Below are 54,898 nucleotides of genomic sequence, written 5' to 3' on the forward strand. Positions count from 1 at the left end.
GCACCGGGTCTGTTGCGCGAGTTGGGGCCTGTCGAAAGCCCGACGGCACTTGCGCGCTTCCCGTTGATTCACGACCTGATGCCGGTCGGATGGGCCGAGTGGTTCGCGAGCGTCGGCGTTTCCGATCCGCCGACGGGTGGCCTCATGTTCACCGACAGCGCCATTGCCCTGAGCGCAGCTGCCGATGGCCTCGGCGTTGTGGTGGGCCGCAGCCGGCTTATCGCTGCAGACCTTGCGTCAGGTCGCCTCGTGCCAGCCTGGCACAAGGAACTGCCATCTCCGTTCCACTACTGGCTGGTACGCCCCAGAAGCCGCCCCGATGCGCTCGTCGACCTTTTCGTGGAGTGGTTGATCGACGAAATATTCGAGTGATCAAATTGGAACTATTGGCATTGATATTGGACATTCGGTTGCGATTACGCATCATGAACGCAACCTAAAGGTTTTGTAGGGTAAGGGTAGGCGCTCCGACCCGGTGCGTTGCCGCAAATTCCGGGGCGCCTAGCCTCCTCTGCAGCACCTGCTGGCAGCGGGTGAGCGCGGCCACCGATCTCGAATTCTCCCGGCTCCGGCGGTCGCTCAGCGACCCCCTTCGTTCGCGCTCCGGCCCTGCCAGGCCGGAGCCGGGAGAACTCCATGTCGAGCGATGCGTGCACCCACAACATGCAGGCGCCGGAGGAGCGGGGCGTCGCGACCGCCGCGCCGTTCCCCGCGCACCTCGCCCGCCCGAGTAATATTCCCCGCTTCGCCGATGCCCAGGTGACACCTCCGTGCGAGGGGACGCTGGTTGAAGAGCTCAGTCGGGTCCTCGCCAACAAAGGTCGCTTCGGCACGTCTCGGGAGCACATCTGATGGGTGCCGAAACCCTTGCCCTTGCCGCCCTGACCGGAGCATCGTCCGGCTTCAAGGCTTATGGGGAATCTCAAGCCCAACGCTATGCCGCGGTGATCGCCGAGCGTGACGCCATGGTGGCGAAGACGCAGGCGGCGCAGACGGACACCGCTCTGCGCGAAGAGCTGAACCGCACGCTATCCAACATCAGCTCGCAAAGCGCTTCGGCCGGCGTGGGGCTGGATAGCCCGACGAGGCAGGCCATCATGGACGAGCAGCGGCGTGTGTCCGATCGCGAAAGGCGCATTCGGGTGGACAACCTGAACATGGAAGCGAACGCCAAGCTGGATGAAGCCGCATTCCGACGCTCGGCCGCGAACATGGCGCTGGTCGGAGGTGGGCTCGACGCCGTCACCGGCATGGCGAAGATTGGCTATGGCGGGATGAAGCGATGAGGGCGAAGCGGCCCATCTTCATGGAAAGCTCTTATTGGCTCGCACTGCTGCAAAGCGTGCGATGACCCGGATGAACTGGGGCGCGCCCCGCAAGCGCTGGGATCCCGAGACGAGCTTTGCGCGGCCGCTGCCGGCTCTCGATCGGAAGCCGCGCGCGCCTCGCCCCGCATCCCCGCCAGCCGCAACACCAGCCAGCGCAGCCGGCATCTCGCTCTCCTATCTCGCCGGCTTCGGCTTCAACCGGCTATCGGCCTGGTGCCCGGGCTGCCGCGTCGTCGCGCACATGGCGTTCGCGGACCTCACCGCCGAGCATCTTGAACGCGCGCCAGAGGATCTATGCAGCGTCCTGCCCTGCCCGGACTGCGCCACGCCGCGCGCCGTGTCCGCCATGGCGGAGAAGGTGGTGCGGACCGCATGAACGCCGACCACGAGACCCTCGCCTATTGCTGGAATTACCGCGGCCTGATGAACGCCCTGAAGGCGCGACGCAAGGAACTTGGCCTCTCCCAGCTCGAAGTCGACGACAAGTCCGGCCTCCAGGATGGCTATTGCGGGAAGCTGGAGGCCTGGGACCGGGATAGCGGCCGACGGCTCGGGCCGGTGTCGCTCGACCTGTTGCTCGACACCTATGGCGTGGGCCTCGTCCTGTTCGAAACGCGCCCTCCTTCCGAACGGCCCGAGCATGACCCGTCACAGCTCGGGCTCTCGCTCGAAGGTGGCGGGATGCGCCGTCACCACGACGGCGAGTTCGTCCGCCTCCCGGGCCGGAACCGGCGGCGCAAGGCCAAGGAGGAAGCCGCTGCGGCTGAGGCTGCTCCGGCCGAAGCTCTCCACGAGATCAGAGAGGCCGCGGAGTGACCGACGCTGAGAACGGCATGCGCAACCGCATCCGGACCGAAGTCCGCCGGCGCTGGAAGCCGCTCTCGCGCCGTGCCCTCGGCTGCCGGAAAGGCGAGAGGGACCGGCGAGGTGCCTGGCTGCTCGCCAGCGACATGACCGCCATCATCATGCGGGTGATCGCCCGCGAATTGGCGGCCGGCCGCGACGTGCAAATCCCCGGCTTCGGCACGTTCTATTCCCGCTTCGGAGGAACGACGATCGGCCTTCAGGGCAATGTGCCGGGCCACAGGCCAATTCCTCCCCGGCGGATGGCTCAGGTTCGCTTCTCCGAGACCCTGCTACGGCAGGTGCCGGGCGATGGGACGCGGTACAGCCTGCGCTTCCGGGCGTCGCCACTGCTCAAGGCTGCCATCCAGCCGGGCGGGCCGTCGCTGAAGCGGAAGCGGCGGAGGAAGGCTCCGACTGCACCCGCCATGCCGCCCGCGCCGGCGCCGCGCCCACCGGCTCCCCTGGCCGAAATCCGAATGCGCTGAGGAAGACATGATGATCGACGAGAGCGAAGACGACCTTCTCCCTGAGCTGACCACACCCGACCCGATGACGCCGAAGCGCCGGGCCCTGATCGACGGCATGGTGTGGCGGGGCCTCAAGCTCGCCGACGCCGCCATCGAAGCCGGGATGACCGAGCGAAATGCCCACATGTGCGCCCAGGATCCGAAGTTCCGGGCCGCGCTCAACGCCGAAATGGCAGCCTTCAAAACATCGCAGCGTCCGCGCAACGTCCACCGTCTGGCCGAGCTGAGGGATCAGAATGAAGCCAAGGGTGCGGCGGTCCAGGCGATCCGTGTCCTCGAAGATCTGGCGCAGCAGGCTGATGCCGCACCACCTTCCGATGTGCGGCCCGGCATCGTCGTGATCATCCAGCGTGGTCATCACCAGCCGGAGCCGTTGGGCAGCGGCGCGCAGATCGTGTTCTCCGACACTAGGGACGAGGATCAACCATAGCAGTGGGCAGCGCCGGCGCCCATCTGTTCAGCGAGGGAAAAGCGTCCGCTCGGCTGCATGTCACGACCACGTCTCGCGGCTTCGAACGTCGCCATCCCTGGGGCGGGCCGGGATCGTGACGTTCGTGATGCCCGCTCTGCGATCGAACCACAACTTCACGGCCGGCCAGTAGCGCCCGCCGAACATTGGGTCGATGCGGGGGAGGCCCTGGCGCTCAAGAGATGGCACCAGAATTTTCCAATCACCGACACGCCCTGGTCCGAGGACCGCTCTGGCAATATCGGCTTCACACGGAAATAGGGGCATTTCGGCACGAGGGGCCATTGCTTTCTCCTCCGTCTGCGAGCGGGTGAAGGCACGTATTTTTGGCAAGCGGATGAACAGCTTAGGCGGGGTCAATCTCTCCGCAGCCATTCGGCTTCTTTCTACTCGCCACTCGGAGTTGCGCTACGCGAGCGGTCTTCTTCAGCGTCGTGCGGTCATAGCCCTGCGTGGTGGAAAGCTGGGTGTGCCCGGCGGCGTTCATCACGTCGAGGGGCTGGGCGCCGGCGTCGAGGGCTTCCGTCACGGCACCGGCCCGCGCATCCATGCTCCACACCTCGTCGGGGATGCCCGCCTCGCGCGCGATGGTGCGGAACCACTTGGTGTAGACGCGGCGCTTGTAGGGCAGTCCCGTCTCCTCATTGAGCACCAGGGGGCCGATGCGTCTCAGGGGTGGGATGCGCTCCAGTTCCGCGAGGGTGTCGGGTAGCTGCGCCAGATCGTGCTCGACCACCTTACCGGTCTTGCTGGTCCGCTTCCGCAGGACGGTACCCACGATGTGGCTGAAGGCGAGGCCGTCGCCCCAGCGCAGGCCGTGGTCAACGATCCCCTCGGCGCCGGGTGAGGTGTCGGGAAGCCACTCGCCGATCACGTCCCGCTGCCGCATGCCGAGGTCGAACTGGAGCGTGATGCCGAGCGCCATGGATGGACGGCCGGCCTCGTGCGCGGCCTTGCGGAAGGCACACACCTGGGCGTGCGTGATCCGGGTTTCGCGACGCTGGACGCCCTTGAACTCCATAGCGGACAGCGCATCGCCGAGGTCGCGGCATTCGGACAGCTTCAGTGACCGGCCATAGTTGACCACCACCCGCAGCATCTGGATCGCGGCATAGGCGCGCCGCACGCGTTCCGGGTTCTCGGTGATCCCGCGCTTCTTCTGGGCATCGGTAAGCGGCGCCGGCTCCTTCAGCTTCTTGTACCAGCGCCGCACGTCGGGCCCGGTGACTTCGGCGATGTCGGAGCCGCCCACATTCTTGTCGAGAAGCGCGAGGCCATAATCGTAGAAGCCCTGGGTGCGCGGGCGCAGCTCGCGATATGGGCTTTCGGCATCGGTCTGGTAGCGGCGGATCAGCGAGCGCAAGGTGCCGTCATAGACGTCGTGGTCGGGGAAACGGTTCTCTGCGGACCATGTCAGCATCTGGCCCTGCAAATCGCGGCAGCGCGCAGCGATGTGGCTCATGTGGAGTGGATCGGCCGGATCGAAATGGATTCGCACGATCGCCGGCAGAAACCCCTGCTTCACGGATAAAGGGCGCGCAATCCAATATGCGGCTAGACCGCCCTTGCGAGGACGCCAAGATAGGCCAGGGGTATCAGGTGAAGGGCGCCTCATTTCCGACTCTCCTTCCAGTCTGGACGCGTGTTGCCCTCGTCGGAATAGGGGCAGTTCAGATCGTGGCGCCATGACGATCTCGTTCGCCACGGAGGTGCAGCCGGCCGATATGTAGCGGCGGATCAATGACGGTCAGGCGAAGGAGCTGAAATCCAGCGCCAAGGCCACCACCGTCCCACCGAGGGACAGCAGGAAGTTCGCAGCCTCGCTGCCGCCGAAAAGCATCGTGAGGCTCACGCTTAGGAACACGGCCACGACTGTGAGGAGAAGCCCGAAGGCGATGCCCTTCATGTTGATGTCCAAACAGGATGATGACGGTGGACCGCTGTTCGACGGCTCGTTGGTGCTCCTGCCGCCGGGCATATTTTCGGCGTGACCGTGGCAGTATTGGGCACTCAGGGTCCGAGGCGCGGAATGGCCCTAAGGTCAGCGTCGGGATGCCGTTCCGGCCGCCTCTACGTCAACCATCGGCGTAGTCGCTGAACAGCTCTTCCGCCGCGCCATCGATCACAGGCCCATCCGACGATCCCGGCCACTGCCCGAAGCGCCGCTCGGCCACCCGTGCCATCCCAGCGAGGATCCCGTCGCCGCTGCGGAAATCGCCGCTCCGGAAGCCGGCGGCCCTGGCGCGCTTCCCGAACTCGGAATCGGGGTGCTCGAGGAGGACCTCCGCCATCGCCGTGGCCATCGATGACCGAGGCTCCGCCCGTTGCCGCCTCGCTCCCGGCGCCGGGTCGTATGCCCCCTCCATCAGCTTCGCGAAGCTCTCGGCCTTCAGCAGGAAATCGAGGCTCGCCCGCCATCCTCGGTCGTTGTCGCCGCGGAGGAACGCGGACGCGCGAACTCGATCCATGGCGATCCGCCAGCCGGCGATCCCTCCGCAGTCCTGCAACCGGGCCTTCAGGGCCAACCGGCGTTTCCGGCTCAGCCCCTGCGCTTTGGGAAGCCCGACCTCAGCCGCCATTCGGTTGAACGCCCCCAGCGCCTCGGCGAGTTCGTCCGGTCGATCTGCGGCATCGCCATCCGTCGCCGAGGGGGAGGAGGTTCCGTTAGGAACCGACGGGGTGAAATTGGGAGAGGGTTGGGTTTTTTCTTTAGAGGGGGTGCAGGGGGCGACCTTTCTTTTTTCCTCGGGAGAGGGGTCGCCACCGTCGCGCGATGTCGCGGAAGTCGCGCGACATTCCGCGACTTCGTGCGACAACTGCGACTTCTGACGATCGTCCGCCCGACCGTTCTCCTCCTTGGCTGTCGCTCTCTTCCGACGTTGGCGCTCACGGTCGGCTTCGCGCTTTCGCTCGGCGGCGTCGCTCGAACGAGCCACCGGCGACGAGACCGCCATCTCGGCCTCTATGCGGGCGACGGCTGCCACGAGCTCGTCGCCGGCGAGACCGGCGACTATCAGCTCGCGCAGGGCAGCGGCGATCACGCTCATGCGCCGCTCTCCGACCCGATGACAAAGGCGCGCATCGTGCCGAAGATGGCTGCCACGTCGTCGTCGCGAGGTGCGATGCCGTCGAAGCCGGCCGGCCCGCTGATGTGGTCCAGCCACGCCAGCATGCCGGCCGTCGTGACGGGCACTGTGTGGAGCACCTGCTGCAGCGCCTCGACCTCCCGTTCGGAGGCGGCATCGCGCCGGGCGCCAGCTTCGGCAGCGAGAGGGCCGTCCGGGCAGTCTGCCAGTTCGGCCTCGCCCGCCGCGTCGAATGCAGCCTCGTGCTCGGCCCGGCGCCGCTCGTGTTCTGCGATGGCGGCGAAGATCGGATCAGCCATGGTGGGCCTCGTCGTCCGATCCGGTCGCCTTGTCCGGTCCCAATATACCGCCGCCATTTGCTGCGCAGCGGGCGATCTTCTCGAAGTTTGCGCCGACAGCCGTGAGAATTCGCACCGCTCGCGACGACGGCTTCGCTATTTTCCTCCAGGAGCCGCAGGGTGGCAGATGGAGTTCGCCTGCGCCGGTGTTGCAGGGGATGACGCGATCGGCATCGTCCCCCATCTCCGGATAGAGCTCCATCCCGAGGAGGCGCCCTTCCATGAAGAGCCACTCGCGATAAGCCTCCATTTCCGCTCGCGTCGCTGGCCGCTCTACCGGAGCGGTGAACGCCTTCAGGAATCCGAGTGCCGACCGGACCAGCGCGGGCGCGAAGGCGGGTTCCGTCTGGGCCAACTCCAGTGCCGCAATGGCGCCCTCCAGACTTTGTGCTGAGGGAGCTTCGTTCAGCCCATCGGCCCTCCACCCGTAGGCGTCATGCCAGCTTTCGGTGTTGGTCGGCGGTCGCGAGGCGAACTCGGCGCGAGCCTCTCGCCACTGGGCGATCAGCGCAATGACCGGATCGACGGGCTTCGGCGCGGCAGGCAAGCCGGGGGCGGCTGCCGGAACGGTGGGGTTCGGCATTTGTGTTGCTCCAGCGGTAATCAACATTTAATGTTGAGACGCTAGAAGCGTGCGCGGACCCCTGTCAACATAAAATGTTGAGTGACATGACCCCAGCACAATGCCGCGCTGCCCGCGCTCTCCTCGACCTCACCCAGCCGGCCTTGGCGGATGCCGCCCAACTCGGCTTGTCCACGATAGTTGACTTCGAGCGAAGCCGGCGCGCCGTCTCTGCCGATGCTGTAGATGCCATCCGTGTGGCCCTAGAAGCTGCGGGCGTGCTCTTTATCGAACAGAACGGCAACGGGCCCGGCGTGCGGTTTAAGGAGCGAGAGTAAACGCGCGGCGCCCGACGGCTCTGGCTCAATGACCGGAAAACCTATCTCGGCAAATTGTGGGGGCGGGACAGTGGTTAGGAGCAACGGGCCGGTTAGATTAGGTCATCCGTTTTTTTATGGGCCGCGCGGTTCGCGTTTGGCTTGCCTCGGCGCGGCCATATCCAGTTGCCAGCTTCAGGTAGCACACATGCGGGAAGGCGGCTGCGGAGGTGTCGTTCACCTTCCCTGGGCGGCCTCGACTGCTCCGACGCCGGCTTGCACCAGCGCGGGAATGGCGCTCAGGCAGGAAGAGCATCGATAAAATCGTGCGCATTGGAGACCGCGCCGAAGACGCCGCCCTGCATCTTCACCATCTTCACCGCGGCGGCGTGGTTGCCGGCGTCGGTGGCGCCGCAACAGTCCTCCAGCAGGAGGCATTCGAAGCCGCGATCATTGGCCTCGCGCATGGTGGTGTGGACGCACACGTCCGTGGTGATGCCCGTGAGTACCAGGTTGCGGATGCCCCGCGTGCGAAGGATCATCTCCAGATCGGTGGCATAGAAAGAGCCCTTGCCCGGCTTGTCGATGATGATCTCGCCCGGCAGCGGCGCCAGTTCGGGCACGATGTCCCAGCCCGCCTCGCCGCGCACCAGCACCTTGCCGCACGGCCCCGGATCGCCGATGCCGGCGCCGATCTGCCGCGACCGCCAGCGCTTGTTCTCCGGCAGGTCGGACAGATCCGGCCGGTGCCCCTCGCGGGTGTGGATGATCCAGTATCCCGCCGCCCGCATGGCCGCGAGCACGCGGGAGATGGGCTCCAGCGGCGCACGGGTCAGGGAGATGTCGTACCCCATCGCATCCACATAGCCGCCGGGGCCGCAGAAATCGGTCTGCATGTCGATGACGACCAGCGCGGTGTCCTTCGGCGAGATCACGCCGTCGAAGGGCCAGGAATAGGGGTCGGCGGCAATGACGGGCACGGGTTCCTCCAGATGAGCGGACGCCTCGGCGGGCGCCCGCCGGATCCGCAGCAAGATGCGGGCCGCTGGCGGGAGCCACACGAAAAGTCGTGATTTTAGATGTAGTTACTCTGTGTTCAGGCCTCGCAGACGCCGGTCCGGGCGGAGCCCGCGCAGCGAGATTGCATGCACAGTGTGTGCAATGCCTATTTATTAGGCTCGTTTTATTGCGCACGCTCTAAATCAGAGGTAGCAAAGTGCGCCGATTGCGCCCAAACCGACGCCCGGCAGGCCAGCACCGCCTCTCTCCGCAAACCACTCTGCGGACGCGGTTTTCCCCGGAGGCCTTCCACCCAAGGCAAAAATTGCGCGCATCGTGGCGGCAGATGGCCCCGCGCTTGCTTTGGTCACAACGATCCGGCCCTCCGAGGCTCGTCCCGCGAGCGGGAAGGCGCACGATCAGTCACGACGACCCCGGTATGCAACTGACCATTTCTGATCGAAAAATAGGCAAATAAATGCAGTCGGACATTTCGGGCTGGCGCCGCTGGGGATACATGGCCATCGGCCCGCTGGCCCTCTTCCTGATCTGGTACGGCGTGTTCGCCGCCGGCCTTGTCACGCCGAAGCTGCTGCCCTCCCCCGTGCGCACGCTCCAGGCCATCTGGGAGAACATGGGCTCCGGCCTCGGGCAGGATTTTCTCTACACGCTGGAGCGCACGCTCCACGCCTTCGCCCTCGCCGCCTTGCTGGGCGTGCCCCTGGGCATCGTGGTGGGCGCCAGCGAGAAATTCTACCGCTCCATCGAATTCCTGATCGACTTCTTCCGCTCCACGCCGGCCACGGCCATGTTCCCGCTGTTCATGATCATCTTCGGGCTGGGCGATTTCTCGAAGATCTCGGTGGCGGCCTTCGCGGCCTTCCTCGTCATCCTGTTCAACGTGGCCTACGGCGTGATGCACGCGCGCCCCACCCGCATGCTCGCGGCCCGCGTCATGGGCGCCTCCCGCCTGCGCGTGTTCAAGGACGTGATGTTCTACGAGAGCCTGCCGCAGACCTTCATCGGGCTGCGCACGGGCGTCTCCATGGCGCTGGTGGTGATCGTGGTGGCCGAGATGTTCATCGGCTCCGACAACGGCCTCGGCAAGCGCATCATCGACAGCCAGATCACCTTCGACCTGCCGCAGCTCTACGGCACCATCCTGGTGTCCGGCATTCTCGGCTACGGCCTCAACCTCCTCTTCCTCGCCACCGAGAAGCTGCTGGTCCACTGGGCCGGCCGCTGATCGCCCGACCTTTCCGCTTTGCCCTGTCCGCGCTGTCCCTGAAGGAAAAGACCATGACCACCCGCCGCAATTTCGTCCTCGGCGCCGGCGCCGCGACGCTCGCCGCCGCCTCGTCCTTCCCGCGGCCGCTCCGCGCCCAGCCGAAGGAGAAGGTGGTGGTCTCCTGGCTGCCGATCATGCAGTCCTTCGCCTATTACGTGGCGCTGGAGCAGAAGCTGTTCGAGAAGCGCGGCATCGAGATCGAATCCGTGCGCTTCCAGGCGCCCAACCAGATCATCGATTCCCTCGTCTCCGGCCGGGCCGACGCGGGCGCGCCGGGCGCCGCCGCCGGCATCGCGGTGATCGCCGAGACGCAGTTTCCCGGCACCTTCAAGGTGTTCGGCCTGCAGGGCGGCGGCATCAAGGTGAACCGCATCAATGATGCGCTCATCGTCGCCAACAATTCCCCCATCGCCACCTTCGCCGACCTGAAGGGCAAGTCGCTGGGCCACCTGCCGGGCATCCAGTGGCGCACGCTGTCGCGCTATATGGTGCGCAAGGCGGGCCTCGATCCGGACAAAGACGTGCGCCTCGTCGAGCTGGCCGTGGGCCTTCAGGTTCAGGCGGTGGTGGCCGGCACGGTGGACGCGACGCTCTCGCTGGAGCCCGTCGGCTCCATCGCCGTGGCACTGGGCGAGGCGAAGCGCGCCATCACCAACCCCATGTCGCTGGCCGTCTACGACCCCTTCTATTCGGGCGTGTCGCTGCTCACCACCAAGTTCATCAAGGAACGGCCCAAGGTGGCCAAGGCGTTCGTGGAGGCGCTCGACGAGGCCACCATCATGGCCGAGAAGAACTACACCTCGCTCCGCACCATCCTGCCCGCCTACACGGCGGTGAAGCCGGACCAGGTGGAGATCGTGGCGCAGCCCTACCTGCGCCCGTGGACCGAGCTGAACGAGACCGATCTGACCTCCTACCAGACCTTCGTCAACGTGTTCCGCTCCGAGGGCGCGCTGAAGCAGGACTTCGACATCAAGCCCTTCATCCTCAAGCCGTCCGACCTGTCGTGAGCGCCTTCGCCATGACCGCCACGGAGCGCAAGGTACGGGAGCCGGCGGGGGAGACCCTGCCGGACCTCACCTGGTTCACGCCCGGCACGCACATCACCATCCGCGGGCTCACCAAGACGTTCCGCGGCAACCCGGTCTATACCGGCTTCGACATCGACTTCCCGCGCGGCGGCATCGTCTCCATCTTCGGGCCGAACGGCTGCGGCAAGTCCACGCTCATCAACATGATCTCCGGCATCCTGCCCTATGATGCCGGACAGATCCTGTTCGACGGCAAGACCATCGCCGAAACGCGCATCGGCTATGTGTTCCAGAACTATCGCGAGGCGCTGTTCCCCTGGCAGCGGGCCATCGACAACATCCATTATCCGCTGAAGATGATGGGCGTGCCCAAGGCCGAGCGGGCGCGGCGCATCGAGAAGCTGGCGGCGCAGTTCGACCTCAAGTTCGACCTGAACCGCTACCCTTATGAGATGTCCGGCGGCCAGCAGCAGACCGTCTCCATCATGCGCGCGCTGGTGGTGGACCCGGAAGTGCTGTTCCTCGACGAGCCCTTCTCCGCGCTCGATTACGAGATGACGCTGACCATGCGCGACCTGCTCCAGAAGGTGCTCACCGAGACGCGCACCACCACGCTGCTCGTCAGCCACGATCTGGAAGAGGCCGTGTGGCTCTCCGACAAGGTGCTGCTCCTCACCCGCCGGCCGTCGCGCATCGCCGAATACATGGACATCGACTTGCCCCGGCCGCGCAATTCCGAGACCATGTCGGACCCGCGCTTCGTGGCGCTGAAGGCCCATGCGCTGGAGGTGTTCCAGACGGCGGTGAGGAGCAGCGCCCCATGAGTTCAGACGCGCCCCAGGGCCAGCCGAAGGGCCCCTATCGCGGCTATCACGACATCGGCGGCCGCCCGGCCGGCCCGGTGGTGAAGGACGAATATGCCTTCGCCGACTGGCAGAAGCTGTCCGAGGCCATGCGCGGCGCGCTGGAGGCCAAGGGGCGCATCGTCTCCCTCGACGAGATCCGCCGGGTGTTCGAGAGCTTCGGCGAGGACCTCTACAACACCCTCGGCTTCTACGAGCGACGGGCGGAAGCCCTCACCGTGCTGCTCGACGAGAAGGGCATCGTGCCCCGCGCCGCCGTGCTCGCGCGCATGGACGCCATCGCCGCCATGGAATGCCGGCAGGTGGACCACGCTGCCAAGACGGTTTCCGGGAAGAGCGCCCCACCAACTGAGACCCCCGCCCCATGAACGCGCCCATGAGCGGCCCCCGCTTCACGCCCGGCGACCTCGTGCGCATCCTCGACATCGGCAAGCCCGGCCATGTGCGCATTCCTTGGTATGTGCGGCATAAGGTGGGGGTGGTGGAGCGCCATTGCGGCGCCTATCCCAATCCGGAAGAGCTTTCCTGCGCGCGGCCGGGCCTGCCGGCCATCGACCTTTATCGCGTGCGGCTCGGCCAGCGTGACCTGTGGCCCGATTATGCCGGCGCGCCCGACGACACGCTGGAGATCGAAGTCTACGACCACTGGCTCGCGCCGGTACAGGACGACGCACTATGATTGCGACATCTGCTTCCCCCGCCGAGATGAGCGCCGTTCCCGTGATCGAGGGTCATCAGGGCTCCGATTATTACGCCCTTATGACCCGCGCTTTGCACCAGATTCTGCTGGAAGAGGGCCTCCTCGCCCCCGAGGAGACGGACAAGGTGATCGCCGCCCTTGAGGCACCTCGGCCGGAATGGGGCGCGCGGCTGGTGGCCCGCGCTTGGGTGGACCCCGCCTTCAAGGCCCGCCTGCTGAAGGACGGCGCCGGCGCCGCCGCGGAGCTGGGCTTCACCATCAAGGAGGCGCAGCTGGTGGTGGTGGAGAATACGGACGATCTCCACAACGTCATCGTCTGCACCCTGTGCTCCTGCTATCCGCGCTCGCTGCTGGGCCAGCCGCCGTGGTGGTACATCTCCAAGTCCTACCGCGCCCGTGCCGTGCGCGAGCCGCGCGCGGTGCTGAAGGAGTTTGGGCTGGAACTGCCGGACAGCGTGAAGGTGCGCGTCCACGACAGCAATGCGGACATGCGTTACATGGTCCTGCCCCAGCGCCCCGCCAACACGGAGGAGGCGCGCGAGGAGGATCTCGTCCGCCTCGTCACCCGCGACAGCATGATCGGTACGGCCCAAGTCTCCGCGTCGTAGACTGCCGGCGGGCCGCCAGGCAAAGCGGCAATGGCGCTGTTGCCATGCCCCTCGGGCGCCGCCGCCGCCGCCTGGTAGCAGTCCGCTAATCGGAACCGAGCGGCGCGGATGTCCGCACTTCAACCGGCTTCACCTGCACACCCCGTGCACGATGACGGTGAACCGGAAGGACGAGTTCTCCGTCACCTTCACAAGGGCCGGTTACGAACCGGAAGAGGTTGAGGTGAAAACGCGGATTGCCGGCGAGGGCGCTGCGGCCGGGATCGTGGGCAACGCCATTGTGGGCGGTGTGATTGGGCTTGCCGCCGACGCGGCGTCCGGGGCGACCTTGGAGCACACGCCGAACCCGCTGCGGGTCATCCTGTGTCCAAAGGGGAAGAAGCCCGCCGACGCCGCACCGAACATCGTCTGGCCCCAGGGGCACGCACCCATGGCGAAGCCGGGCGAGCCCGCAGCCCAGCCGGCGAGCTGAGCGACCTCGGGATCACTGCCCCACGGCATCCTTCACGCATTTCGTGGTGAAGCTCGTCTGGGCGGCGCCGTGCAGTTTCTTGTCGGCCGCCTGGGTGTTGCAGGCCGCCGTCGCGTCCTTCTGGCACTTGGCGAGGAAGCTGGTGCTCGCCGCGCCGGCGAGCTTCTTCGCGTCGGCATTCGCGACGCACGTGTCCGCCGAGGCGGCGACGGCAGAAAACGACAGCAGGGCGAGCGCGATGGCGAGCGTCTTCATGGTTCCCTCCCTCGTGTGGCGAGGGGAGGCTATCACCGGCCGAGACGATGTTAGAGGGGCCAGGAGTTTGCTCGGCGGACTCTCTTATGGGCGGATAAAATCTCCGGAGCGTCCGGCTTGCGTCAGAGCGGCATCTGAGGAGGCTCCGTTGCCGATGACCAGCGCGGTCTCCTGTTCGGCTATCCGAATCGCTCGAGCATGGGTGGAGGTCACCGGCCACAGCAGTCCAAGCTCCCTTCGGGGCGCCGGGTCCGGCAGCGCGAGCTTGCGCAGGGCCAGCCCTTCGGGAAACGGCAACACGCGGTCCGGCACCAGCGAGACGCCGAGCCCGCGATGGACCAGGACGGCAATGGCGTCGAGCGCATCAAGCTCGATCCTGTCCTTCGGTCGGATGCGCTGCTGGCGCAGATAGTTCTCCGCGATCTGGCCGGACCACAGGGAGCGGTCGTAGCGCACCAGCGGCCGTTCCTTCAGCAGCCGGAGCGGATCAGTGCAGGCCTCGCCGCTGGAGGCGATGACGAGGAAGCGCTCAGCCCTGAGGGCCCGCCAAGCGAGGTTCTTGGGCAGGCTGAAAGGCGGGTGGAACAAGAAACCCGCGTCCACCTCTCCTGCGTTGAGCTTTTCAAAAACGTGGGCGGACGAGCCCTTCTGAACGATGATCTCCAGGTCCGGATACTTTTGCGCCAGAGCGGGAAGCACGTCGCACAGGATGGTCGCGATGGCGGTCTGGGCGACGCCGAGCCGCAGCTGTCCGCGGGGCTTGTCTTCATCCTGCACCGTCCTCAGCTCGCGCAGATCCCGAAGTATCCCTACCGCCCGCTGCGCCAGCGCCTCTCCGGCCGAGGTAGGCCGTGCGGTGCGCCCCGAACGGGCCATGAGGGCGAAGCCCAATTCCTCCTCCAGCGCACGGATCCTAAGTGCCAGCGTCGTCGGAGCGAGATTGAGCTGGCGCGCGGCCTCGGCGACGGATCCGTGCTCGACCACCGCCACGAAGCACTCCAGAAAGCGCGTATCCATTACCCATATTTCCTGCGTTTTGAATTCATGTATAGCGTAGTTTTTATCTCCTATCCAGAGCGCCATAATCCTTGCCAACACGCAGGCCGTCGGGCCCCAAAAAAGCTCGGCGCTTGTCCGCGGCAGTGGAGGAAAGTCTTGTTGGACAAGCAATCGAAGCCCGTCCTCTCCGAGGCCGAGCTGACCGAACTCGCGACCACGGCGCTCATGGGTCTCGGCCTTGGGCGGAAGGACGCCGCCGATGCCGCCCGCGTCCTTACGCTGGCGGAGATGTTCGGCCTCTCGACACACGGGGTGGGCCGCATCGAATCCTACGGCGAGCGCCTTGAGATCAACGGCATCAATCCGCGCCCGTCCATCACGGTGGAACAGGTCGCACCGGCGCTGGTCCGCGTGGACGGCGACAATGGCGTCGGCCCCTTGGTCGGGATGCGGGCGCTGGAGGCCGCGATGGACGCCGCTGCCACCACCGGCGTCGCGCTGGCTCTGGCCCGCGGCAGCAATCATTTCGGGCCAGTCTCGCCCTACAGCCACATCGCCGCGGAGTCCGGTTTCGCCAGCCTCATCGGCAGCAACGCCACCACCACGATCGCGCCTTGGGGCGGCCGCGAGGCGCGCCTCGGCAACAGTCCGTGCGGCTTCGGCTTTCCCAATCCGGGCGGCGACCCCATCATCCTCGACATGGCGGTGAGCGTCGCGGCCCGGGCCAAGATCCGCAATGCCGCCAAGGCGGGCCAACCCATTCCCGACACCTGGGCGACCGATCGCCTCGGCCGCCCCACCACCGATCCGAACGCGGCGCTGGATGGCTTCCTGCTGCCCATCGGGGGACACAAGGGCTATGGCCTGGCCCTCGTGGTGGACTTGCTCGCCGGCCTCCTGTCGGGTGCGGCCTATCTCACCCACGTGAAATCCTGGGTCGATGCGCCGGAAGAGCCGCAGAATCTTGGCCATTACTTCCTGCTGATCGACACCCGGCGCCTCGGCACGCCCGATTGGCTCTCCGGGCGCATGGAGGATTTCGCCCACATCCTCCACACGACCCCTCCGGCCGATCCCAAGTCTCCCGTGCTGGTTCCCGGCGAGATCGAGAACCGCAATCTCGCGCGGGCGAGGCGCGACGGCGTCGCCCTCGACCCGGTCCTTCTCGCCAAGCTCGAGGACCTGACGACTCGCGCGCCTCGCGGCTGACGACATCACCTTGCCCACGCGAGACGGGCGCCAATGAAGAGAGGCCTCGGCAACAAGAGGCCGAACCGGGAGGAAACCGTGACCAACATAGCCATAGAGCAATCCAGTCCAGACAGCCTTGCGGTCGATGACGAGGCGCTGAGGAAAGCCGCGTTCCGAAAAGTGATCTGGCGGATGCTGCCCATCCTGACCCTGGGCTACGTCTTCAACTTCCTCGATCGAACCAACATCGCGTTCGCGGCCCTGCAGATGAACCGCGACATCGGCCTTTCCGCCACCCAGTTCGGCTGGGGCGCGGGCATCCTGTTCATCGGCTATTGCGGCTTCGAAATTCCCAGCAACATGATGCTCTACAGGTTCGGCGCGCGAATCTGGATCTCGCGCATCATGATCTCCTGGGGGCTCCTGTCGTGCGCCATGAGCCTGGTTTCCGGCCCGACGAGCTTCTACCTGATGCGGTTCGCGCTGGGCGTTGCGGAGGCCGGTTTCTTTCCCGGCGTCGCCTTTTTCCTGTCGGCCTGGTTCCCGGCCCAGTATCGCGCGCGCATCCTCTCCTGGTTCCTCGTGGCCATCCCCTTCTCGTCGGTCATCGGCGGACCGCTTGGCGGCATGCTGCTGGAACTGGACGGGTTCTACGGCCTCGCCGGATGGCAGTGGCTGTTCATCATCGAGGGGCTCCCGGCGGTCATCATCGGCCTCTTCCTGCTGAAGCTCCTGGCCGACCGGCCGCAGGACGCCAAGTGGCTGACGGATGACGAAAGGCGCGTCATCATCGCCAGCGTCGAGGACGAGAAGCGCGATCGCGCCGTAACCAAGTTCGGCTCCGCCCTGCGCGATGTGCGGGTGTGGATCTGCACCGTGGTCTATCTCGGCTTTACGGTCGGTTCCTATGGCATCCAGATCTGGCTGCCGCAGATCCTCAAGCAGCAGAGCCTGACCAATCTTGAGATCGGCTGGATCTCGGCGCTGCCCTATCTCGCCGCCACCATCGGCATGATCGTCTGGGCGCGCTTTGCAGATCGCTCCGGCCGCAAGGTGTTCAATCTCGCCACCTGCTGCGGCCTCGCCGCCGTCGGCTTTCTCATTGCCATCTCAACCGGGCGCTTTGATCTCTCCCTGCTGGGGCTCACGGCGGCGCTCGTCGGCGTGACCTCGGCGCGGGCGATTTTCTGGTCTATCCCGACCCGGTTCCTCACCGGCATCGCGGCGGCGGGCGGCATCGCCTTCATCAACACCATCGGCACCACCGGCGGGTTCTTCGGCCCGACCATCGTCGGCTGGCTGAAGGACGCCACCGGAACCTTCGAGGCGGGACTGCTCGCCATGGCAGGCTTCCTCGCGGTGTCCACCGTCTTCGCGCTCCTGCTCAAGCTCGTCGTCCGCGACGAGTGAACCGGCGCCCCCCGGCGCGAGTCTTCAGCCCATGCGGGAGCCGCACCATGATCGATCGGAGAACCTTTTTGTCCGCTGTTGCCGGTAGCCTCACCCTTTCCGCCGCATCGTCCGCGCAGACGCCATCGGGCCGGCTGGCGCTCTACGCGAACGTCGGCCCGGACCTCACCCATTACGAGGTCGACGTGGAGGACCTGACCCTGACGCGGCGCGGCACGGTCACGCTGCCGGACAACGTGCAATATGCCTGGCCGCACCGCTCGCGACGGTTTCTCTACGTCGCCACCAGCAACACCGCGCCCGGCAACGGCGCAGCGCCGGGCACCGCCCATCACCTCAGCGCCCTCAGCATAGATGAACGCAGCGGCGCGCTTGGGCTGTATGGGGCGCCGGTAGCGCTGCCCACGCGCCCTATCCACCTCTCTACCGACATGCCATCGCAGTACATCCTGGTCGCCTTCAACCGGCCGAGCGCACTCAGAGTGTACCGCATCAACGAGGATGGCACGCCGGGTGAGGAGGTCCGTCAGCCCGAAGCACTCGATGCCGGTATCTATGCCCATCAGGCCCGCGTGACGCCGGACAACCGGCACGCGCTGCTCGTCACCCGCGGCAACGAGGGAACCCCCGTGCGCCCCGAGGAGCCGGGCGCGATCAAGGTGTTCGACTATCGGCGCGGCCTCCTCTCCAACAAAGACTCCATCGCTCCCGATGGGGGCCGTGCCTTTGGCCCGCGCCACCTCGATTTCCATCCGACGAAGCCATGGATTTTCCTGTCCATCGAAACGCAGAACCAGATCGCGCTACTGCGGATGAGCGAAGACGGGGTCGATCCCCAGCTGCTGTTCCGGGTGTCCACCCTCGATGCGGCACGCGCCGGACGGGCGCGGCAGGCCGCAGGACCCATCCATGTCCACCCCAACGGCCGGTTCGTCTATGTGGCGAACCGGGCGGAGCAGACCGAGGAGGTCGACGGCACGGAGGTCTTCAAGGGCGGCGAGAACAGCATCGCCGTCTTCGCGATTGACCCGGCGACGGGTGAGCCGCGGCCCATCCAGCATGTAGACACCCATGGTATCCATCCCCGCACGTTCCATATGGATCCGAGCGGCCGGATGATGGTGGTCGAGCACAACCTGCCGGTGAAAGTGCGTGCCGGATCGGGGATGACGACGAACGCGGCCGGGCTGTCCGTCTTCCGCGTTCATAACAACGGCACGCTGACCTTTGCGCGCAAGTACGATGTGGATGTGGATGCCTACTCCATGTTCTGGAGTGGCATGGTTGATCTGGATGCAAGTGGATGATGGTTCGCCATGCTGCGCCGTCGGCGACAACCGCGCGCTGGTTGCGCAACGCAACCGGCATGACCACATCCGCGGATATGCGGCTTGGCGCGCGCCTGAGGCGATCGCCAAGGCGCTTTCTCGCCCTCCTGCTGAGCAGGTGCGAACGGCGATGCTTGACGTCTTCGCGGGCTGGGCATCCGAACTCACGAAGATGACCCTGCAGGGCGGCCTTCTCGCCGCTCGCCCGCTGTCGGCCTTGCCCATCAGCGACAGTTGGACGAGCCGGGCTTGCCATAGTCCGAAGGGTTGATCCGCTTGCTGCCTCGCCGATGGCCTTGGCAATATTCGAGAAGATTTTGCCCCCTCCCTGTCTCCAGTTTGGTGACGGCGGCGACGATGTCATGAAGCCGTTCGCTCGGTCGTCGCGAGTCGCGATCTCTCCCTTTATCTCCTCAGCGACGGCCTTGTTCCCCTCGCCAAGGATCAGGATGTGGCGAAACGGCCCGCCGAAGCGACCGATATTGGCCTCTACTCGATGAAATTATTGTCGCAATTTTTACATATTATACTTCTTATTTATTATTCTATATCGCTTAAACGACCGCCTCCAGGCTCGCAATCATTGAAATTTCCACCACTGCATTTCCCGGTAGGGACGCGACGCCAATCGCGGCGCGGCTCGGCAGGGCTGCATGGATGCGGTCCCAGGCGGGCGCGCCGGCAGCGCGCGCCGCCACCAAGTCCGGCAGCAGGCTGCCCGATGGCGCCGCGCAGACGTCGTGCGGGATGATGGTCGGCGCCTGAAGGGTGACGTGGGCGAAGTCCCACCCGCCGTCGAGCGTCTGCCCGTCCCTGCGCTGCCTCACCAACGTGATGCCGTCTGTCCCCGGAACCAGACCCTGCACCGCCTGGGCGAACATGCCGCCGTTCATATGCGCGCCGCCCCGGAAGAACTCCTGCTCGGCAAGGCAGGCCAGAGCGAGGATTTGCCTGTCGGAATTCACCCGCTCGCGAACGGCGTCATCGTCCTGCGTCTTCCATGACCATGCCCCGTCCCGCCGATGGAGGGCAACCGTGAAGCCCCGCAAGCGATGCCCGAGGGCGTCGCGATGCCGGCGCAGGAGCGCGGCCACGGTGGCCCCTGTGGCGCCGAGCAGCCTTCGGCGAGCTGTCCTCGCGGTCACGGGCACGAACGCCGTCTCGCCGACGACCACAGGCGAAGAGAGGACCAGCCATGGCAGGAAGGTGAGGAAGCCTTGGCCGCCTTCGTCATCTGTCAGGATGACGCTGCTTTTCATCGCCTTCGATGCCCCTTGAAGCCAATTCGGCATAGTCGATCTATTTGACCGAGCCGTGGACCACCTGCGCGTCTGGCATCACTCAGCGCCTCCCGCAACATGTAGATTCAAGGGCGGAATTCGGACAATGCACTGCGGCGATGGCGTACCGCCTGCGGCCCGCGCTGACGCCTTTCGTCAGCCGGGTGGACAAAGGCGAGAAGCAGTGCTGCCCCTTGCCGGCTGCGCGCCGTCCGTTCCATCTGCCCCGCGCCGCCCTGCTGCGCCCTCCATTTCCCAAGTGTTCCCGCCTCAGCTGGCTAATGCATTGGCCAGAACGGATACCCCGCCGGTCAGCGCGGCGATGCCACTCCAGAGCGCGCCGCGCCTATTCAGCTTGCCGCCGTCCTGCAGAGCCGAGACCACACCCACAATCCAGCCGTTCGACGCCTGGTTCTGATCGACCGGCTCCGACAGGCCACTTGGGAGATCTCTGACCGCCCAGCTCGGACCGATCGGCACTGCCGATGCTCGGAACCAATAGAAAGCTGCCACGAAAGCAGACAACGCGCTCACGAACCCCAAGACGGGTGACAGAGCCAACACCATCCCCCCACTCCCTATATGGAACCGCGCGGCCATCGCCGCGAGGCGTCCTGGACAAGCGTCTTCTACAGGCCGCGAGCGGCGCCGGCCTGGCGCTGAAGGAGGGCGTCCACCTCCGCGAAGCACTCGGCGAGCGACACCTCGGCCAAGGGCCTCCGACCGCCAGCGTGCGACTGCGCGCTCACCCGAACCGTCGTCCCCTCCAGATCCAGATTCAGCTCGGCGGCGATGGCCGCCGTCACGGTGCGCAGCTTCAGCAGGCCGGCGCGCAACGCTTCGATCTCAGACATCGTCTGCTTCACGTTTGGACGAAACGATCGGTGCGAAACCGGCCAGCGCGAGGCCCGCGTGGAGGGCCTGCAGGCTGGCAATCGCGTCCTGGGTGTCGCGCGGTGCGCCGCTCCCCTGTGCCCGTCCCAGGCGCGCTAGCAATGCCTCGCACGCATCAGCGGTGCGAGCGGCGAGATCTGGCGCCGCATTGCCGTGCTGATAGCTCCTCAGCGCGTGCATGGCTGCCGTCAGCACCCGCGTGACGTCTTCGGCGGCCACGAGAGGGGCAGGATCTCCCGATTCAACCATCTGCTGCTCCTCAGCTGGAAGCCGCGCCGCCGGCGATTTCCGCAGCCGGCGCAGCGCAGCCGCTCCGGAAGTCAAGGGCTGTTCGCTTGCAAGTATTCCTTCATGGCCCACGCAGCTGCCACGTACCGATCTATGGCGCTATTGAAAGGATGATCCTCATCATCTCTCGACACGCCCAACTTCTCGCGCATGTGCTGGCCCATTTGGTCCGGATTAAACCCCGGCTTCTGCACAACTTCATGCAGCACTTTATAAAATCGCTCGCCGTCGCTGGGCTGGCTGGTATTCCATCAATCAACTCTGAGAAAAGCATCGAATGCCTCGTACATCACTCTTCCTCCTTCGTGCGGTTGTTGGACCGGCTCGTAGCTCCCGATCCGGTCCACAATTTGAACCTATGCTCCGCGTCCCCGCCACTGCTCGATTAGGGCATTGCCCTCGGCATCCAGGACAAAGGTAACAAACTTGTTCGCGCTTCCGCTACACAACGCTTGAAGGATGTGCCCGGCGGATTCCACAAAATCATCTTCGGACATCTTGCCGGCCTTGATGGCCCGATAAACGGCGGCCAAGTTCTTTTCCATCGTATCCACCTGCTCGTCAGAGAGGCTCATCAGTTCCGTCATCTCATTCTTCCGTTTGAAATAGGCGCTACCGCCCTCGCGGTGGCTTGATGAACAGCTGTGGCAGTCGGAAAGCCCCCGACAATGACCGGGCCGCCGCCGGCAAAACCGGCCCTGTCGGCCCATCAGCCGACCTTCTCCGGATCTTCTAGGACGAGATCATCTGCGGCGCCCCGCTCTAATGCCCGATGATGCGACGCCCGGCCAGGGTCGGCGATCTGCCTAGCATTGTAAGTCACGCAGATGGTGCGCACCTCTCTCTTGCGCACGTTCCGCGATTGCAGCGGCCTGCTCGCTTGGTACGCACATGACCCAATCCCGTCGCCGAGGCTGAGATCGCCGGGATGTATCACCGGCCCTCGATGGAAATGGGAAAGCAGATCTCTCCGGGCGCGTCCTTATAGGGGGCGGCGACGGGTGACGCCCACGGCGAAAACGGGCATGTCCCGCGCGCCGATGCCCCCGCCGCGCCTGTGGCTGCGCTCTCCGCGATGGCCATGCTCGCCATGTTCCGGTTCAGGCTCGGGATGCTTTCCCACGCTGGCGACCTGTGGTGTGGCGGGGGTGGTGCTCGCAGCGCTGGGCTGGGTGAGCCGGCCTTCTGACCCGACGGCGCCATGATAGCATACTGATGGGATCGACCACTCGCGGCTTTGGACTTCACGGAGCACGAGTCATGAGGCGTCAAGCACGTTCCCCGACCGGACGCGACCGGTCACGTGGCCCGTTCATGATCGAGCGCAATGCGGCGGGGGCCGGACGCGGGTAGGGAATTGCGGTGGATCAGACGCACATGGCCGATCATCGCCTTGTCCCAAAGCGCCCGGCGCGAAGCCGGTTTGCGCAAGTGCTATGGCGTCGCAAATGGCAGATCGGCGGCGCCCTGCTGCTCGCCGCCGCCCTCGCCTGGGCGCTCACGCGCTGGCTGCTGGGGCCGGAGGTCGTCGCCTATCCCGTCACCCGCGGCGAGCTGGTGAAGACCGTGGTGGCGAGCGGGCACGTGGAGACTGCGTTCCGCGTCGAGATCGGCAGCCAGATCACAGGGATGGTCCGGGAGGTTCTGGTGGACCAAGGGCAGACCGTCACCCAGGGCCAGCCCCTCGTCGCCCTCGAAACCAACGAGCTGAAGGCCCTCGAAGTCCAGGCCGAGGGCGCGAAAGCGCAGGCGGAAGCCCGCGTCCGCCAGATGAAGGAGCTGACCCGCCCCGCCGCCGAGGAGTCGCTGAAGCAGGCCAAGGCCAACCTTGCCAATGCCGAGGCCGCCTATGATCGCGCCCAGCAGCTCGCCAAGACCGGCGCCGGCACGCGCGTCACGCTCGACGACGCCACGAAGAATATCGATGTGGCCCGCACGCAGGTGCGCACCGCCGAGCTTCAGGTCTACACCTCCAGCCCGGGCGGCAGCGACTATGTGATGGCCGAGACCCAGCTGAACCAGGCCAGCGCCAACCTCGAAATGGTGCAGGCGCGCCTCGGCTACGCCACCATCACCGCCCCGCGCGCCGGCGTCCTCATCTCCCGTAACGTGGAGCGCGGCGCCGTCGTCCAGGCGGGGAAGGCGCTGCTGGTGCTGGCCCCGGCCGGCGACATGCAGCTGGTTCTGCAGATCGACGAGAAGAATCTCGGCCTGCTGAAGCTCGGCCAGACCGCGCTGGCCTCGGCCGATGCCTATCCCGACCAGCGCTTCGCAGCCACGGTGACCTACATCAACCCCTCCGTGGACATCACCCGCGCCTCGGTGGAGGTGAAGCTGACGGTGGTCGATCCTCCGGCCTACCTGCGGCAGGACATGACCGTTTCCGTGGACATCGCGGTGGACCGCCGGGCTGCGGCGGTGATCCTTCCGGCACGCACGGTGCATGACGCGACCTCCGCCGCGCCCTGGGTGCTGGTGGTGCGCGACGGCCGCGCGCGGGTGCAGAAGGTGCGCATCGGCCTGCGGGCAGGCGAGTATGTGGAGATACTGGAGGGCGTCGATCCCGGGGAAATGGTGCTGCCGCTCTCGTCCGGCGTGCGGGCCGGCCAGCGCATCCGGCCGGTGCAGGCGTGAAACGCTGGCTACCCTTCGCCTGGATCGCGGCGCTGCGCTTCCTCGCCGAGGGGCGGATGCAGACCACCTTCATCCTGAGCGGCATCGCCATCGGCGTGGGGGTGATCGTCTTCATGTCGGCCATGCTGGCCGGGCTCCAGGCCAATTTCATCAAGCGGGTGCTCACCTCCCAGCCGCAGATCCAGCTGCTGCCGCCCGACGAGGTGGCCCGGCCGCTGCGGCGGGGGGAGGGCGTGTTCGAGGCGGCGGTGGTGCAGCGCCCCGCGCAGCGTGTCCTCTCCATCGACCAGTGGCAGGCCATCCGCGATGCCATGCGGGCGCGGACAGATGTGGTTGTGGCGGCCCCCACCGCCTCGGGCGCCATGCTGGCGGTGCGGGGCGACGCCAGCCGCTCCATCACCCTCACCGGGATGGAGCCGGAGCAGTATTTCAAGATCGTGCGGGTGCCGGACTATATCGTCGCCGGCGAGCTGCGGCTGGGCACCGACGACATCCTCATCGGCACCGAGCTGGCCAAGGACCTCGGCGCCACGGTGGGCGACAAGCTCAACGTCACCTCCGCCGAGGCGCGCGGCCGCATCCTAACCATCACCGGCATATTCGACCTCGGCAACAAGGGCGCCAACCAGCGCAACACCTTCGTGGCGCTGCGCACCGCCCAGAGCCTGCTCAACCTGATCGGCGGCGTGACCACCATCGACCTGACGGTGAGCGACATCTACGCCGCCGAGACCATCGCCCAGGAGATCGAGGCGAGCCTGCCGGTGCAGGCGGAGAGTTGGATCGCAACCAATGCCCAATTCTTCACGGCGGTGCGGGCGCAGCAGAATTCCAACACGCTGATCCGCCTGTTCGTGGCACTCTCGGTGGCCTTCGGCATCGCCGCGGTGCTGATCGTCTCGGTGATCCAGCGCTCCAAGGACATCGGCATCCTGCGGGCCATGGGCACCGCGCGGCGGGAGATTTTGCAGATCTTCCTCATCCAGGGCGGGGTGCTCGGCTTCCTCGGCTCCCTCGTCGGCTCGGTGCTCGGCGCCGGTGCACTGATGCTGTGGCACCATCTGGCCCGGCAGGTGGACGGCACCGAGCTGTTTCCGCTGGTGCTGGAGCCCGGCCTTTTCGTCGCCGCGGCGACGATCGCCAGCCTCACCGGCGTCGCGGCGGGCGTCGCCCCGGCGGTGCGGGCGGCAAGCCTTGATCCGGTGGAGGCGATCCGTGGCTGACGTGCTCGTCCTCGACCTGATCCGCAAGTCCTACAATGTCGGCACGTCGGTGGAGGTGGAGGTGCTGCACGGCATCGACCTCGCCATCCGCGCCGGCGAATTCGTCGCCCTGATGGGGCCGTCCGGCTCCGGCAAGAGCACGCTGCTCAACATCATCGGGCTGCTGGACCGGCCCACGTCCGGGCGGCTCCTCATCAATGGCGAGGACACCACCGACCTGCCGGACACGGCCCTGACCAAGCTCAGGGGCCATACCATCGGCTTCGTGTTCCAGTATCATTATCTGATCTCGGCCTTCACCGCGGCCGAGAACGTGATGATGCCCATGCTGGTGGACCGCGGCCATCCCGACCGCCAGATGGAAGAGCGCGCCGCCGAGTTGCTGGACCGGGTCGGCCTCGGCAAATGGCGCAACAACCGGGCCACCAACATGTCCGGCGGGCAGCAGCAGCGCGTCGCCGTCGCCCGCGCTCTGGCCATGGACCCCACCCTCGTTCTCGCGGACGAGCCCACGGGCAATCTCGATACGGCCTCGGCCAATGCGGTGTTCGAGCTGATGCGGCAGATCAACCGCGAGCGGGCGACCACCTTCCTGATCGTCACCCACAATATGGACCTCGCCCGGCAGTGCGACCGCATCGTCGAGGTGGTGGACGGTCGGATCACTGCGGCGCGGCAGCCGGCTGGCTGATCAGGGTGTGATGTCCCGCCCTAGAAGAAGCCGGGTGGAGGAGGCGGCCTGAGCGGGCGCGTCCCGCCCGATCCCACCTGGTCCCGGCAAATTCCAGATAGCACCGTCTACGGGCAGCGATCGGGCTTGTTGGCACTTCTGTTGGCACCGGAATGAGATGTCGGAAATTCTCTCAACATCCTCAGTATCTTGATGGAATAATTAAGTGCCCTCACCCGCACCATTTCCCGGTCGGCCCACGTCGATTGGCGTCGAAAAATCAAAGAAAATCAATCAGATACCCGCTCTAAGCGTAGAGGGCCGTCGATGCCCGTCTGTCCCGGCGCTCATCGACGCGACGCGGCTCTATGTGGAGAAGTTGCTGCGCCTGAAGGCCGAGCCGGCGCTGGCTGGGCTCGATCTGCGGACGTTCGCGGCAGAGGCCTTAGCGACCGGGGCGATTTCGTACGGCGAACCCTATGAGGCCGTGCACCAGAGGAGTGTGGAGGCGGTGGCGGCCCTCGGTTAAGCCATCGGCAGGCCCCCCCTCCCTCAATCCACGCCCTTCCCGTTCCAGCGCTTCGTCGTCGGCAGGTCGAGGCCGAACAGGTCGAGGGCGCGGGCGACCGTCTGGTCTACGATGTCGAGAATGGACGTGGGCCGGTGATAGAAGGCCGGCACGGGCGGCATGAGGATGGCGCCGTTGCGGGTGGCCTGGGCCATCAGTTCCACATGACCGGCATGAAGCGGGGTTTCGCGCAACAGCAGCACCACCCGGCGCCGCTCCTTCAGGCACACGTCGGCGGCCCGCACCACCAGTTCGTCATTGTAGCAATGGGCGATGCCGCTCAGCGTCTTGATCGAGCAGGGCGCGACCAGCATGCCCTCCGTCACGAACGAGCCGGAGGAGACGGAGGCCCCGATGTCCTTCGGATTGTGGACGTGGTGGGCGAGCGCGCGCACCACCTCCGGCGTGAAGTCGGTCTCGGCGATGATGGTGCGGGCGCCGGACGCGGAGAGGACGAGATGGGTCTCCACCCCGCCCCGCTCCCGCAGCAGCTGGAGCGCGCGGATGCCGTAGATGGCGCCCGACGCGCCGGTGATGGCGACCACAAGACGTTTCATGTCGTCAATCCGGCAGCGCCAGATCGGACCAGATCGCCTCGGTCAGCTCCGTAAAAGCGGGATCGCTGCGCATGGCGCGCATGTGCCGGGGCCGTAGCAGTTCAACCCGGTATTCGCTGAGGATGCGCGCCGGGCGGGCGCTGAACACCACCACGCGATCGGCCAGCGCCACCGCCTCCTCGATGTCGTGGGTGACGAAGATAATGGAGCGGCGCTCCGCCTCCCACACCCTCAAGAGTTCGAGGCCCATGGCGATCTTGGTCTGGTAGTCGAGCGCACCGAAGGGCTCGTCCATCAGCATCAGGGACGGGCGATAGGCGAGCAGCCGCCCCAGCGACACGCGCTGGCGCATGCCGCCCGAGAGCTGCTTGGGCCAGGCATTCTCGAAGCCGTCCAGCCGCAGCAGCTTGATAAGACCTGCCACCTGCGCCGCCTGTTCGCCGGCGGGCGTGCCGCCCAGCTCCGCGCCGACGCGGATGTTCTCGGCCACCGTGCGCCACGGCAGCAGGGCGTCCTTCTGGAACATGAAGCCCACCTTGGGCGGCGGCCCGGTGACGGCCTTGCCGTCCACCTCCACCTGCCCGCCGGAGGGCTTCAACAGCCCGCTGATGGCGCGCAGGATGGTGGACTTGCCCGAGCCCGAGGGCCCCACCACGGCGACGAACTCGCCCTCCGCCACATCGAGCGAGATGCCGGAGACCACCTCCAGCGGCGGCAGGTCCGGCCGGGGGAAGGAGATGCAGAGGTCTTTCAGCGCCGCGCGGGGCCTCGTTGTTTCGGCGGAAAGCGCCAAGTTGGTCAGCGCCATGTGATCACCCTCCGCTCGATGAAGCCGACAAGCTGGTTGGCCAGCATGGCCAGCACCATCAGCACGATGAGGCCGGTGAACACGCCGGTGGTGTCGAGCTGCCCGCCACGGCTCTCCACGTACCAGCCGAGGCCGCGATTGGCGCCGATCAGCTCGCCCACCACCGCGCCGATCAGGGCGAGGCCGATACCGATGCGGAACGAGGCGAGGATCCACGGCGTCACCGCCGGCAGCAGCACGCGGCGCACCAGATAGAGGCGCCCGGCGCGCATGGACTTCATGAGGTCCAGATGATCGGGATCGATGGTGCGGATGCCCTCCATCACGTTCATCAGGAAGATGAACACCACCATGGTGAAGGCCATCATGATCTTCGAGAACAGGCCGATGCCGAACCACAGGATGAACAGCGGCGCCAGCGCCACGCGCGGCAGGCCGTAGAGACCCATGATGACGGGATCGAGCGTGCGGGCGACTTCCGGCGCCCGCGCCAGCACGATGCCGAGCGGGATGCCAACCAGCGCCGCGAGGATCAGCCCCGCCCCCGCCTCCTGCAACGTGGTGCTGGTGTGCAGCCACAATTCGCCGCTCAGCGCCAGCTCCCACAGCCGCGCCGCGATCAGGCTCGGCCGGCTGCTCCAGAAGGGGTTGAACAGGGTGTGGGAGGCGAGCTCCCACAGACCGAGTAGGACGGCGATCAGGCCGATCTGCCGCAGCCCCGTTGCGCCGATGCCGATGGAAAAGCTCCGCCGTCCCGGCCGGGCGAAGGCCGGCCCGCGCGTGGTGATGCTGTCGCTCATGCGGCGCCTCATTTGGGCAGATAAGAGAGGGCCACGATGTCGGCGTAGGGCACCGGCTTCAGCTTCGGCTCGGCGATCGTCATCATGGACATGAGGAAGTTGAAGCTCTCGGGCGACATGACGCCGTCCTTGGAGAGATAGCCGGCGGCCAGATCATCCGCGAGCTGGGCGACCATGGCATCGTCCTTCATCTCCGGGAACAGGCCCTTGATGGCCGGGTAGAGCACGGTCTTGTCCTGCTGGATGAGGCGCAGCGCCTTCACCACCGCCCGCGCCACCTTGCGCGCGTCTTCCGGATGCGCCTTCAGCCAGGTGTCGGTGGCGATTAGGTCTTGCGCCGGATAGGGAAGCTTGCGGAAATCCTCGATGATCCGGTAGGCACCCTTCTCGGCCATGACGATCTGGATGTCGGGCGTCGAGAACATGCCGCCGGCAATGGCGCCGGCCTGCAGCGCGGCCTTCTGCGCCCCCGCGCGGCCCACCGAGAGCAGCACGAAGTCCTTGTCCGGATCGAGCCCCGCTTTGCGGATGGCGTAGCGCACCGTGGTGTCGGTGAGGCTGCCGGCCGTGGTGATGCCGATCTTCTCGCCCTTGAGATCGGCGATGCTTTTCGCGGTGGAATCCGCCTTGCCGATCAGCGCGTAGCTGTGCTGCTCGGCCAGCGCCACCAGCACCTTTCCGCCGAGGCCGCGATCCTGGAGATGGACCGCATGGTCGGCGGCGCAGATGCACAGATCGATGCTGCCGGAGGCGAGGGCCTGCGCCACCGGCCCGCCGCCCTTGAAGTCCAGCCGCTCGTATTTCAGGCCTTCTTCCGCAAAGTAGCCTTTTTGCTCGGCGACGAGAACCGGCAGGCCACCGGCCGAGAGCTGGGCGACGCCGATCTTGAGAAGCTCCTCGGCGGAGGCGGCCGTGGAGAAGAGGCCTGCCAACGTCAGAAGCGCCGCGGCGAAGAGAAGAGACTGGACCCTGCGACGCATGTGTTCACCCCTGGAAGAGTGGAAGGCTGCTTCATCAACCTCAAATGCCTGACCCCTTCTGTGCTTCAGGCGATCGATGGTTTTCTTGTTATCAGCCGGGATCATCCCGAAACTTCTTGTGGCGTGGAGGGGACGGGCGTGGCGTCCCCGCAGCCGCCACGCCCGTCCTCTTCGCCACCCGGCTCAGCGGCCCGGCGGCTTGGCGGCGAAGGGCGAGCCACGCAGGCACATGGCACCCTTCGCGTCCTGCCACAGGCGTTCGGTGGCATGCAGGTGTCCGAGCGCGCGGGCGACAATGGCGAAGTTGTAGTCACTGAAAGCTTCCGCGATATCCGTGTAATAGCGCGGCGCCTCGCCGATCATCTGGGCGATCTTTTCGGCCAACGCCGCGACATCGCCCTCGCTCGCAGTGGCGCCGGGCTGGTCCGCCTTGCCGGACACGTAATCGCCGATCTTCGCCGTGTCCGCATAGGCATAGGCGATGCGCTCGTAGCGCTCCTTCGGGATGCCCTCGGAGATGGTGGCGTCGATGCCGACCTTCGCCGTGGTGGGCACCACGCCGGGCGGGGTCGGCGGCAGGCTCGGGTCCAGCGGCTTTCCGCGCGCACCTGTGACGATCATGATGTCCTTGTCGCCCTGCACGCGGGTGGCGATGGCCCATTCCACGTCCATGGGATTGAAGACGTCGATATCGTCGTCCACCACCACGACATGCTTCAGATCCATCACGGAGAGGGCAGCGAGAAGGGCGTTCTTGCCCTCCCCCGGCTGCTTCTTGATGGAGATGACCGCATGCCAGAAGGCGCAGCCGCCGAGGGTGACGTTGATGTCCTTCACCTGCACGCCGGCGGTCTTCAGCGCGTGCCGGATCGCGGCGTAGCGGGTGGGAGCGGCGAGCCAGGTGTTCTCCCACGGCATGTGGAGCGCGTAATAGACCGCATCCTTGCGCATGGAGACGGACTTGATGCGCACGATGGGGTTCCAGTGCAGCCCGCCCATCAGGCGGGTGAACTCGCCGAACCGGCCCTCCGGGTAAATCCAGCCGTGGGGCAGGATCTCCGCCTCCAGCACGATCTCGGCGTCGGCGATGTAGGGCACGTCGATGGTGCGGCAGGGCGCGAGGTCCACCGGGCCGCCCCGCAGGCCACCGGAAATGGCCATCTCGTCCACGCCGAGGGGCGCGCGGAAGCCCGACCCCATGATCTCGTAGGGGTGGGTGCCGATGGAGATGGAGATGGGGCACGGCCGTCCCGCCTCATACGCCCGCTGCGCGAACAGGCGCATGTTGTTGGGCGTGACGATATCGATGCCGGTGAGGTTCTTTTCCTTGACGATGAAGCGGTAGATGCCGGCGTTGAGCCCGAATTCCGGATCGCGCGCGATGACCACGCCGGCGGTGATCATCGGGCCGCCGTCATAGATCGAGCTCATGGGGATGGGCAGCTTGTAGAGATCGACCTCATCCCCCTCCATCACCACTTCCTGCGTGGGCGAGGTGTTGACGATGTTGGGGCTGACGGGCCGGTCGATGGCCGCCCTGAGCTTCGTCTCGATTTCGGGATAGGCGGTGCAGCCGAGCGACATGATGGCCCGCTTCTGCGAGCGGATGATGCCGGAGACGACGGGCACGTCGTAGCCGATGACATTGTGGAAGAACAACGCCTTGTCGGACTGGTCCACGAGCGTCGCAATGTGGCGGATGTCGATCGGCTGGTGGAGGTCGATCAACTCACCCTGATCGCGAAGCCGGCCCAGAAACTCGCGAAACGTCTCGGTATCGTGCCGCATCTGTCACGCTCCACGCGCGCCACGTGCCGTGGCCACGCCCATAAAAAAGCCCGGCCTGCCGCCAGGCTCCGGATCACCTGGACGAGGCCGCACCCGACGCGCAGAGCCCGCCGCGAACGGGTTCGCGCGTGGCAATCGGCTGACGACTGGTGAAATCGGGATGCTTTGCAGTTGTCGCATCGATCATGACATGAAAACCCTCGCATACGCGCGCCATTACTGACGCACTTCTTGGCCGCTGCTTGTGGCTACCGGCCAGCGATCAGGAATCAATCGGGCGCCGTGGCACGGGGGACCGCGCCGCGATGCTTCGGCATCTGAGGATGCCCGTCATGCCGGAGGAACCCGTCTTCAAGCGTCCCTCGGGCCGAACGATGTCGGTTTTCACGCGGATGAAACGCGGTCTCCGCCCGCCATGCGGGGTCGGCCGGAGACCAGCCACCACGACAGACATAATACATAGCTTGGTATGTAAGTCCATATATTCGCCATGCGCGAATATTAGGCAGACAATCAGTCGTCCCGGCGCGCCAGATCGGCTTCCAGCCGTTCCGTGAGGTCTATCAGCATGTTGCGCAGCGCCGCTTGCGCCGCCGGATCGAGCCCTTCGAGCGCCACGCTGTTCACCTCGGCGGCATTGCGGACGGCATCGCGGGCAAGGCGCGCACCCGCCTCGGTGAGATGAATGGTGGCGAGCCGCCCGTCTTCCGCGCTTTGGCGGCGGGTAATCAGCCCATCCCTCTCCATGCGCTTGAGGGTGTTGGCCATGGTGGCCTGCTCAATGCGCACCACCTCGCACAAGTCGCGCTGACTCATGCCATCCTGCGCGAGCAACTCCACGGCGATGGGATATTGGCCGGGCAGGATTCCATCCGGCCCGTTGCGCACCTTCAGCGATTGCGCAAGAAGACGAGCCAGAAGGCTGATGAGGTAGCCAAGCGTCGTACGATGCAGCGGGGCGACGTCCAAGCCTTCCGGCGCCTCACTCTCCTGCGCCTGATGCTTGCCCTTGGCCGCCATCATTACCCCCCGCTCGATTGCCGATCCCGCCGGGCGGACGCCCGGCGCCGCACCGTCTTCCGCAGCCCCTCGGGCCGCGTCCCCTTTTCGGTTTTAGAGGGAGAGAGGCGAGATTTCCAAGGCCCCGCGCCCCCGTGCCGCCGGCGCCGGCCGCTGGCGCCCTCACTGATCCATTCTTGGGCAGCCCTCTGTGAGCTGCCCACCCCAAACCGCCCACCTTTGCAACAGGGTAGGCATAATTATCTAATTTAAATGGATAAATTTTTTCATAGCGTGCTATCTATTTAGCCTTCTCCCTCCCGAATACGCGCTGTAGGCTTCTCACCAGTCAGCCGAGAGGTGATGAGCGTGACCGTGGAGCGCGACAGCGACCGGGGATCGGATGCGGGGCATGTCCTCGAAATTCCGGGCGCGACCCTGAAGGGCCGGCAGGCCTATGACCTGCTCCGGCGCGAGATCGTCTCCTGCCGCATCCTGCCGGGCACCCGCTTCACCGAGGCGGAGCTGATGGAGCGGCTGGAGATCGGCAAGGCGAGCTGCCGCATCGCCCTCCAGCGGCTCATCCAAGACGGCTTCGTCGCTTCCATGCCGCGCCACGGCTACCGCGTCACACCCATCACGGTGAAGGACGTGGAAGAGGTCTTCGCGCTTCGGCTGGTGCTGGAGCCGCTGGCCGCGCGCGGCGCCGCCGGCCGGGTCAACCGGGCGCATCTGGAGCGGCTCGAAGAGGCCTGCCGGGTGAAGCTGACGACCGATGTGGGCAACCAGATCGACTTCTTCCTGGAAGCCAACCGCAGCTTCCACATGGCCATCGCCGAGGCCGCCGGAAACCAGCGCCTCGTCCGCACGCTCTCCGGCCTTCTCGACGAGATGACGCGCCTCGTGGCGCTCGGCTTCGGCGTGCAGGGCGTGCGCCCCAACATCGCCAACGATCATGTGCTGCTCATCGAATATCTCTCCGCCGGCGATGCGGCCGCCGCCGCCGAAGTGGCGCGTCGCCATGTGGAGACGTTCCGCGAGATGACCATGGAAAAGGTCATTGCCTCGCTGCGCGACTCCGCGGCGGTGGTTCCGGTCTCCCCGCTCTCCAGCCTCGGCGGGAGGGTGCGGTGAGCGTCGTGCAGCTGGAAAGCGTCGGCAAGAGCTTCATGCGCCGCGACGGCGAGCAGCTCGAAGTCCTGCGCAACATCGATCTCGACGTGCCTGAGCGCTCCATCGTCGCCCTGGTCGGCGCCTCGGGCTGCGGCAAGAGCACGTTGCTCAACATCGTCGCCGGCCTCATCCCGCCGGATCAGGGCACGGTCTTCCTGAACGGCCAGAAGTCCAGCGCCTTCCAGGACTGGCGCACCATGACCTACATGTTCCAGGAGGACCGGCTGTTCCCCTGGCGCACCACCGCGCAGAACGTCGCCCTTGGCCTCGAGGCTGCCGGCATGGCGCGCGCGGAACGGCGCGAGCGGGTGATGCAGGTGCTGGAGCTGGTGGGGCTCGAAAAGTTCGCCGATTCCTTCCCCCACGAGCTGTCCGGCGGCATGCGCTCGCGCGCCGCATTGGGCCGCAGCCTCGTCACCGAGCCGTCCATCCTGCTCATGGACGAGCCCTTCTCCAAGCTCGATCCCTCCATCCGCACCCAGATGCACGACGAGGTGCTGCGCATCGCCGAACTCCGGCAGATGTCCGTGCTGTTCGTCACCCACGATGTGGAGGAGGCGGTGGTCCTCGCCAACAAGATCGTGGTGCTGATGCCGCGTCCCGGGCGGGTGAAGGAAACCCGCGAGATCGCCCTGCCCTACCCCCGCGATCCGCTCTCGCCGGAGGTCGCCGAGGAGGTGCGCCTGCTGCGCCTCGCCCTTTGAGCCCCAACGCTTTCCGCCACGTCCGTCCCCTTTCGCAGAAGCCGAGCCCGATGAAGCGCTCTCCCCTCCAGATGACCCAGGACCGCCGGCTGCGCCTGATCGGCCTCAGGCTGCTGCTCATCCTCGTCGTGGTCGGCATCTGGGGCATCGGCTCGCTGGGGGCGCCCGCCTTCATCCTGCCGAGCCCGGCGCGGGTCTTCGGCGTGTGGACGAAGCTGGTGGTGACGCCGGGCTTCTGGGCCGATTTCGGCATCACCTTCTACCGCATCGCCATGGGCTTCGCCTTCGCCACCGTGGTGGGCGTGGTGCTCGGCCTCCTGCTGGGGGCGAGCCGCTTGCTGGGTGATTTCTTCCAACCTCTGTTGGTGGTTATCAACACGGTGTCCTCGTCGATCTGGGCGATCTTCGCGCTCATCTGGTTCGGCCTGTCCAACTGGTCCACCATCTTCGTGGTGTTCATGACGGCGATGCCGCTCATCCTCACCAATGTCTGGCAGGGCACGAGCACGGTAAACCGCGAATTCATCGAGTTGGCGCAGACATTCCGCATGTCGCGGCTGCAGGTTTTGCTGAAGATCTATTTGCCCACCATCCTGCCCCAGTTCTTCGCCGGTGCCCGCCTCGCCTTCGGCTTCGGCGCCCGCGTCTCCATCGTGGCGGAAGCACTCGGCGCATCGAGCGGCATCGGCTACCGGCTGCGGCAGGCGGCGGATCTCGTGCAGACGGACCAGGTGTTCGCGTGGACCGCGACGCTCGTCATCCTGATGATTTTCATCGAGGCGGTGCTGCTGAAGCCCCTCGAAACGCATCTCTTCGCCTGGCGCAAGCCTCGCCCGGCCTGAAACCCATAAAGCCAAAAAACAGACAACCTTCCATTACGGGGATTTCGATATGAAGCGTCTTGCATTACTGGCCGCCGCAGTCGCAATCGGCCTGTCGTCTCTTCCCGCCGAAGCCGCGAAGGTGCGGATCGGCTACTGGAGCTCCGGCGTCAGCCTCGGCTTCGGCTCCTTCCTGGAAGCCGGCAAGTTCATGGAGAAGCAGGGGCTCGAAGCCGAGTTCGTGAAGTTTCCCGATGTCAATGCCCCCACCAAGGCCATGGCCGCCGGCGCCATCGACTTCGCCATTGGCGCCAGCGCTGGCAGCGCCTTCTCCGTCGCCACTGATGGCCTGCCGCTCACCATCGTGCTCGCCACGCAGGTGGCCGATCTCGACTTCGTGGTGATGGCGGATTCGCCCATCACCAAGATGGAGGAGCTGAAGGGCAAGAAGATCGGCATGTCGCCGGCCGGCAGCGCCACGGCGGCCATCAGCGCGGCCATCCTCATCAAGAATTACGGCATGACCGCCTCGGATTTCGAGGCCGTGCCGGGCGCCGACCCGCGCCTTGCGCAGTTCCTGGTGCAGAAGAACATCGAGGCCGCGGCGCTGCGCACCGTCACCATCGCCCTCCTGCCGGACGTGAAGCTGCGCAAGCTCGCCTCCTTCCGGGCCGAGTGGGCGAAAGTCACCGGCAAGCAGGCCCCGCCCGTGCTCGGCGTCGGCCTCATGCGCAATGCCTGGATGAAGGAAAATCCGGGCGCCGCCGCCAAGGTCATCGCCGGCATGCGCGGCGCCTATGAGGCCGGCAAGGCCGACAAGGCCGCCGTCGCCAAGGCCCTCATGGCTGCCGGTAACATCCCCGAGGATGACGCCAAGGCCTACGCCGCTTTGTGGGACGGCATCTACACCGTCTCCATGGAGCCCGCCGACATCGCCTCGATGAAGGCCGAGTTCGAAGTCTTCAAAAGCGTCGGCGCAGTAAAGGGCGACCTGCCCGACGCGGCCCTGGACCCCGCCCCCTACGAGGCGTCCAAGGCCATCAAGTAGTCGCCCTGGCGCGCAAGCCGCCGAACGTCCCAGAGAAACGGACCAAAGAAACGTCCAAGCAGAGAGAAGTGAAATGACTAAGACCATGAAGGCCCTGCTGCTGAAGCAACATGGCGACGTGAGCGACCTCCAGGTCGTCACCGACTATCCGGTGCCCAGCGCCAAGCCGGGCGAGGTGGTGATCCGCGTTGGCGCCTCGTCGTTCAACTATCACGACGTGTTCACGGTGAAGGGCATGCCCGGCATCAAGGTGCCGCTGCCCGTCATCATCGGCCTCGACATGGCCGGCGAGATCGTGGAGCTGGGCGAGGGCGTCACCGGCTGGTCGGTGGGCGACCGCGTGCTCGTGAACCCGCTCAACCCCAAGGTCGGGCTGATGGGCGAGATGATGGACGGCGGCATGGCGGAATACTGCGCCGTCACCGCCGGCCAGCTCATCAAGATGCCCGACGGCGTGAGCTTCACCGACGCCGCCTCCCTGCCGGTGGCCTACGGCACCGCGCACCGCATGCTCGTCACCCACAACACGGTGAAGGCGGGCGACAAGGTGCTCATCCTCGGCGCCTCGGGCGGCGTGGGCACGGGCTGCGTCATGCTCGCCAAGCAGATGGGCTGCGAGGTGATCGCCTGCGCCGGCTCCGACGACAAGATGGCCCGCCTCAAGGAACTGGGCGCGGACCATGTCGTGAACTACCGCACCACCGACTTCTCCAAGTGGGCGGTCGAGAAGTACGGCAAGCCCCAGCGTCGCACCTATGAGGGTGGTGTGGACGTGGTGGTGAACTTCACCGGCGGCGACACCTGGGTGCCCTCGCTGCGCTGCGTGAAGCGCGGCGGCACCATCCTCGTGTGCGGCGCCACCGCCGGGCACGATCCGAAGGAAGACCTTCGCTACATCTGGAGCTTCGAGCTGAAGGTCATCGGCTCCAACAGCTTCTACCACGAGAACCTCTCCGCCCTCATGGACATGATCCAGAAGGGCGAGCTGAAGCCGGTGGTAGACAAGGTTCTCCCCCTCGAAGAGGCCGCCGAGGGCCTGCGCATGATCCGCGACCGCGAGGTCATGGGCAAGATCGTCGTCACCCCCTGAGAGGCTTCATCATGTCTGACGCTCCCCTGACCAAGGAACAGGTCCAAGCCCTCCTGTTGAAGGGCCCCTTCCACCAGTGGCTCGGCCTCACCGTCGAGGACGTGGGCGAGGGCACCATCCGCCTGCGCGCCAAGTGGCGCCCGGAATGGGTGGTGAATGCCGACAAGGGCTACGCCCACGGCGGCATCCTCGCGACGCTCGTTGACCTCACCGCCGACTGGGCGCTCGTCTCCAAGACCGGGCGCGGCGTGCCCACCGTCGACCTGCGGGTGGACTACCACCGCGCGGCCATGCAGCACGACCTCATCTGCGTGGGTAAGGTCATCAAGTTCGGCGGCCAGCTCTGCGTCTCCGAGGCGCAGATCCTGGACGAGGACGGCAAGCTGCTGGCCTCCGGGCGCGGGGTCTACATGATCCCGCCCAAGGCCTGAGGAGGCGCCCGTGGCCGCGCTCGACCATGTGGTGATCAACACCCTCAAGTCCATGGACGCGGCCGCGGACCTCTTTGCGGCGCTGGGCTTCACGCTCACGCCGCGGGGGTACCATTCGCTCGGGTCCATCAACCATCTGATGATGACGCCCGGCGCCTATCTGGAGCTGGTGGGGGTGCCGGACACCGGCCGCCAGCGCCAGGAGGTGCTGGACAGCCCCTTCGGCCTCAACGGCCTTGTGCTGCGCACCTTCGATGCCGACGCCACCCGCGACCGCCTCGCGGCCTCGGGCTTCGCCCCGACCGGTCCGGTGGCCTTCTCCCGCCCGGTGGATCTGGCCGGCGTGGAGCACGATGCCCGCTTCCGCACCGTGCGCCTGCCGCCGGAGACATTTCCGGCCGGGCGCGTCTATTTCTGCGAGCACCTGACGCCGGAGCTGGTCTGGCGGGATGAGTGGATGAGCCATCCCAACGGCTTCTGCGCCATCGACGCCTTCACCATCGCCTCACCCGATCCGGAAGCCGAAGCCCGCCGCCTCGCGAGCGCCTTCGACAGCACGGCCGAGCCGGATGGCGATGGCTGGCGCGTGCCGCTGGAGGATGCCGACGTGCTGGCGGTGCCGGGCGAGAAGGCCGCCTGCCGCACGACGACGCTGCGCTTCTCATCCCTCGACGACATCGCGGCCCGCGCCAACGCGCTGAGCGACGCCCGTTGGGAGGCGCTTGGCCCCGACGCGGGGCGCCTCACCCTGCCCGCCTTTGACCTGAACCTGACCTGCAGGAGCAGCCGATGAGCTTGCCCGCGAACCTCGGGGATTTCGTCTGCCGCACCACCGCGCCGGACCATCCCCTGTTCATCGGCCTCGACTTCGACGGCAGAACCACCGTGCTCACCCGCGCCGCCTTCGACGCCCTCGCGGATGCCGTGGCGCGGGGTCTTCTCAAGCATGGCCTCGTGCGCGGCGACCGCGTCGCCATCCTCGCCGCGAACCGGCCGGATTATGTGGCGGTGGTGATGGGCGCCATGCGCGCCGGCATCGTGCCGGTGCCGGTGAATTTCAAATTCCCCGCCGCCACCATCGCCGACGTGATCGCCGATTGCGGTGCGCGCCTCGTGGTCCATGACGGCGAGCGCCGCGCGCTGCTGCCCGCCGAGGCGCCCGAGGGCGTCGCCTTCGTGGATTTCGACGGCACGGGGCCGGGCACGCTCGCCGCTTTGCTCGATCCCGGCGCGTTCGAGCCGGTGGTGCCCGCCCCCGACGAGCCGGCGCTCAGCCTCTACACCTCCGGCTCCACCGGGCGGCCGAAGGGCGTGCTGCTCTCCCACGCCGCGCACCGCTGGGTCGCGGACACCCGCCGCGCCGAGATCGACCTCTCCCGCGAGCGCATGCTGATCGCCGCGCCGCTCTACCACATGAACGCGCTGGCGCTGGCCTTCCTCGCCTGCGCGGCCGGAAGCACGGCGGTGCTGCTGCCCCAGTTCCGCGCGGTGCCCTATATCGAGGCCATCGCCAGCCACGGCTGCACCTTCCTCACCGCCGTGCCGCCCATGATCGCCATGATGCTGCGGGAGAAAGCGGCGCTGGCTGAGGCCGACCTTTCTGGCGTGCGCCTGCTGCGCATGGGCTCGGCACCGGTGACAGATTCGCTTGCCCAGCAAATCCGCCAGCTTCTGCCCAACGCCGCCATCATCAACGCCTACGGCACCACGGAAGGCGGGCCCATCGTGTTCTCCGGCCATCCGGACGGGCGGCCCGTGCCCATGGGCTCGGTGGGCTATCCCCATCCGCAGGTCTCGGTGCGCCTCGTGGGGCCGGAGGCGCCGGAGAGCGGGGAGCTGGAGATGAAGAGCCCGGCCGTGATGCTCGGCTATCACAAACGCCCGGACGTGCGCTCGCCCCTCACGGCGGACGGCTTCTACCGCACCGGCGACGTGTTCCGCCGCGACACGGACGGCTTCTATTATTTCCTCGGCCGCACCGACGACATGTTCGTCTGCGGCGGCGAGAACATCTTCCCCGGCGAGGTGGAGGCGGTGCTCGACAAGCACCCGCAGGTGCTCCAGTCCTGCGTCGTGCCGGTGCCGGACGAGATCAAGGGCGAGAAGCCCGTGGCGTTCGTGGTGCGCCGGCCGGGCGCCGACATCGGCGAGGAGGCGCTGAAGCAGTTCATGCTCGCCAACGCCCCCGCCTACCAGCATCCGCGCCGCGTCTGGTTCCTGGAGCAGATGCCGCTCGCCACCACCAACAAGATCGATCGCAGCGCGCTCAAGCGTCGCGCAATGGCCGAGATGAACCCGACCGAAGTCAGCGCGGGGAGCCCCGCATGAACATCATCGCCCCGCCCCGCGCGGTGCCGGACCAGGCGTGGGTGGCCGAGGCCATCGCCCGCATCGAGGCGGACATCAACCGCTCGGCAGACACCCACCTCATCCGCATCCCGCTGCCGCGCGTGCCGGGCATCGCGCTCTATCTGAAGGACGAATCGAGCCACCCCACCGGCAGCCTCAAGCACCGGCTGGCGCGCTCGCTTTTCCTCTATGCCCTGTGCAACGGCTGGATCGGGCCGGACACGACCATCATCGAATCCTCCTCCGGCTCCACCGCCATCTCGGAAGCCTATTTCGCCCGGCTCCTCGGCCTGCGCTTCATCGCGGTGATGCCCCGGCGGACCTCGGCGGAGAAGGTGGCGGCCATCGCCTTCGAGGGCGGCGAGCCCTACCTCATCGACGGCTGGAACACCTCGGAAGAAGCGCGCCGGCTCGCCGAGGAGCTGGACGGCCATTACATGGACCAGTTCACCTTCGCCGAGCGTGCCACGGACTGGCGCGGCAACAACAACATCGCCGAGAGCATCTTCTCGCAGATGGCCTGGGAGCCGCACCCGATTCCCGACTGGGTGGTGTGCAGCGCGGGCACGGGCGGCACGGCGGCGACCATCGGGCGCTTCATCCGCTACCGCAAGTTCCCCACCCGCTTGTGCGTGGCGGACCCGGAAGCCTCCGTCTTCCACCGCCACTATGCCGACCGCTCCGTGATGCAGGTGGATGCCTGCAAGAGCGTCATCGAGGGCATCGGGCGCACCGTGGTGGAGCCCTCCTTCATCCCCTCGGTGGTGGACCGCATGGCGGTGATTTCCGACGCGGCGAGCATCGCGGCCGCCCGGCGAATCAGCGCCGTGATCGGCCGCGCCTGCGGCGGCTCCACCGGCACCAACATCTCCGCCTGCGTGGACCTCATCGAGGAGATGGCGGCGGAGGGGAAAGGAGGGTCCATCGTGACCCTGCTGTGCGATTCCGGCGCGCGCTACCGCTCCACCCTGTATGACGATGCCTGGCTCGCCGAGCACGGCATCGATCTGACGCCCCATATCGCGCGGCTCGATGCCGTGTTTGGCCCCGAGCGCTGAAATTCCCTCTTTCCGGGACTGCACCATGACTGCGTCGTTCGATTGGTCCGCCGGCTATCCCTCGCGGCGCCTGCCCGTGTTCGGCAACAATGTGGTCTCCACCTCCCATCCGCGGGCGGCGCAGGCGGGGCTTTCCATGATCGCGCGGGGCGGCAACGCGGTGGACGCCGCCATCGCCGCCGCCGCCGTCATGGCCATCGTGGAGCCGTGCAGCAACGGCCTCGGCTCGGACGCCTTCTGCATCCTGTGGGACGGCAAGGGCCTGCACGGCCTCAACGCCTCGGGCTTCTCGCCCGCCGCCTGGACGCCGGACTACTTCCGCGCCAAGTATGGTGCCGACGCCAAGACCCTGCCCCAGCGCGGCTGGGACGCGGTGACGGTGCCCGGCGCGGTGGCGAGCTGGGTGGCGCTCTCGGAGCGCTTCGGCAAACTGCCGTTCGCGGACCTGCTCGAACCCGCCATCGCCATCGCGGAGCGCGGCTTCCTCGTCTCCACCAATGTGCAGCACAAATGGGCCGCCGCCGCGACCCTGCCTCAGCTCACCAGCCAGCCCGGCTTCAAGGAGGTGTTCCTGCCCAAGGGGCGCGCGCCCTTCGTGGGCGAGCATGTGACCATGCCGGGCGCCGCCCGCGCGCTGCGGCTGATCGGCGAGACCAGGGGCGAGGCCTTCTATCGCGGCGAGATCGCCGAGGCGCTGGAGGCCAACGCGAAGGCCAATGGCGGCGCCCTCACCGCCGCCGACATGGCCGCCTACGCGCCGGACTGGGTGACGCCCGTGGCGCAGGACTATCGCGGCTACACCGTCCACGAGATCCCGCCCAACGGGCAGGGCATCACCGCGCTGATGGCGCTGGGCATCCTCTCCCATTTCGATCTTTCGGGGATGCATGTGGACGGGGTGGAGGCGCAGCACCTCCAGATCGAGGCCATCAAGCTCGCCTTCGCCGACGTCTATCGCTACGTGGCGGACCCGAGGGCCATGGAGATCAGCCCGGCGGACATGCTGGACCCAGCCTATCTCGCCGACCGCGCCCGCCTCATCGATCCGCGCCGCGCACAGCGTTTCGCGCCGGGCAATCCGGTGCGGGGCGGCACCATCTATCTCACGGCGGCGGATGCATCGGGCATGATGGTTAGCTTCATCCAGAGCAACTACCAGGGCTTCGGCTCGGGCGTGGTGCTGCCGGAATGGGGCGTGTCGCTGCAGAACCGCGGCTTCGGCTTCAGCCTGAACCCGGAGCGCGCCAACGTGGTGGCGCCCCGCAAGCGGCCGTTCCAGACCATCATTCCAGGCTTCCTGACCAAGGACGGCCAGCCGGTGATGAGCTTCGGCGTGATGGGCGGCAACATGCAGCCGCAGGGCCATGTGCAGACGCTGGTGCGGATGCTCGACTTCGCCCAGAACCCCCAGGCCGCCTGTGACGCACCGCGCTGGCGCTTCGACGAGGGCCTCTCCATCAACCTCGAGCCCGGCAACACGCCGGAGTTGCTGGATGGCCTCGCCGCGCTCGGTCACGAAGTGGCCGTGCTCAACGACACCTATCAGGATTTCGGCGCCGGCCAGTTCATCTGGCGCATGGGCGATCCGGCCGTGGAAGGCTACGCGGCGGCCAGCGATCCGCGCCGGGATGGTCAGGCGGCGGTGAGCTGAAGGGCGGCGGCGGCGCCTTCATCACGCGATCCTACCCGGCGGTCGGGCTCGCCGACGCCAGAAGAGCACCGGACGCAAAGGTGCCCTTAGCAGCGGGCGTCGATCCAGCGGCGAAGGCAGAGGCGGAGAAGGATGCGCTCGGCCGCTGGCCCTGGCGCTTCGAGATCACCGCGCAGAGAAGACCCATCGCCCTCCACCCCGTCTCGAGCGGATTCCAGACCGAAACGCGCTCGGGCTCCCGGAACGGATGGGAAGGACGCCCAATAGAAAGGGCCGGCGCACGCGGCGCCGACCAGGCTGGGAAGAAACGGAACGCCGCTCAGTTGCCGTAAGGGCGGTGCAGCTCGACCTCGGGGTTGAGGCGCACGCCGAAGCCCGGCTTGTCGAGGGCGGAGGCCTTCATGCGGCCGTTCACCGGCACCGGCTCGTCCAGCAGCAGCGGGCTGAACGCGGGGCGGACCTCGTCCGCATTGGGCGCGCTCATGATGATCTCGGTGAACGGGCTGTTATGGCGCGTGATCACGAAATGGTAGCTGTAGACGCCCGAGCCGTGGGGCACCATGAGCTTGCCGTGGGCATCCGCCAGCGCCGAGATCTTGATGAGCTCGGTGATGCCGCCGCACCAGTTCACGTCGGGCTGGATGATGTCGCAGCAATCCATCTCCAGCAGCATGCGGAAGCCCCAGCGGGTGGCCTCGTGCTCGCCGGTGGTCACCAGCATGCCCTTGGGCACGTTGCGCTTGAGGTCCGCATAGCCCCAGTAGTCATCGGGAGAGAGGCATTCCTCGATCCACTTCAGGCCGAATTCCTGCGCCTTCTGGGCGAGGCGGATCGAATAGTTGAGATCGAGGCTCATCCAGCAGTCGTACATGAGCCAGAAGTCGTCGCCGACCTTGGCGCGCATGTCGGCCAGCTTCTCGATGTTCTTCTTCAGGCCCTCGTCGCCCTCCGCCGGGCCGTGCAGCAGGGGCAGCTTGCCGCCGATGAAGCCCATCTCCTTGGCCAGGTCCGGCCGCGCGCCGGTGGCGTAGAACTGCAGCTCATCGCGGACAGGGCCGCCGAGCAGCGCATGCACCGGCTCGCCGCGCAGCTTGCCGAGCAGGTCCCACAAAGCGATGTCCACGCCCGAGATGGTGTTCACCACCACGCCCTTGCGGCCGTAGAACTGGGTGGAGAAATACATCTGGTCCCAGATCTTCTCGATCTCGGTGACCTGCCGGCCGATGAGGAAGCGCGAGAGGTGCTTCTCCACGATGAAGGCGCCGATCTCGCCCGCGGTGGTCACGCCGAGGCCGACGGTGCCGTCGGAGGCCTCCACCTCCACCACCAGCGTGCCGAGCACGTTGATGCCGAAGGAGCGGCGGCTCTGCCGGTATTCCTCGTAGCGCGCCATGGGGGTGGCGATGTGGTCGTCGATCCAGTGATAGCCCTGGGTGTCGTGGTAGTCGGCGCCGCCGCCGCGCACGGTATAGGCGCGGACCGCCTTGATGGTCGGCATGGCCATGGTCTTGTCTCCTCTTCGCCCCGCGTCCGGCGCGGGGCGTCAGTTGGTCGAAATCAGGCTCGCATCACGCGCGGCGCGTGGCCGGCGCGACGGGAAGGGTCCGGGACTGGCCGATGGCGAGGATCAGCAGCGCGCCGATGAGCGTCGTCCCGGCGAGGAGGTAGAGGCCCGCCGCCGACGAGGCGAAGGTCGCCTCCGCCCAGGTCTTCACGTTGGGCGCCACGAAGCCGCCCAGCGCGCCGAGGGAGTTGATGAGGGCGATGCCGCCCGCCGCCGCCACGCCGCCGAGATAGTCGGTGGGGAAGGTCCAGAAGATGGGCTGCACCGAGATGAAGCCCGCCGCCGCGAAGCAGAGCGCGATCAGCGCCAGCGCCGGCGAGGTGGTAGCGACGGACGCCGCGATGCCGAGACCGGAGACGGCGAGGATCGCCGCCGCATAGCCCCGCCGGTTGCCCGAGGCGTCCGCCATGCGGGGCAGCACATAGGCGGCCACCAGCGCGCACACCCACGGGATAGCCGAGACGAAGCCCACCTGGAGGCCCACCTTGGTGCCGAGCAGGTTCGCCACCTGCGTCGGCAGGTAGAAGACCACGCCGTAGACGCTCATCTGGATGAGGAAATAGATGAGCGCGAAGTGCAGCACCTTCATGTTGCGCATGGCGGAGAGGAGATGCGCGGGACCGTGCGTGGTCTTGTGGCTGTCCTCGGCGGCGAGCACGCGCGTCAGCTCGTCCTTCTCGGCGGAATTGAGCCACTTGGCGTCGGCCGGCTTGTTGTCGAGGTAGAAATAGGCCCACACGCCCACCACGGTGGCGAGCAGCCCTTCCACCATGAACATCCACTGCCAGCCGTGCAGTCCGCCGAGGCCGTGCCAGTCCAGCAGCAGCCCGGAGAGCGGCGAGCCGAAGATGAAGGCGAGCGGCGCGCCGAAATAGAACAGGCCCATGGCCCGCCCGCGAGCGAACGACGGGAACCACAGGGTGAGATAGAGGATCACGCCCGGGAAGAAGCCGGCTTCCGCCGCGCCCAGCAGCACGCGCAGCACGTAGAAGGTGAATTCGTTGTGCGCGAACATCATGGCGGCCGAGATGAGGCCCCAGGTGACCATGATGCGCGCCATCCAGATGCGCGCGCCCACCTTGTGCATGATGATGTTGGAGGGCACCTCGAACAGCGCGTAGCTCAGGAAGAAGATGGAGGCGCCGAGCGCGAAGGCGGCATCCGAGATGCCGGTGTCCGCCTGGAACGCCTTCTTGGCGAAGCCCACGTTCGCCCGGTCGAGGAAGGCGAGCACGTACATGAGCAAAAGGAACGGCAGGAGCCGCTTGGTGACCTTGGAAATCGTCGCCTGAAGCGACTCGGACGGGGCGGGCATGAGCCTCTCCTTTTGGAAACGTTGCCTCCGGCCGTCTCGGGGTCATTCCCGGACGGCTCTTTTTTTGGCGCGCCCGGTCGGCCGGGAGGCGCGGGGAGACGGCGGCTTTGGGCCGCCAGCACGTCTTGCGATGCGCTCAGTAAACGGCCCGGCCGCCGGAGATGTCGAAAACCGCTCCGGTGGAGAAGGCGCAGTCTTCCGACGACAGCCAGGTTATGAGCGCAGCCGCCTCGTCCACTTCCAGGAAGCGGCCCATTGGGATCTTCGACAGCATGAAGTCGATGTGCTCCTGCTTCATCTGGTTGAAGATCTCGGTGCGCGCGGCGGCGGGGGTGATGCAGTTCACCAGCACGTTGGACTGCGCCAGTTCCTTGCCCAGCGACTTGGTGAGGCCGATGAGGCCGGCCTTCGACGCGGAATAATGGGAGGCGTTGGGGTTGCCTTCCTTGCCGGCGATGGAGGCGACGTTGACGATGCGTCCCCAGCCGTTCGCCAGCAGGTGCGGCACCACCGCCTTGGAGGTGAGGAAGGGGCCGACCAGATTCACGTCGATCACCCGCCGCCACACGTCGGTGGCCAGCTCCCACGTCTTGCCGTTGCCGCCGGTGATGCCGGCATTGTTGACGAGGATGTCGATCTTGCCGTGCTTCGCCGCGACGCTGGCAGCGGCGGCGGTGACGGAGGCTTCGTCGGTCAGTTCCACCGTCTCGGTGGAGACCGTCCCGAGCTTGCCGAGTTCAGCCGCGGCCTCCGCGAGGCGGGCGGCGTCGATGTCCCAGAGCGAGACCTCGGCGCCGGATGCGAGCATGCGCTGGGCGGTGGCATAGCCGATGCCGCGCGCGCCGCCGGTGATGATGGCCACGCGGCCCTTGAGATCGATATTGGTCATGGCGCTGTTCCTCAGCCCTGCACGGTGGTCTGGCGCTGCTCGCCGAGGCCCTGGATGGCGAGGCGCATGGTCTGGCCCGGCGTGAGATAGAGCGGGGGCCTCTGCCCGAGGCCGACGCCAGGCGGGGTGCCGGTGGAGATCACATCGCCCGGCTGCAGGCTCATGAACTGGCTGATGTAGCTCACGAGGTGTGCGACGCCGAAGATCATGGTGCGGGTGGAGCCGTCCTGGAAGCGCTTGCCGTCCACCTCCAGCCACATGTGGAGATCCTGCGGGTCGGCCACCTCGTCGGCGGTCACGAGCCACGGGCCCATGGGGCCGAAGGTGTCGCAGCCCTTGCCCTTGTCCCACTGGCCGCCGCGCTCGATCTGGAATTCGCGCTCGGACACATCGTTGATCACGCAGTAGCCGGCGACATGGGAGAGGGCGTCCTCTTCGCTCACGTATTTGGCCGGCTTGCCGATGACGATGCCCAGCTCCACTTCCCAATCGGTCTTCTTCGAGCCGCGGGGAATTTCCACGTCGTCATTGGGGCCAACGATGGAGCTGGTGGCCTTCATGAACAGGACCGGCTCGGACGGCACGGGCAGACCGCTCTCGGCCGCATGATCGGAATAGTTGAGGCCGACGCAGACGAGCTTGCCCACCGACCCGACGCAGGCGCCGATGCGTGGATTGCCTTCCACCAGCGGCAGGCTAGCTGGGTCGATGGCCTTCAGGCGATCGAGGCTTTCGGGAAGGAGGGCGGCTCCGGCGATGTCCGGGACGATGCCGGTGAGGTCGCGCAGGCGGCCTTCCGCATCGATGAGGCCGGGGCGCTCCTGCCCCGCCGCGCCATGGCGAACGAGCTTCATATGTTTCCTCCCATCGGTCCGCCGTTCGTCCGTTATGGGCCGGACCGGTTCGAGCCAATTCGGGCGGACGCTAGCCGACTGCGCGATAACGGGATAATGAGAAAATCTGTTCAGCCAATTCCATCAGGTTATCGCGATGCGCGACCTCGGACCTGCCGCCCTTCTCTCGCGCCTGCGCTTCAAGCAATTGCGCCTCGTGGACGTTCTTGGACGCACGGGAAATCTCCGCCGCACGGCGGCGGAGCTGAACATGACGCAGCCGGCCGCCACCAAGATCCTCCAGGATCTTGAGGACACGCTTGGGGTGAAGCTGTTCGAGCGCACGCCGCGCGCGATGCTCGCTACGGAGATCGGCACCCATGTGGTGGACTATGCCCGCCGGGCGCTGACAGACGGCGAACGCTTCGCCGGTGCCCTCGCCAATCTCAAGCGCGGCGGATATGGCGCGCTGGCGCTCGGGGCCATCATGGCAACCGCGTCCGACCTTCTGCCCCGCGCCATCGCCGAACTGAAGCGCCAGCGGCCGCTCATGACCATCCAGGTGCTCGCCACCACCTCGGACCAGTTGATCGCAGCGCTCGGACGGGGCGAGCTGGATCTCGTCATAGGTCGGCTGCCCACCAGCGAGGACCGGGCGAAGTTCGATTTCGAGCCGCTGTCCATGGAGGATCTGTGGGCGTTCGCGGCGGCTTCGCATCCGCTGGCCGGGCGGCCCCATCTCGACCTCGCCGACATGGGCGATCTGCCCTGGGTGCTCCAGCCAGCCCCCAGCCCCATGCGGCGGCTCATCGACACCGCGTTTGCCGCTGCTGGCCTCAGGACGCTCGACAATCTCGTGGAGACCTCCTCCATCTTCGCCACGCTCAATCTGGTGCGGCACGCGGGCATGGTTTCCATGCTGCCGAGCACCATCGTTGCGCAGGAAGTTGCGAGCGGCGGGTTCGTCCGCCTGCCGCTGGAGGTGAAGGGGGAGCTGGAGCCCTACGGCATCGTCACGCGAAAGGGCGTGATGATGACGCCGAACGCGGCCGAATTCCTCGCCATCCTGAAGGTGCTCGTCGCGGGGAAGGAGCGGGAGGGCACAAATGCCAGTGGCGCAGGTCGCATACCTCGGCCTCGGGCTCATCTCCTTTCCCGTCAGCGTAACCCCAGCAAGAATGACTGCACGTGAACCTCCACGCGCTCAGTAAGACCTGGGTGCCACGGACCAGCATTGGATGGACGCCAACGAGGCACGGCCGCCCGGCCCTTCAGTCGGCCACGGTCTGCAGATAGGACGGGACGGGGATCGGCTTACCCTTGGCGGTGATCTCGAAGCGGCCGAGCCAGCGCTCGACAGCGTCCCTGAGATGGGATTCGAGCGCCTTCGCGGCCTGTTCCGGCTGGGCATCCAGCAGCAAATCGATGATCCCGATGTGCTCGTCCAGGGCCGCCACGATCAGCCGGATGGGGATCCCCAGGAATGGATCGAAGAGGTGACGGGTGGGGCCGAACAGCAGGTGCGTGCGCTTCAGGGCGCGCATGATCTCCGGGTTCTCGCAATAGCCGAGCAGCGTGATGTGGAGGTCGGTTTCCGCCTCATCGAAGCGCGTGCTGCTGATGGGCGTCTGGGCGCGGGTGGCGAGGATGCGGGCGCGCATGTCCGCGAGCACGGCGGCAGGCACGTGAGAGGCCGCCTGGCGCAGGGCAGCCGGCTCCAGTAGGCAGCGCAGTTCGTAGAGATGGCGGATGCGATCCGGCGTCATCTGCTCGGCGATCCAGTGGCCAGCGTGATCCTTGGCGATGAGGCCGACGCCGTGCATTCGAGCCAGCAGATCCCGCGTCACCGTCCGACTGACGCCGAAATGCTCCGCCAAGCGCAGTTCGTTCAGCCGCACCGAGCCGAACAGGGTGCGTACGAACAATTCCTGCTCGACCTCCTGATACATGCGCTCCCACTGCCGGGGTGCCGACACGTCCACTGGATCGAGCACCGCGGTGTCGGAGGCTTCGCCGCCGGGAACCCGGTAGCCGCGCCCTTCGAGCGGCTCCACCACGCCATCCTCGCGCAGCCGCTCCAGCGCCTGGCGCGCCGGCGACCGGCTGATGCCGAAAGCGCGGACCACCTCCGCCTCCAGCAGGCGCTCGCCGGGACGGATCTGGCCGGCGGCGATCATCTCGCGGAGCTGGAGATAGGTCCGATCCTGGAGGGAGCCGCCCGCCGCGGCATCAGCGTCCTTGCCGGTTCTTGCGTCCCCCATGGCCTGCTCCGTTCCTCCGGGCCCTGCGCGGCATAGCCCGCGCCTATCGGCAGCGACGATCCGTTGCAAGAGGCCCGCGCCCTTGACAGGGACCGTCTCATCGCATCTAACATAAAACGTACTTTGAATCCAAAGTACGTTTTTGGCCGCACCTCAGGACAGCCAGAGTGATCTTCCCGAACGCGCCCATCACCTGCGTCGAGGACCTCCGCCGCCTGGCCGCGCGCCGGGTGCCGCGCATGTTCTACGACTACGTGGATTGCGGCTCCTGGACCGGTGCGACCTATCGGGCGAATGAAGAAGACCTTGCCGCCATTCGCCTGCGCCAGCGCGTCGGCATCGACATCTCCCGGCGCAATCTCTCCAGCCGCATGCTGGGCGAGGAGGTCGCGATGCCGGTGGCGCTCGCCCCCACCGGTCTTGCCGGGATGCAGTGGGCGGACGGGGAGATCCTCGCCGCGCGCGCCGCCGAGCGCTTCGGCGTCCCCTTCACCCTGTCCACCGTCAGCGTTTGCTCCATCGAGGATGTGGCCGCCCACACCTCGCGCCCCTTCTGGTTCCAGCTCTATCTGATGAAGGATCGCGTCTTCATGGAGCGGCTGGTCGCCCGCGCCCGCGATGCCGGCTGCTCGGCGCTGGTGCTCACCATGGATTTGCCGGTGCAGGGCCAGCGCCACCTCGACATCAGGAACGGGCTCTCGACCCCGCCGCGCCCCACGCTGCGCAATCTCGTCAACCTCGCCACCAAGCCGCGCTGGTGCCTGAACATGGCGCGGACCGAGCGGCGCACCTTCCGCAACATCGTGGGCCACGTGGATGGGGTGAGCGATGCCTCCTCCCTCGCCCACTGGGTGTCCGAGCAATTCGACCAGACCCTCAGCTGGGAGCATGTGCGGTGGCTGCGGCGCATCTGGGACCGCAAGCTCATCGTGAAGGGCATCATGGACCCGGAGGATGCCCGCGCCGCCGCCCGCGCGGGGGCGGATGCCATCGTCGTGTCCAACCACGGCGGTCGCCAGCTGGACGGGGCGCCCTCCAGCATTTCCGCCCTGCCGGCCATCGCCGAGGCGGTGGGGGCGCGCACCGAGGTGCTGTTCGACGGCGGCGTCCGCTCCGGACAGGATGTGCTGAAGGCGCTGGCGCTGGGCGCCAGCGGCGTGCTCATCGGCCGGGCGTTCCTCTATGGCCTCGGGGCCATGGGCGAGGCGGGGGTGACGCGCTGCCTCGAACTCATCCGCCGGGAACTCGACCTCACCATGGCGCTCTGCGGCATCACGGACATCGCCGACGCCGGGCGCGCATTGATGGACGCGCCGCTTTTCGCGAACCCGCCGCGCGCCTGGCGGCACCCGTCTGACCGACATGCCCCGCACGCCGGGGCCCGCGACCACAGGAGACGACCGATGTTCGGCAAGTATCAGATGCACCCCGGCAGCGGGGTCAACCCGCCTTATTCCCCGGCCTATCCGGTGGAGTGGGAATGCGCGCTGCGCACGCTGGAGGTGATGACCCGCGTCGATCCCGCGAAAACGCGGGCGCTGCTCGCGGACACGCCGTTCGAGCTGGTGAACGACCGCGTCGCCTTCCGCTTCATGGCCTCGCCGGGACACACTCTGTCTCTCCATCAGGGCCGCATGTTCGACCTGATGGTGACGGTGGCGGTCCGCTATGAGGATCTGTTCACCCAGACGCACATCTACATGTACTGCTCCGACCCCATGGGCATCGCGGCCGGCCGCGAGCTGTTCGGCTACACCAAGAAAGACTGCACCTATCGCTTCGACGAGGCCGAGAGCGGCGCCATTGAAAGCGCGGTGATCCGGCGCGGCGTGCCGCTCGCGGAGGTGTCGTTCACGCCCGATCCGCAAGCTCCCATCGTGCGCCTCGTGGACGGCGCGGAGCAGCCCGGTGGCGAGATCCATGTGCGCCGTCTGCCGCACCCCGAGCGGCTGGAGACGGCCTATGCCGATGTCGTCTACCGCCGCACGCCGATTGCCTATTCCGCGCCTGTCGCCGGCCGCGCGGTCATGAACCTGCACGAAAGCGCCTTCGATCCGCTGACCGAGCTGGAGCCGGAAGTCCTCTCCGCGCAGTTCATGGTCTCCGACGTGTACGGCGGCGGTTTCGCGGTGGAGGACCGTCGTCTGCTCAAGCGGCTCATTCCCTGAGCCGCCCCCAGAACAAGAACGAAGGGAGGATTATCCATGACCCGCAAAACAGACGAGACCATCGCCCGGCTCCGGCGCCCGCCAACGCTCTCCCGCCGAGCCATGGTGGCCGCCGGCGCGCTGATGCTGGCAATGCCGGGGCTCGCCGCCGCGCAGGACCAGAAGACGATCAAGATCGGCGTGCTCACCGACATGTCCAGCCTCTATGCGGACGTGACCGGCAAGGGCTCGGTGGTCGCGACCCAGATGGCGGTCGAGGACTTCAACGCGGCCGGCAAGCCTCTGAAGGTCGAGGTGATCGCCGCCGACCACCAGAACAAGGCCGATGTCGCCGCCGGCATCGCCCGCAAGTGGTTCGACACCGAGGGTGTCGACATGATCGTGGACGTGCCGAACTCGGCCGTCGCGCTCGCCGTGGCCGCCATCGCCCGCGAGAAGAACAAGGTAATGATCGCCTCCGGTCCCTCCTCCTCGGACCTCACCGGAAAGGCCTGTTCGCCCAATACCGTGCACTGGACCTACGACACCTATGCCCTCGCCACCGGCGCCGCCACCGCGGTGGTGGAATCCGGCGGCAAGAACTGGTTCACGCTCACCGCCGACTACGCCTTCGGCCATGCCATGGAGCAGGACGTCCGCAACGTGGTCGCCCGCACCGGCGGCAAGGTGATCGGTGGCGTCCGTGCCCCGCTGAACACGCAGGATTTCTCATCCTTCCTGTTGCAGGCGCAGGCGTCCGGCGCGCAGGTGGTCGGCCTCATCAATGCCGGCGGCGACACCATCAATTCCATCAAGCAGGCGGTGGAGTTCGGCATTCCGCAGGGCGGCCAGCGCCTGGTGGCCACCGTGCTCTACGTCACCGACGTGCATTCGCTGGGGCTGAAGGTGGCGCAGGGGCTCCAGTTCACGGAATCCTTCTACTGGGACCTGAACGAGGGCACCCGCGCCTGGACCAAGCGCTTCGCGCCGCGCAACGACGGGCGCTATCCCAGCGCCCTGCACGCCGGGGCCTATGCCTCGACCCTGCACTATCTCAAGGCCGTGTCTGCCGTTGGGGGTGCCACCGACGGCGTGGCGGTGGTGGACAAGATGAAGGCTTTGCCCACCGACGATCCGCTGTTCGGCAAGGGCTCGATCCGTATCGATGGCCGCAAGATCCACCCGATGTTCCTGTTTCAGGTCAAGACGCCAGCCGAGTCCAAGTATCCGTGGGACTACTACACGGTGGTGAAGTCCATTCCGCCGGAGCAGGTGTGGCGTCCGCTGTCGGAAGGCGGCTGTTCGCTGGTCAAGTCGTGAGCGTCGCCCTGGTCACGGGTGGCGGTGGCGGCATCGGGCGCGCCATCGCACTGAAGCTCGCCGCCGCCGGCCACGACGTGGCGGTGATCGACCGCGACGTGGCGCTCGGGGCCGAGACGGCGCGGCTGGTCGAGAAGGCTGGATCCGCCGCCCTCTTTCTCGCTGCCGACGTTTCCTCCCCGTCGGATGTCGCGGCCTTCGTCGCCGAGATTGAGGGGCAGCTCGGCCCCATCGAACTCTTCGCCAATAATGCCGGCATCGAGGGGGCGGTCGCGCCCATCTTCGAGTATCCGGACGATGCCTTCGACGCCGTGATGGCGGTGAATGTGCGGGGCGTGTTCCTCGGGCTCAAGCACGTGCTGGCACGGATGAGGCCGAGAGGAAGGGGGGCTGTCGTCAACACCGCTTCCACCTCCTCCATCCGCGGCCGGCCTGGGCTCGCCGGCTACGTGGCCAGCAAGCACGCCGTGCTCGGCCTCACTCGCGTCGCAGCGCTGGATGTCGCGGGCACGGCCATCCGGGTCAATGCCGTCCTGCCGGGCCCGGTGGAGACGCGGATGATCCATGCGCTGGAAGAGAAGGCCGCCGCTGCCGGCGGCATCCGCCGGGCGGGCACCGCCGCCTATGGCGCGCCGGAGGATGTGGCGGCGGTGGTCGCCTTCCTCCTCTCGCCGGCCGCCGCCCACGTCAACGGTGCCGCCTGGACCATCGATGCCGGCGCCACCGTGCCCTGACCCTGCTCTAAGCCCGTCCCTATCCGAGGAATTCCCCATGAAGCTCTGTCGCTATGGCGCGCCGGGCGCCGAGATGCCAGCGCTCGTCGACCGCGATGGCCGGATGCGCGATCTCTCCGGCGTCTGTGCGGATATCGGCCCGCGCGAACTGTCCGCCGAGGGGCTCGCCTCCCTTGCTGCGATCGATCCCGCCACTCTGCCGGTGGTCGAGGGCCGGCCGCGCCTCGGCGTGCCGTTCACCGGCATGACCAAGTTCATCTGCATCGGCCTGAACTATTCGGACCACGCGGCGGAAGCGGGCATGGCGGTACCGAGCGAGCCCATCATCTTCCTCAAGGCGCCGTCCGCCCTTTCGGGGCCGGACGACCCCATCGTCCAGCCGCCGCTCTCCACGCGGCTCGACTGGGAGGTGGAACTCGGCGTGGTCATCGGCACCACTGCCCGTTACGTGGACGAGGCGCAGGCGCTCGATCACGTCGCCGGCTATTGCGTGGTGAATGACGTGTCGGAGCGCGCCTTCCAGATGCAGTCGTCCCAATGGGACAAGGGCAAGGGCTGCGACACGTTCGGCCCTGTCGGGCCGTTCCTCGTGACCAAAGACGAGGTGCCGGATCCGCAGGACCTCGACATGCGGCTCGACGTGAACGGCCGGCGCATGCAGGCCGGCAACACGCGCACCATGATCTTCGGCGTGCGCGAACTCGTCGCGTATTGCAGCCGCTACATGACGCTCCTGCCCGGCGACATCATCGCCACCGGTACCCCGCCGGGCGTCGGCATGGGGATGAAGCCCGAGCCGGTATGGCTGCGCCCGGGGGACGTAGTGGAACTGGAAATCGCTGGGCTTGGCCGGCAGCGGCAGCAGGTGACCGCCTACAGGTGAGGGGCCGGCCAACCATTGCAAAGCCGATGGTCTGGTCGCCATGTTCCGGCTCAAGCTCGGGATGCGTCCCGCGTTCTCCGCCTGCGGGTTGGCACTACTGTCGGCATCGACAGGGGGAAGTTTCCATCTATTTCCAGGAGCTTGATGGAAGAATTGAGCGCCCTCACCCGGCCCCACTTCACCCGTGGCTGATCCTCACCGGCGTCAAGAACGCAGCGCCGGCACAGGCGTTCAGGCGGCGCGATAGCGCGGCGCCGGGGCGGAGCCGCCCAGGTGCTGCGCCATGGCCCGGCGGGTGGCGTCATAGGCGAGCCATTCACCGCCGTCCTGCAGGGCCGGGATGGTGACGACCTCGCCGGCATGGAGGCCGGCGAGCGCGGCGTCCACCATCTCCTCCGCGGACATCACGATTTCCTTGGGCAGGTTCCCGTGGCCGCCCACGCCGGGGATGTTCCAGAATTCGGTGGCCGTGGCGCCGGGCAATACCGCCTGTACACGCAGGCCACGCGCGCCGAGTTCGT

The 54,898-nt window shown here is 66.8% G+C and carries 60 protein-coding genes and 2 pseudogenes (2 of these 62 cut by a window edge); 37 read left to right on the forward strand and 25 right to left on the reverse strand.

Annotated elements, in window-relative coordinates; all coding sequences use genetic code 11:
* From ACT54R_RS15455 to ACT54R_RS15485, 7 genes are all read left to right on the forward strand, one after another.
* Positions 1-372, forward strand: the 3' end of a protein-coding gene (locus tag ACT54R_RS15455; protein WP_476327677.1) for a LysR substrate-binding domain-containing protein. Its footprint begins 534 nt before the window's first position; the window shows 372 of its 906 coding nt (coding positions 535-906); the start codon falls outside the window, past its left edge; the stop codon is at positions 370-372.
* Between the two features lie 264 nt (positions 373-636).
* Positions 637-852: a hypothetical protein gene (locus ACT54R_RS15460; protein ID WP_476327679.1), complete on the forward strand. Its 216-nt coding sequence runs from the start codon at positions 637-639 to the stop codon at positions 850-852.
* Positions 852-1,286: a hypothetical protein gene (locus ACT54R_RS15465; protein ID WP_024279350.1), complete on the forward strand. Its 435-nt coding sequence runs from the start codon at positions 852-854 to the stop codon at positions 1,284-1,286. Before ACT54R_RS15460 ends, ACT54R_RS15465 begins: the two co-directional genes overlap by 1 nt.
* 61 nt (positions 1,287-1,347) lie before the next feature.
* Positions 1,348-1,704, forward strand: coding sequence for a hypothetical protein (locus ACT54R_RS15470; protein ID WP_476327681.1), 357 nt, complete (start codon positions 1,348-1,350; stop codon positions 1,702-1,704).
* Complete coding sequence (locus ACT54R_RS15475) at positions 1,701-2,144, forward strand: helix-turn-helix domain-containing protein (protein ID WP_476327683.1); 444 nt, start codon at positions 1,701-1,703, stop codon at positions 2,142-2,144. The genes ACT54R_RS15470 and ACT54R_RS15475 overlap by 4 nt, the downstream gene beginning before the upstream one ends.
* A complete protein-coding gene (locus ACT54R_RS15480; RefSeq protein ID WP_476327685.1) occupies positions 2,141-2,659 on the forward strand; it encodes a hypothetical protein in 519 nt (172 codons plus the stop codon). The genes ACT54R_RS15475 and ACT54R_RS15480 overlap by 4 nt, the downstream gene beginning before the upstream one ends.
* A 7-nt stretch (positions 2,660-2,666) precedes the next feature.
* Positions 2,667-3,131, forward strand: coding sequence for a hypothetical protein (locus ACT54R_RS15485; RefSeq protein ID WP_476327687.1), 465 nt, complete (start codon positions 2,667-2,669; stop codon positions 3,129-3,131).
* A gap of 385 nt (positions 3,132-3,516) precedes the next feature.
* Here ACT54R_RS15485 and ACT54R_RS15490 read toward each other — a convergent pair whose 3' ends face one another.
* The 6 genes from ACT54R_RS15490 to biuH all read right to left on the reverse strand — a co-directional run bounded on the left by ACT54R_RS15490 (position 3,517) and on the right by biuH (position 8,465).
* Positions 3,517-4,632, reverse strand: coding sequence for a tyrosine-type recombinase/integrase (locus ACT54R_RS15490; protein ID WP_476327689.1), 1,116 nt, complete (start codon positions 4,630-4,632; stop codon positions 3,517-3,519).
* A 285-nt stretch (positions 4,633-4,917) separates the two neighbouring features.
* Complete coding sequence (locus tag ACT54R_RS15495) at positions 4,918-5,076, reverse strand: hypothetical protein (protein WP_476327691.1); 159 nt, start codon at positions 5,074-5,076, stop codon at positions 4,918-4,920.
* A gap of 169 nt (positions 5,077-5,245) precedes the next feature.
* A complete protein-coding gene (locus ACT54R_RS15500) occupies positions 5,246-6,217 on the reverse strand; it encodes a hypothetical protein (protein ID WP_476327693.1) in 972 nt (323 codons plus the stop codon).
* A complete protein-coding gene (locus ACT54R_RS15505) occupies positions 6,214-6,555 on the reverse strand; it encodes a hypothetical protein (RefSeq protein ID WP_476327695.1) in 342 nt (113 codons plus the stop codon). The genes ACT54R_RS15500 and ACT54R_RS15505 overlap by 4 nt, the downstream gene beginning before the upstream one ends.
* Positions 6,548-7,177: a hypothetical protein gene (locus tag ACT54R_RS15510; protein ID WP_476327697.1), complete on the reverse strand. Its 630-nt coding sequence runs from the start codon at positions 7,175-7,177 to the stop codon at positions 6,548-6,550. Before ACT54R_RS15510 ends, ACT54R_RS15505 begins: the two co-directional genes overlap by 8 nt.
* A 595-nt stretch (positions 7,178-7,772) precedes the next feature.
* Entirely contained in the window at positions 7,773-8,465 is a 693-nt protein-coding gene (gene biuH, locus ACT54R_RS15515) for a biuret amidohydrolase (protein ID WP_476329197.1), read from the reverse strand.
* A gap of 485 nt (positions 8,466-8,950) precedes the next feature.
* Between biuH and ACT54R_RS15520 the strand changes: the two genes are divergently transcribed.
* From ACT54R_RS15520 to ACT54R_RS15550, 7 genes are all read left to right on the forward strand, one after another.
* Positions 8,951-9,718 carry an ABC transporter permease gene (locus tag ACT54R_RS15520; protein WP_476327699.1) on the forward strand — a complete coding sequence of 256 codons (768 nt, stop codon included), beginning with the start codon at positions 8,951-8,953 and terminating at the stop codon, positions 9,716-9,718.
* 53 nt (positions 9,719-9,771) lie between these two features.
* Positions 9,772-10,770: an ABC transporter substrate-binding protein gene (locus tag ACT54R_RS15525; protein WP_476327701.1), complete on the forward strand. Its 999-nt coding sequence runs from the start codon at positions 9,772-9,774 to the stop codon at positions 10,768-10,770.
* A gap of 11 nt (positions 10,771-10,781) precedes the next feature.
* A complete protein-coding gene (locus ACT54R_RS15530) occupies positions 10,782-11,615 on the forward strand; it encodes an ABC transporter ATP-binding protein (protein ID WP_476327703.1) in 834 nt (277 codons plus the stop codon).
* On the forward strand, positions 11,612-12,022 hold the full coding sequence (locus ACT54R_RS15535; protein WP_476327705.1) for a hypothetical protein: 411 nt from the start codon (positions 11,612-11,614) through the stop codon (positions 12,020-12,022). Before ACT54R_RS15530 ends, ACT54R_RS15535 begins: the two co-directional genes overlap by 4 nt.
* A gap of 8 nt (positions 12,023-12,030) precedes the next feature.
* Positions 12,031-12,333: an SH3-like domain-containing protein gene (locus ACT54R_RS15540; RefSeq protein ID WP_476327707.1), complete on the forward strand. Its 303-nt coding sequence runs from the start codon at positions 12,031-12,033 to the stop codon at positions 12,331-12,333.
* Entirely contained in the window at positions 12,330-12,962 is a 633-nt protein-coding gene (nthA, locus tag ACT54R_RS15545) for a nitrile hydratase subunit alpha (RefSeq protein WP_476327709.1), read from the forward strand. The genes ACT54R_RS15540 and nthA overlap by 4 nt, the downstream gene beginning before the upstream one ends.
* 157 nt (positions 12,963-13,119) lie before the next feature.
* The gene (locus ACT54R_RS15550) at positions 13,120-13,434 is read left to right on the forward strand and encodes a hypothetical protein (RefSeq protein WP_476327711.1); all 315 of its coding nucleotides are present in this window, start codon (positions 13,120-13,122) and stop codon (positions 13,432-13,434) included.
* A 12-nt stretch (positions 13,435-13,446) separates the two neighbouring features.
* Here ACT54R_RS15550 and ACT54R_RS15555 read toward each other — a convergent pair whose 3' ends face one another.
* Together ACT54R_RS15555 and ACT54R_RS15560 are read right to left on the reverse strand one after the other, a co-directional pair.
* Positions 13,447-13,689, reverse strand: coding sequence for a hypothetical protein (locus ACT54R_RS15555; protein ID WP_476327713.1), 243 nt, complete (start codon positions 13,687-13,689; stop codon positions 13,447-13,449).
* Positions 13,690-13,773: 84 nt separating this feature from the next.
* Positions 13,774-14,772: a LysR substrate-binding domain-containing protein gene (locus ACT54R_RS15560; protein ID WP_476327715.1), complete on the reverse strand. Its 999-nt coding sequence runs from the start codon at positions 14,770-14,772 to the stop codon at positions 13,774-13,776.
* Between the two features lie 75 nt (positions 14,773-14,847).
* Here ACT54R_RS15560 and ACT54R_RS15565 point away from each other — a divergent pair, with 75 nt between their 5' ends.
* The 4 genes from ACT54R_RS15565 to ACT54R_RS15580 all read left to right on the forward strand — a co-directional run bounded on the left by ACT54R_RS15565 (position 14,848) and on the right by ACT54R_RS15580 (position 18,888).
* On the forward strand, positions 14,848-15,897 hold the full coding sequence (locus tag ACT54R_RS15565) for an Ldh family oxidoreductase (protein WP_476327717.1): 1,050 nt from the start codon (positions 14,848-14,850) through the stop codon (positions 15,895-15,897).
* A gap of 78 nt (positions 15,898-15,975) precedes the next feature.
* Entirely contained in the window at positions 15,976-17,289 is a 1,314-nt protein-coding gene (locus ACT54R_RS15570) for an MFS transporter (RefSeq protein ID WP_476327719.1), read from the forward strand.
* 47 nt (positions 17,290-17,336) lie between these two features.
* The gene (locus tag ACT54R_RS15575) at positions 17,337-18,596 is read left to right on the forward strand and encodes a lactonase family protein (protein WP_476327721.1); all 1,260 of its coding nucleotides are present in this window, start codon (positions 17,337-17,339) and stop codon (positions 18,594-18,596) included.
* Complete coding sequence (locus ACT54R_RS15580; RefSeq protein ID WP_476327723.1) at positions 18,574-18,888, forward strand: hypothetical protein; 315 nt, start codon at positions 18,574-18,576, stop codon at positions 18,886-18,888. Before ACT54R_RS15575 ends, ACT54R_RS15580 begins: the two co-directional genes overlap by 23 nt.
* A gap of 283 nt (positions 18,889-19,171) precedes the next feature.
* Here the strand turns inward: ACT54R_RS15580 and ACT54R_RS15585 are convergent, their stop codons facing one another.
* The 5 genes from ACT54R_RS15585 to ACT54R_RS15605 form a co-directional block, all read right to left on the reverse strand.
* Positions 19,172-19,876, reverse strand: coding sequence for a hypothetical protein (locus tag ACT54R_RS15585; protein ID WP_476327725.1), 705 nt, complete (start codon positions 19,874-19,876; stop codon positions 19,172-19,174).
* A gap of 291 nt (positions 19,877-20,167) precedes the next feature.
* Complete coding sequence (locus tag ACT54R_RS15590; protein ID WP_476327727.1) at positions 20,168-20,464, reverse strand: hypothetical protein; 297 nt, start codon at positions 20,462-20,464, stop codon at positions 20,168-20,170.
* A gap of 62 nt (positions 20,465-20,526) precedes the next feature.
* A complete protein-coding gene (locus ACT54R_RS15595; protein WP_476327729.1) occupies positions 20,527-20,751 on the reverse strand; it encodes a hypothetical protein in 225 nt (74 codons plus the stop codon).
* On the reverse strand, positions 20,744-21,040 hold the full coding sequence (locus ACT54R_RS15600; RefSeq protein WP_476327731.1) for a hypothetical protein: 297 nt from the start codon (positions 21,038-21,040) through the stop codon (positions 20,744-20,746). The genes ACT54R_RS15595 and ACT54R_RS15600 overlap by 8 nt, the downstream gene beginning before the upstream one ends.
* 395 nt (positions 21,041-21,435) lie before the next feature.
* A complete protein-coding gene (locus ACT54R_RS15605; protein WP_476327732.1) occupies positions 21,436-21,666 on the reverse strand; it encodes a hypothetical protein in 231 nt (76 codons plus the stop codon).
* 790 nt (positions 21,667-22,456) lie between these two features.
* Between ACT54R_RS15605 and ACT54R_RS15610 the strand changes: the two genes are divergently transcribed.
* Genes ACT54R_RS15610 through ACT54R_RS15620 form a run of 3 tightly spaced genes read left to right on the forward strand, consistent with a single transcriptional unit; the run spans position 22,457 to position 25,627 of the window.
* On the forward strand, positions 22,457-23,713 hold the full coding sequence (locus tag ACT54R_RS15610; RefSeq protein ID WP_476327734.1) for an efflux RND transporter periplasmic adaptor subunit: 1,257 nt from the start codon (positions 22,457-22,459) through the stop codon (positions 23,711-23,713).
* Positions 23,710-24,936 (forward strand): ABC transporter permease, encoded by a 1,227-nt coding sequence (locus tag ACT54R_RS15615; RefSeq protein WP_476327736.1) that lies wholly within the window; start codon positions 23,710-23,712, stop codon positions 24,934-24,936. Before ACT54R_RS15610 ends, ACT54R_RS15615 begins: the two co-directional genes overlap by 4 nt.
* Positions 24,929-25,627 carry an ABC transporter ATP-binding protein gene (locus ACT54R_RS15620; RefSeq protein ID WP_476327738.1) on the forward strand — a complete coding sequence of 233 codons (699 nt, stop codon included), beginning with the start codon at positions 24,929-24,931 and terminating at the stop codon, positions 25,625-25,627. Before ACT54R_RS15615 ends, ACT54R_RS15620 begins: the two co-directional genes overlap by 8 nt.
* Positions 25,628-26,158: 531 nt before the next feature.
* Here the strand turns inward: ACT54R_RS15620 and ACT54R_RS15625 are convergent.
* The 6 genes from ACT54R_RS15625 to ACT54R_RS15650 all read right to left on the reverse strand — a co-directional run bounded on the left by ACT54R_RS15625 (position 26,159) and on the right by ACT54R_RS15650 (position 32,127).
* Positions 26,159-26,731, reverse strand: a complete 573-nt coding sequence (locus ACT54R_RS15625; protein WP_476327740.1) for a UbiX family flavin prenyltransferase — start codon at positions 26,729-26,731, stop codon at positions 26,159-26,161.
* Positions 26,732-26,735: 4 nt separating this feature from the next.
* Entirely contained in the window at positions 26,736-27,539 is an 804-nt protein-coding gene (locus ACT54R_RS15630; RefSeq protein WP_476327742.1) for an ABC transporter ATP-binding protein, read from the reverse strand.
* On the reverse strand, positions 27,530-28,339 hold the full coding sequence (locus ACT54R_RS15635) for an ABC transporter permease (RefSeq protein WP_476327744.1): 810 nt from the start codon (positions 28,337-28,339) through the stop codon (positions 27,530-27,532). Before ACT54R_RS15635 ends, ACT54R_RS15630 begins: the two co-directional genes overlap by 10 nt.
* A gap of 8 nt (positions 28,340-28,347) precedes the next feature.
* Positions 28,348-29,319: an ABC transporter substrate-binding protein gene (locus ACT54R_RS15640; RefSeq protein ID WP_476327746.1), complete on the reverse strand. Its 972-nt coding sequence runs from the start codon at positions 29,317-29,319 to the stop codon at positions 28,348-28,350.
* Positions 29,320-29,502: 183 nt separating this feature from the next.
* On the reverse strand, positions 29,503-31,107 hold the full coding sequence (locus tag ACT54R_RS15645; protein WP_476327748.1) for a UbiD family decarboxylase: 1,605 nt from the start codon (positions 31,105-31,107) through the stop codon (positions 29,503-29,505).
* Positions 31,108-31,620: 513 nt separating this feature from the next.
* A complete protein-coding gene (locus tag ACT54R_RS15650) occupies positions 31,621-32,127 on the reverse strand; it encodes a MarR family winged helix-turn-helix transcriptional regulator (protein ID WP_476327750.1) in 507 nt (168 codons plus the stop codon).
* A 342-nt stretch (positions 32,128-32,469) separates the two neighbouring features.
* Here ACT54R_RS15650 and ACT54R_RS15655 point away from each other — a divergent pair, with 342 nt between their 5' ends.
* From ACT54R_RS15655 to ACT54R_RS15700, 10 genes are all read left to right on the forward strand, one after another.
* Complete coding sequence (locus tag ACT54R_RS15655) at positions 32,470-33,240, forward strand: GntR family transcriptional regulator (protein ID WP_476327752.1); 771 nt, start codon at positions 32,470-32,472, stop codon at positions 33,238-33,240.
* On the forward strand, positions 33,237-33,983 hold the full coding sequence (locus ACT54R_RS15660) for an ABC transporter ATP-binding protein (RefSeq protein WP_476327754.1): 747 nt from the start codon (positions 33,237-33,239) through the stop codon (positions 33,981-33,983). The genes ACT54R_RS15655 and ACT54R_RS15660 overlap by 4 nt, the downstream gene beginning before the upstream one ends.
* A gap of 50 nt (positions 33,984-34,033) precedes the next feature.
* Positions 34,034-34,825, forward strand: coding sequence for an ABC transporter permease (locus tag ACT54R_RS15665; protein ID WP_476327755.1), 792 nt, complete (start codon positions 34,034-34,036; stop codon positions 34,823-34,825).
* A 49-nt stretch (positions 34,826-34,874) separates the two neighbouring features.
* On the forward strand, positions 34,875-35,852 hold the full coding sequence (locus ACT54R_RS15670) for an ABC transporter substrate-binding protein (RefSeq protein WP_476327757.1): 978 nt from the start codon (positions 34,875-34,877) through the stop codon (positions 35,850-35,852).
* A gap of 73 nt (positions 35,853-35,925) precedes the next feature.
* Entirely contained in the window at positions 35,926-36,942 is a 1,017-nt protein-coding gene (locus tag ACT54R_RS15675; RefSeq protein WP_476327759.1) for a zinc-binding dehydrogenase, read from the forward strand.
* An 11-nt stretch (positions 36,943-36,953) separates the two neighbouring features.
* On the forward strand, positions 36,954-37,373 hold the full coding sequence (locus tag ACT54R_RS15680) for a PaaI family thioesterase (RefSeq protein WP_024278400.1): 420 nt from the start codon (positions 36,954-36,956) through the stop codon (positions 37,371-37,373).
* A gap of 10 nt (positions 37,374-37,383) precedes the next feature.
* Positions 37,384-38,166 (forward strand): VOC family protein, encoded by a 783-nt coding sequence (locus ACT54R_RS15685; RefSeq protein WP_476327761.1) that lies wholly within the window; start codon positions 37,384-37,386, stop codon positions 38,164-38,166.
* A complete protein-coding gene (locus ACT54R_RS15690; protein WP_476327763.1) occupies positions 38,163-39,701 on the forward strand; it encodes a class I adenylate-forming enzyme family protein in 1,539 nt (512 codons plus the stop codon). Before ACT54R_RS15685 ends, ACT54R_RS15690 begins: the two co-directional genes overlap by 4 nt.
* Positions 39,698-40,780: a PLP-dependent cysteine synthase family protein gene (locus ACT54R_RS15695; RefSeq protein WP_476327765.1), complete on the forward strand. Its 1,083-nt coding sequence runs from the start codon at positions 39,698-39,700 to the stop codon at positions 40,778-40,780. The genes ACT54R_RS15690 and ACT54R_RS15695 overlap by 4 nt, the downstream gene beginning before the upstream one ends.
* 25 nt (positions 40,781-40,805) lie before the next feature.
* Positions 40,806-42,431, forward strand: a complete 1,626-nt coding sequence (locus ACT54R_RS15700; protein ID WP_476327767.1) for a gamma-glutamyltransferase family protein — start codon at positions 40,806-40,808, stop codon at positions 42,429-42,431.
* Positions 42,432-42,750: 319 nt separating this feature from the next.
* Here ACT54R_RS15700 and rhmD read toward each other — a convergent pair whose 3' ends face one another.
* The 4 genes from rhmD to ACT54R_RS15720 all read right to left on the reverse strand — a co-directional run bounded on the left by rhmD (position 42,751) and on the right by ACT54R_RS15720 (position 47,053).
* On the reverse strand, positions 42,751-43,935 hold the full coding sequence (gene rhmD, locus ACT54R_RS15705; protein WP_476327769.1) for an L-rhamnonate dehydratase: 1,185 nt from the start codon (positions 43,933-43,935) through the stop codon (positions 42,751-42,753).
* Between the two features lie 64 nt (positions 43,936-43,999).
* Positions 44,000-45,310, reverse strand: coding sequence for an MFS transporter (locus ACT54R_RS15710; protein ID WP_476327771.1), 1,311 nt, complete (start codon positions 45,308-45,310; stop codon positions 44,000-44,002).
* Positions 45,311-45,446: 136 nt separating this feature from the next.
* On the reverse strand, positions 45,447-46,199 hold the full coding sequence (locus ACT54R_RS15715) for an SDR family NAD(P)-dependent oxidoreductase (RefSeq protein ID WP_476327773.1): 753 nt from the start codon (positions 46,197-46,199) through the stop codon (positions 45,447-45,449).
* A gap of 11 nt (positions 46,200-46,210) precedes the next feature.
* A complete protein-coding gene (locus ACT54R_RS15720) occupies positions 46,211-47,053 on the reverse strand; it encodes a fumarylacetoacetate hydrolase family protein (RefSeq protein WP_476327775.1) in 843 nt (280 codons plus the stop codon).
* A 136-nt stretch (positions 47,054-47,189) separates the two neighbouring features.
* Between ACT54R_RS15720 and ACT54R_RS15725 the strand changes: the two genes are divergently transcribed.
* Positions 47,190-48,224 (forward strand): LysR family transcriptional regulator, encoded by a 1,035-nt coding sequence (locus ACT54R_RS15725; RefSeq protein WP_476327777.1) that lies wholly within the window; start codon positions 47,190-47,192, stop codon positions 48,222-48,224.
* Between the two features lie 79 nt (positions 48,225-48,303).
* Here ACT54R_RS15725 and ACT54R_RS15730 read toward each other — a convergent pair whose 3' ends face one another.
* The gene (locus tag ACT54R_RS15730) at positions 48,304-49,293 is read right to left on the reverse strand and encodes a GntR family transcriptional regulator (RefSeq protein ID WP_476327779.1); all 990 of its coding nucleotides are present in this window, start codon (positions 49,291-49,293) and stop codon (positions 48,304-48,306) included.
* Between the two features lie 170 nt (positions 49,294-49,463).
* On the opposite strand from ACT54R_RS15730, the pseudogene ACT54R_RS15735 reads away from it, so the two are divergent.
* The 5 genes and pseudogenes from ACT54R_RS15735 to ACT54R_RS15755 all read left to right on the forward strand — a co-directional run.
* Positions 49,464-50,591, forward strand: a pseudogene (locus tag ACT54R_RS15735) (alpha-hydroxy acid oxidase); the annotation flags it as partial.
* A gap of 123 nt (positions 50,592-50,714) precedes the next feature.
* The gene (locus ACT54R_RS15740) at positions 50,715-51,461 is read left to right on the forward strand and encodes an acetoacetate decarboxylase family protein (RefSeq protein WP_476329199.1); all 747 of its coding nucleotides are present in this window, start codon (positions 50,715-50,717) and stop codon (positions 51,459-51,461) included.
* Between the two features lie 36 nt (positions 51,462-51,497).
* Positions 51,498-52,760: an ABC transporter substrate-binding protein gene (locus ACT54R_RS15745; protein WP_476327781.1), complete on the forward strand. Its 1,263-nt coding sequence runs from the start codon at positions 51,498-51,500 to the stop codon at positions 52,758-52,760.
* Positions 52,757-53,494: an SDR family NAD(P)-dependent oxidoreductase gene (locus ACT54R_RS15750; protein ID WP_476327783.1), complete on the forward strand. Its 738-nt coding sequence runs from the start codon at positions 52,757-52,759 to the stop codon at positions 53,492-53,494. The genes ACT54R_RS15745 and ACT54R_RS15750 overlap by 4 nt, the downstream gene beginning before the upstream one ends.
* A 37-nt stretch (positions 53,495-53,531) precedes the next feature.
* Positions 53,532-54,377 carry a fumarylacetoacetate hydrolase family protein gene (locus ACT54R_RS15755; RefSeq protein ID WP_476327785.1) on the forward strand — a complete coding sequence of 282 codons (846 nt, stop codon included), beginning with the start codon at positions 53,532-53,534 and terminating at the stop codon, positions 54,375-54,377.
* Positions 54,378-54,608: 231 nt separating this feature from the next.
* On the opposite strand, the pseudogene ACT54R_RS15760 reads toward ACT54R_RS15755, so the two are convergent.
* Positions 54,609-54,898: pseudogene (locus ACT54R_RS15760) on the reverse strand (SDR family NAD(P)-dependent oxidoreductase); it runs 515 nt beyond the window's last position.

It is taken from the genome of Xanthobacter sp. DMC47 (genome assembly GCF_056313845.1).

Bases quoted from the DNA above. Each gene is read 5' to 3' on its own strand.
- ACT54R_RS15460 (WP_476327679.1), top strand. From the start codon at position 637: ATGTCGAGCGATGCGTGCACCCACAACATGCAGGCGCCGGAGGAGCGG.
- ACT54R_RS15465 (WP_024279350.1), top strand. From the start codon at position 852: ATGGGTGCCGAAACCCTTGCCCTTGCCGCCCTGACCGGAGCATCGTCC.
- ACT54R_RS15470 (WP_476327681.1), top strand. From the start codon at position 1,348: ATGACCCGGATGAACTGGGGCGCGCCCCGCAAGCGCTGGGATCCCGAG.
- ACT54R_RS15475 (WP_476327683.1), top strand. From the start codon at position 1,701: ATGAACGCCGACCACGAGACCCTCGCCTATTGCTGGAATTACCGCGGC.
- ACT54R_RS15485 (WP_476327687.1), top strand. From the start codon at position 2,667: ATGATGATCGACGAGAGCGAAGACGACCTTCTCCCTGAGCTGACCACA.
- ACT54R_RS15490 (WP_476327689.1), bottom strand. From the start codon at position 4,632: ATGAGCCACATCGCTGCGCGCTGCCGCGATTTGCAGGGCCAGATGCTG.
- ACT54R_RS15495 (WP_476327691.1), bottom strand. From the start codon at position 5,076: ATGAAGGGCATCGCCTTCGGGCTTCTCCTCACAGTCGTGGCCGTGTTC.
- ACT54R_RS15500 (WP_476327693.1), bottom strand. From the start codon at position 6,217: ATGAGCGTGATCGCCGCTGCCCTGCGCGAGCTGATAGTCGCCGGTCTC.
- ACT54R_RS15505 (WP_476327695.1), bottom strand. From the start codon at position 6,555: ATGGCTGATCCGATCTTCGCCGCCATCGCAGAACACGAGCGGCGCCGG.
- ACT54R_RS15510 (WP_476327697.1), bottom strand. From the start codon at position 7,177: ATGCCGAACCCCACCGTTCCGGCAGCCGCCCCCGGCTTGCCTGCCGCG.
- ACT54R_RS15520 (WP_476327699.1), top strand. From the start codon at position 8,951: ATGCAGTCGGACATTTCGGGCTGGCGCCGCTGGGGATACATGGCCATC.
- ACT54R_RS15525 (WP_476327701.1), top strand. From the start codon at position 9,772: ATGACCACCCGCCGCAATTTCGTCCTCGGCGCCGGCGCCGCGACGCTC.
- ACT54R_RS15530 (WP_476327703.1), top strand. From the start codon at position 10,782: ATGACCGCCACGGAGCGCAAGGTACGGGAGCCGGCGGGGGAGACCCTG.
- ACT54R_RS15535 (WP_476327705.1), top strand. From the start codon at position 11,612: ATGAGTTCAGACGCGCCCCAGGGCCAGCCGAAGGGCCCCTATCGCGGC.
- ACT54R_RS15540 (WP_476327707.1), top strand. From the start codon at position 12,031: ATGAGCGGCCCCCGCTTCACGCCCGGCGACCTCGTGCGCATCCTCGAC.
- nthA (WP_476327709.1), top strand. From the start codon at position 12,330: ATGATTGCGACATCTGCTTCCCCCGCCGAGATGAGCGCCGTTCCCGTG.
- ACT54R_RS15555 (WP_476327713.1), bottom strand. From the start codon at position 13,689: ATGAAGACGCTCGCCATCGCGCTCGCCCTGCTGTCGTTTTCTGCCGTC.
- ACT54R_RS15560 (WP_476327715.1), bottom strand. From the start codon at position 14,772: ATGGCGCTCTGGATAGGAGATAAAAACTACGCTATACATGAATTCAAA.
- ACT54R_RS15575 (WP_476327721.1), top strand. From the start codon at position 17,337: ATGATCGATCGGAGAACCTTTTTGTCCGCTGTTGCCGGTAGCCTCACC.
- ACT54R_RS15585 (WP_476327725.1), bottom strand. From the start codon at position 19,876: ATGAAAAGCAGCGTCATCCTGACAGATGACGAAGGCGGCCAAGGCTTC.
- ACT54R_RS15590 (WP_476327727.1), bottom strand. From the start codon at position 20,464: ATGGTGTTGGCTCTGTCACCCGTCTTGGGGTTCGTGAGCGCGTTGTCT.
- ACT54R_RS15595 (WP_476327729.1), bottom strand. From the start codon at position 20,751: ATGTCTGAGATCGAAGCGTTGCGCGCCGGCCTGCTGAAGCTGCGCACC.
- ACT54R_RS15600 (WP_476327731.1), bottom strand. From the start codon at position 21,040: ATGGTTGAATCGGGAGATCCTGCCCCTCTCGTGGCCGCCGAAGACGTC.
- ACT54R_RS15605 (WP_476327732.1), bottom strand. From the start codon at position 21,666: ATGACGGAACTGATGAGCCTCTCTGACGAGCAGGTGGATACGATGGAA.
- ACT54R_RS15610 (WP_476327734.1), top strand. From the start codon at position 22,457: ATGGCCGATCATCGCCTTGTCCCAAAGCGCCCGGCGCGAAGCCGGTTT.
- ACT54R_RS15625 (WP_476327740.1), bottom strand. From the start codon at position 26,731: ATGAAACGTCTTGTGGTCGCCATCACCGGCGCGTCGGGCGCCATCTAC.
- ACT54R_RS15630 (WP_476327742.1), bottom strand. From the start codon at position 27,539: ATGGCGCTGACCAACTTGGCGCTTTCCGCCGAAACAACGAGGCCCCGC.
- ACT54R_RS15635 (WP_476327744.1), bottom strand. From the start codon at position 28,339: ATGAGCGACAGCATCACCACGCGCGGGCCGGCCTTCGCCCGGCCGGGA.
- ACT54R_RS15640 (WP_476327746.1), bottom strand. From the start codon at position 29,319: ATGCGTCGCAGGGTCCAGTCTCTTCTCTTCGCCGCGGCGCTTCTGACG.
- ACT54R_RS15645 (WP_476327748.1), bottom strand. From the start codon at position 31,107: ATGCGGCACGATACCGAGACGTTTCGCGAGTTTCTGGGCCGGCTTCGC.
- ACT54R_RS15650 (WP_476327750.1), bottom strand. From the start codon at position 32,127: ATGGCGGCCAAGGGCAAGCATCAGGCGCAGGAGAGTGAGGCGCCGGAA.
- ACT54R_RS15655 (WP_476327752.1), top strand. From the start codon at position 32,470: ATGAGCGTGACCGTGGAGCGCGACAGCGACCGGGGATCGGATGCGGGG.
- ACT54R_RS15665 (WP_476327755.1), top strand. From the start codon at position 34,034: ATGAAGCGCTCTCCCCTCCAGATGACCCAGGACCGCCGGCTGCGCCTG.
- ACT54R_RS15670 (WP_476327757.1), top strand. From the start codon at position 34,875: ATGAAGCGTCTTGCATTACTGGCCGCCGCAGTCGCAATCGGCCTGTCG.
- ACT54R_RS15675 (WP_476327759.1), top strand. From the start codon at position 35,926: ATGACTAAGACCATGAAGGCCCTGCTGCTGAAGCAACATGGCGACGTG.
- ACT54R_RS15680 (WP_024278400.1), top strand. From the start codon at position 36,954: ATGTCTGACGCTCCCCTGACCAAGGAACAGGTCCAAGCCCTCCTGTTG.
- ACT54R_RS15690 (WP_476327763.1), top strand. From the start codon at position 38,163: ATGAGCTTGCCCGCGAACCTCGGGGATTTCGTCTGCCGCACCACCGCG.
- ACT54R_RS15695 (WP_476327765.1), top strand. From the start codon at position 39,698: ATGAACATCATCGCCCCGCCCCGCGCGGTGCCGGACCAGGCGTGGGTG.
- ACT54R_RS15700 (WP_476327767.1), top strand. From the start codon at position 40,806: ATGACTGCGTCGTTCGATTGGTCCGCCGGCTATCCCTCGCGGCGCCTG.
- rhmD (WP_476327769.1), bottom strand. From the start codon at position 43,935: ATGGCCATGCCGACCATCAAGGCGGTCCGCGCCTATACCGTGCGCGGC.
- ACT54R_RS15710 (WP_476327771.1), bottom strand. From the start codon at position 45,310: ATGCCCGCCCCGTCCGAGTCGCTTCAGGCGACGATTTCCAAGGTCACC.
- ACT54R_RS15715 (WP_476327773.1), bottom strand. From the start codon at position 46,199: ATGACCAATATCGATCTCAAGGGCCGCGTGGCCATCATCACCGGCGGC.
- ACT54R_RS15720 (WP_476327775.1), bottom strand. From the start codon at position 47,053: ATGAAGCTCGTTCGCCATGGCGCGGCGGGGCAGGAGCGCCCCGGCCTC.
- ACT54R_RS15725 (WP_476327777.1), top strand. From the start codon at position 47,190: ATGCGCGACCTCGGACCTGCCGCCCTTCTCTCGCGCCTGCGCTTCAAG.
- ACT54R_RS15730 (WP_476327779.1), bottom strand. From the start codon at position 49,293: ATGGGGGACGCAAGAACCGGCAAGGACGCTGATGCCGCGGCGGGCGGC.
- ACT54R_RS15740 (WP_476329199.1), top strand. From the start codon at position 50,715: ATGCACCCCGGCAGCGGGGTCAACCCGCCTTATTCCCCGGCCTATCCG.
- ACT54R_RS15745 (WP_476327781.1), top strand. From the start codon at position 51,498: ATGACCCGCAAAACAGACGAGACCATCGCCCGGCTCCGGCGCCCGCCA.
- ACT54R_RS15755 (WP_476327785.1), top strand. From the start codon at position 53,532: ATGAAGCTCTGTCGCTATGGCGCGCCGGGCGCCGAGATGCCAGCGCTC.